This is a genomic window from Paenibacillus aceti (assembly GCF_003614185.1).
Classification (GTDB): domain Bacteria; phylum Bacillota; class Bacilli; order Paenibacillales; family Paenibacillaceae; genus Fontibacillus; species Fontibacillus aceti.
Map to the genome: position 1 here is coordinate 4667950 of NZ_KZ987724.1, position 52086 is coordinate 4720035.

The following is a 52086-nucleotide window of genomic DNA, read 5'->3' on the forward strand; positions in this document are numbered from 1 at the left end:
TTCTTCCCGGTCAGAATTTACCGCGCGTGAACGCCGCGGATTTGCAGCTTAAGCTGCAGTTCAATACCTTGCAGCAGCTTGGGCAGGAGACGAGCGTAGCTGTGGCGATGGATCAGGACACGACCTATTATGCTGTGCCGAAGCAAGGGATCTATCGTCAGCGTGGACTGGCCTATGAACAGATTGTATCGGGGGATGTGTCGGAGCTAGCGCTCTCCCCGGATGGGAAGCAGCTGGCTTATGTGGACGAGCGTAAGCTTCAGATTTGGGCTGCAGATACGGAGCAGACGAAGCTGGTATTGGAAGCCCCGGTACCACTAAGTGGCTTGGCCTGGTCGCAGGATGGGACGCGGCTCGCCTATGTCCGCCAAGGCCAAGATCCAGCTGTAGATACGATCTGGGAGATGCAACTCCAATCCGGCGAGCAGCGGAATTTAACTAAAGGTAGCTCTCCCTCCTACTTACTCAACGAAGAGAAGCTGCTCTATGCCAAGCAGGAGCAGATTTACACACTCGATCTGAAATCCGGCACCGAGCAGCTATGGGGCGATGGATATTCACCAGTGATCTCCCCGGATGGCAAGTATGTGCTCTACGTACGGAAGGATGGCGACGACCTGGAGCTGGAGGATGCCTGGGTATCGGATCTGGATCGACGGACGGAGCAGAGGATTACGCACAATCGTCCGATGGACGCTTGGAAGGATGGTCAGCCACAGGAAACAGGGCAGCAGCCTTCATACGCATTGACAGGTCTCGCCTGGAATACCGACGGCCAGAGTATCGCGATGTATCAGGTCACTGAGACGAATACTATATGGCGGCAGCTTGTCCGGTATACGCTGACAGAGCAAGAGGCCGGTCCAGAAGAGGTAGTAGCGCAGGCGATCGAGGCGCTTATCTATCGCGACGAACGGCATGCCCATGAGTTTTTCAACTATGATCCCGGGTATTTGAAGGGAACCTCTCCGCGTCAGGTTGGCTATACTATTGTTAATACAGCAGTGGAAGCGGACGGTCAGACGGTGGTTACTGCAAAAATTGATTATTCGCATTATGATCCGTATTATCGGGTGGACACTTATCGTTTCACACTCTCACAGGGAAGTGAGGGATATTTGATCGACAATATGGAGGAGATCGACAGCATCCGTATTACGGACTGGAGTGGTGAAATGGTTACGACGACGGGGGATGATCAACGGGATCAATTGATATTCCGCTCCGATCAAGTCCCGACGGATCGTGGCTGGACGAATGTCGGATTCGGAAATATCGTCTACCGTGAATCAGACAGCGGACGTAAGATCTGGTTCCTGGTCAAGCAGCAGCAGGACGACCGCCATCGGATGCGCCTGATGCGATACGATTGGGATCAAGGAACGTTCCAAGCGTTGGGCATCCTTGACGGGATGACGAGGTCATCAATGATGATCATCGATGAATCGGAGCAGTGGGCAGCGATCGACGCGGCATTAGGCGAAGGCCAGAACGATATTGCGGTACTGCCGCTGAAGGCAGCCGATTCCATTCCAGTGTATCTGTCCACCAAGTTGCGGGGACCGACGCCCTATCAGACGATAGATACCCGCTTATGGAAGGTCAAGAGTCTCAGCTTCTATGTAGAATGGAATGACCGTGATGTGTTTTTTGAATATAGGCCGGAATAGCCAGAGATAAATATATAGATCCATCAGACAATTGGTTGAAAATTCCCATAGGAGATTCTTCCGTTACGGGGGGATCTTTTTTGTTTTAGAATAGAGTTAACTTAAATGGCTATAGGAGAGGATTAGGATGTTTCTGATGAAGCGGAGCTTGTTTGCCAAAATACTGCTGAGCATGCTCATAACGACGGCGGTCCCTCTGTTGATCTCCAATTATTTGTCCTACCAGATTATCGGGCGCTCGGTGAAGGAGCAGCTGGTACAGCTGAACCAGAGCTCCATGGCGATCAAGATGTCCAGTATCACGAAATATATTCATGATATATCCATGCTCTCCTATACGTATTACGGTGATCCGGAGCTGATGCGGCTCTTGACCAAAGAGGAGGTGCAGACGCCGGTTGAATCCGTATACATGAAGCAGAAAATAGCACGGAACTATGCGGGCTTCTCTGAGATCAGGTCGATTATCTACAAAAGCGCTTTAACCAACAAGCAGATCACCGTGAAATCCGAGCTGAACGAGCGTATTCCGATGCCTGATTTCAACGATCATTTGCCGGGGGCAAAGTATGATGAATTAGATCAGGAATATTCGGTCGTGGAATTTAACGGGGAGAGAAGGCTGCGCATCAATAAGGCATTTATCAATGCTTCCAACCGTGAGCTGCTGGGCATGACGACGATGACGGTAAGAGACACGATTCTGAAGCAATTGGCTAATCCGCTCGGGATGGAAGAGGAGAATGAGACGTATATTTTCCTACAGGATAATCTGCAGCTGCTGTACTCAACCCCTGGGGTAGAGGGGGAGGAGGGATGGATTGAACGGTTAAGAGAGGAATCAGGGTCTTCCAAGGGAATGATTAATGATTCCAGGGGAATTTATATCTATTTCCGGGATGCCGACTCTAATATTCCCGTTACACTGGTCAGGTTCATCCCGCAATCGGTGATCGACCAGGCCGGGAAGCAGGCCTTGAACGAATCCTTCACGATCCAGCTGATTGTCACGGTATTCGTGACGATTATGGCCGGTCTGATCTCGTATTTTATATTGTTCAGGGTGAAGCGGATTCTCAAGCATATCAAGAATATCCAGATGGGGAACTTCGATATCCAAATGGAATCCCGAGGCTCGGATGAACTGGCGGTGCTGGAGGACCGGTTCCAGGAGATGGTGAGGCAGCTCGATATATTGTGGAATCAGCAGTACCGTTATCAGCTGGAGGTCTCGACCGCCCGGCTGAAGATGTTGCAGGCGCAGATTAACCCGCATTTCCTGTTCAATACGCTGCAGTCGATCGGTTCGCTGGCGATCAAGAAGAATGCACCGGAGGTCAGTGATAAGATCGCAGAGCTTGGAGCGATGTTCCGCTATAGTATGGATATCGATACCGAGGAGGTTCGGCTCCAGGATGAGCTGGATCATCTGAATCATTATATCTCGTTGCAGATGGGGCGGTATCAGGAACGGATCCAGTTCACACAGAGCTGTGCCGAAGAGGCATTGGATCTCCATATTCCGAAAATGATCCTGCAGCCGCTAGTCGAGAACAGTATCATCCATGGAATTGAGAAGGGGGAGGGAATTGGTGAGATTAGAGTTGAGATTGAAGCGGCGGAGAAGCTGTTAATTCGGATTATCGATAACGGACGTGGCTTCAGTCCGGAGACGATCCAGGAGATTCATAATCAGTATTCGGAGCAGTCCATTCAACATGATTCGCGGACGAGAATCGGTCTGATTAATGTATTCAAGCGTCTTCAATTATATTGCGGAGCGGGCTTCGCATGGAGAATCGAGAGCGAGCCATTCATTAGAACTACAATAACCTTGGAACTTCCATACCATCAGGAGAAGGAGCAGAATGTCGATGAAAGTCTTGATCGTGGATGATGAGCAGCATGTCCGGGAAAGTGTTGAATTATCTATTCAGTGGGACCAGTACAATATTACTCAAATATATACTGCCGAGGATGGGGCGGAAGCGCTAGAGGTTGTCCGGCGTGAAGTGCCGGAATTAATTATATGCGATATGAGCATGCCGCGCATGGATGGCATCGCCTTCCTGGAGGTGCTGCGGGAAGAGGGCTGGGACTCGAAAGTCATCGTCCTAAGCGGCTATCAGGAGTTCCGGTATACCCGGGCTACCTTGCTTGCGAATGGCTTCGATTATTTGCTGAAGCCGTTCAAGATCGATGATCTGAACAAGACGATATCCCGAGCGGTCGAATCGATTCTGGAGAGCAAGCAGAATGAGAGTGAGGAATTAAGACGGAGTTATCAGGTTCATGAGGCTAACACGCTGTTGAATGAGCAGAGAATGGCGACTTATCTGCAGGGTGAGACTGCCAATCATGAAGGGGTTCGGCAATTGCTAGCTGAGGCCGGGTTTCCGCTGGAGGATTTCTATGTCCTGCTCTTTTTGCCGCGGAACGGCACGGCGATCGTTGACCGGTATTTCATGGGGGATGAGGCCTTATTTCTGTTCTCGGTCAGGAATATTCTAAGAGAGGTGCTGCGTCCGCTGACGCAGTATTATTTCTTCCGCATGGAATCCTTCTTCTGCGTTTTCACGGCGGGAGATATTTCGGTGGCGGAGATGGAGCACTATCGTCGGAAGCTGGAGGAATCCTGGCAAGCTACAATTCGGATTGAGACCTTCTCTGGCTTCCCGAAGATGAAGTATAGCTACACCCAGATTCTGACCGGAGTGAAGGCTGCGAAGACCGAGATACTGAAGTTGAATATTCTCGATGGACAGCCGATAGTGCCGCTGGAGCCACAGACGATTCCGAGCCTGATGGATAAGGAATTGCTGTTGCTGGAAGCGCTGAAGAAGCAGGATAAGGGCTATTTGGAGGAGCTGATCCATTCCTTTGTCCAGGAATTGAAGGATCAGGGCTATTTATCATTAAAAGGATTGCAGCATTACACGATCGAGGTCAATCTGTTAATTATGCGTATTTCTCGTCAGCTTGAGCTGGAGCAGCATATCGATCCGTTATCACTTTGGATTAGTGATCTGGATGAATGGGAGAAGGCGCTGACGCATATTTTCTGGCTCATGATTGAATCGGCGGGGGAGAATTTGGCCTCCTTAAGGAGTATACATGCGATCCGGCATTATATTGATTCCCATATTAATGAAGATATCAGTCTGACCTCACTGGCCGATAAATTTTATTTCAGTCCGCAATATATTTCTAAGAAGTTTAAGGAAACCTATGATACGACGATTATGAATTACCTCACCCAGCTACGGATGGAGCGGGCCAAGTCCCTGCTTGGCCATTCCGATATCAGCATCGTTGAGATATCCCGGATTGTGGGCTACGAGGACGATAATTATTTCGGCAAAGTATTCAGGAAGCATGTCGGCGAGTCCCCCTCGCAGTATCGCAAGAAGCAGCAGGATCGTTAGTCCACCCCGGATTGATTCATATTTTACCTATACAGGCGAAGAGTTTCCCTGTTTGAGAGCAATCTTGGCGCCATATAATTGAATTAACAGCAGAGAGGACATAATGGTTTGAAAACGCTGTCAGATTTCAAGCCAGGTTTCAAGCTAAAGTTTCCGTCCAACTGCTAAGATACTTAGCATCGATGGTTTCAAAAAATCTAACGGGGGCGAAATCATGAAGAAGACAAAAAAGGCATTTGGGTTCCTGGCGACGATGGTATTGATCGCATCTCTCGTAGCCTGCGGCGGCAAGACGGATAATAATTCTGCTAATTCGGGAGCGGATGGCTCGAACACAGCAGCCGGAACGGAGAAGCAGGCGAAGATCTCTCTTTTTCAGAGTAAGGTAGAGATCGCTGGAGCATTGGAGGAGCTGGCTAATAAATATAAAGAAGAAACGGGAAATGAGATTGATGTTTGGGGCTCTGCCGGTGATTCTTATATCACTCAGCTGCAAGCGAAGATGGCTGCTAATGAAGGGCCGACAATCTTCAGTATTGCGAATGGCGCGGAAGCAGAGAAGTTCAAATCTTACTACTATGACATGAGTAACGAAGACTACGTGAAGAACATTGCACCGAACATGGCTCTGGAAGTAGACGGTAAAGTTGTCGGCGTGCCGACAGGTGTTGAGGGCTTCGGTCTTGTTTATAACAAGAGTCTTGTGGATCCGAAGGATGTAACCGATCTGGCTTCCTTCACGAAGTTCATGGACAGCATGAAGGGGCAAGGAATCAACGGCTTGAGCCTGTCTCAAGAAGCGTACTTCCTGATCGGGCATATTCTGAATACGCCATTTGCTGTTCAGGCTGATCCGATTGATTATATCGATAAGCTGAACAAAGGCGAAGTGAAGATGGCTGATACGAAGGAATTCCAGGAGTTTGCGAAGTTCATGGAAGTAATCCGTCAGGATTCTGTAAATCCGATGGAAGTAACTTATGATACGCAAATGGGTGACTTTGCAACCGGGAAAACAGCTATGGTGCACCAAGGTAACTGGAGCTATGGAATGTTGGCTGATTATGATGATCTGGATATCGGCATGATGCCGCTTCCGATCGCTGGCAATAATAAGCTGTCCGTCGATATTCCGGGGGGCTGGGTCATCAACAATGGAGCGAAGCCTGAGGAGATCAAGGCAGCTAACGCTTTCCTGAACTGGTTGTATAACAGTGAGACAGGTAAGAACACGATCATCAATGAATTCAAATTTATCCCGGCGATGACGAATATCGAAGCCGATGGTTTGGACCCGTTGTCCCAGGCTGTATTCGAAGCAACGAAGAATGGCGACACGATTCCTTGGGCGAATAATTACTTCCCTGAAGGGATCATTGTCAATGATCTGACACCTGCCACGGCTGAGTTCTTCCTTGATGCGGGCATGACTGGCGAACAATATTTGAAGAATCTTGACGAAGCATGGGCAAGAGCTGCTAAATAAATCAATTTGAATGTTGCGGAGTAAATACAAAAGCCTAGCCTAGTTTCTAGTGTTAGGCTTTTGTGTCTCCTGCTCCCGCTTCAAATGAGACTGAACTAGAGAGGGCGTGTGGAAATGAAAAGAAAAGACAGGCTTTGGTTCGGGTTATTTACAATGCCCTTGTTCCTTATTTTTACGACCGTTGTAATTATTCCGTTTATAATAGGGATCGCTTATTCCTTCATAAGCTGGGATGGCATTCCGGCTAACCCTAAAGTATTCGTCGGCCTGGACAACTATGTAACGATCTTCCATGATCAGCGGTTCTTCACTTCCGCTGGAAATACAATCAAATTTACATTATTAGCGCTTATCAGCGTGAATCTACTCGGCTTGACCTTCTCGCTGCTGGTGACGAGCGGACTGCGGACCAGCAAGCTGGCGCGGACCTTGTTCTTTATGCCGAATCTGATCGGTGGCTTGATCCTCGGCTACATCTGGAAATTTATCTTCACGGATGCTTTCAAATTTCTAGGCGGCCAGACTGGATTGGATGGAATCTTCTTCAACTGGCTGATCAATCCTAACTTTGCTCTGTACGCGCTAGTGATCGTATTCACCTGGCAGATGGCCGGTTACACCATGATCATCTACATCGCGGGTCTTCAGGGGATTCCGGATGAGCTGCTGGAGGCGGCTAAGGTCGATGGGGCGAGTCTGTGGCATCGGTTAACCAAGATTACGTTCCCGCTGCTAATGCCTTCCTTCACGATCTGTTTCTTCATGACATTATCCGGTGCGTTCAAGATTTATGACGTTAACCTGAGCTTGACGAACGGCGGACCGGTGCATTCGACGGAAATGTTCGCGATGAACATCTTCAATGAAATCTTCGGCTATGGCCATTATGGAATCGGTCAGGCCAAGGCGATTCTGTTCTTCCTGATCGTCGCTCTGGTAACGCTGACTCAGGTAGTCATCACGAAGAAGAAAGAGGTGCAGATGTAATGAGACGAACAAGCAAAGCGATCGCTTCCATCTTGTTGGCCCTTCTTGCCCTTATCTTCCTGTCGCCGATTTATATTATGTTGGTGAACTCCTTCAAGACGCGGGCGGAATTGTATAACAATGCGCTGGCCCTGCCGGAGAGCTTCAGTCTGCAATATTTCGAATCCGCGATGAAGAAGATGAATTTCTTGACCGTCTTGGGTAACTCCACCTTTGTGACGGTTCTCACGGTCATCTTCGTGGTCATTCTGTCTTCCATGACAGCATGGATGCTGGTCAGAACCGACAATAAGCTGAGTAAATTGATGTTCATGGCCTTCATCTCGACGATGCTGATTCCTTTCCAGACACTGATGATGCCGCTGATGCAAGTCATGGACTGGATTCGTACGAATCTCCATATTCCAATGCTGAATACTCATGGCGGTCTGATCTTCATGAACGTCGGCTTCCACGCCAGTATCGCAGTGTTCCTGTATCACGGGTTCATCAAGTCGATTCCGATCGCGCTGGAAGAGGCAGCGACGCTGGACGGCTGTAGTAAATTCGGTGTCTTCTGGAGAATCGTATTCCCGATGCTGAAGACAATTACGATTACCGTTGCGATCCTGGATGTCATTAGTACGTGGAATGACTACTTGCTTCCATCGTTGACTCTGTCGGATAAAGGGCTGCGCACGATCCAGCTGTCGACCTTCTACTTCTTCGGTGAATTTACGATCGTATGGAATCAGGCGATGGCCGGACTGACCCTGACCATTATCCCGGTTGTCATCTTCTACGCCGTTGCTCAGAAATATATCATCAAAGGGATTGCTGAAGGCGCTGTGAAATGATGCTTCGATGAAGTCCTGTGATAAGTTCTGGAGGGATGAACCATGCATAGAGGAACACAGGTCATTACGAGAGCGGATGATTGCGGGAGCAATCATTCTGCGAATTTGGGAATTCTGAGAGCGCTTGAGGGCGGGGTGCTTCGCAATGTGTCCGTGATGGCGACCTGCCTGGCGGTCCAGGAAGCGGCTGGGATGTTCGCGGAGAGAGAGGATATTTGCTTCGGGCTGCATTTCGTACTGAATGCTGAGTGGGATCAAGTGAAATGGGGACCGGTCGCGGACCCGGCTACGGTTCCTTCGCTGATCGGAGCAGACGGCTTCTTCCGCCAGCACCCCCGGGAGTTCATGGAGCATCCGCCACAGCTGGCAGAGGTGATGCTGGAGCTGGAGGCCCAGTTCAATAGATTGACTGAGCTGGGATTTCGAATTAGCTATGTGGATACCCATATGATGTCCGATTGGGTCATTCCGGGTTTGGAGGATGAGCTTCGTGCCTGGTGCAATGCGAGAGGGTTAGTCTATTGGGGAGATTATCTGTTCCCGGATCTGACCTTGGGGGATGGCGACAATAGTGGGGATCTTGTAGCGGAGCATATCGAGCAGATGGAAGCTTTCGATCCTGGATTCTACTTACTGGTGACCCATCCGGCAGTAGATTCTGAAGAAATGCGTGCGCTCGGCAATGCCTTCGAATCGGGACTGCAAATCGCCGATAATCGGGAGCAGGACAGCCTGTTCTGGGCTAATCCCCGATTGGCTGACGAATACAAGCGCGTCGGCGTTCAGCCCATAAGGTATGATGAGGCGGGAAGACTTAGCAGACGTTGATGGAAGGAGCTTATAAAAATATGACGACAACAGGTTTACCGATACAGGCGTTCATTTTTGATCTGGACGGTGTCATTACAGATACAGCGGAGCATCATTATTTGGCTTGGAAGGCGATTGCGGATGAGCTGCATATCCCTTTTACCAGACAATTTAATGAGAATCTGAAGGGAGTATCGCGGATGGATTCGCTTCGGCTGCTGCTGAGTCAGGCGGAGACACCGGTGGATTATACAGCGGAGCAGCTAGAGGAGCTGGCGCAATGGAAGAATCGCATCTATCAAGAGCTGATTGAGCAGATCATTCCTGCGGATATTCTGCCGGGCATCCCGGAGCTGCTTGCGGAATTGAAACGGCAAGGGATGAGAACGGCGATCGCATCGGCGAGCAAGAATGCCTTTACGGTGATCGGACGCTTGAAGCTGATGGATGCCTTTGATGTAATCGTGGATGCAGCTGAAATAAAAAATACCAAGCCGGATCCAGAAGTGTTCCTTAAGGCTGCTGAGCTGCTGCAGGTTGAGCCGGGCTGCTCTATAGGTGTTGAGGATGCGGTGGCAGGAGTACAGGCGATCAAAGCGGCTGGAATGTTCGCTGTCGCTATCGGGGCGAAGGAGGCTTTTTCACATGCGGATCTTGTCCTCGGCAGCACTTCAGAGTTGACCTGGTCTACCGTGTCCGAGGCCTGGAGCGCCAGAAATTAGGGGCAGACGGCGGAGGCCAGCGCTTCATTCGTGATCTGTTCGATGTCCACGGGAGATTGCGATCCCTCTTGCACCAGATCAGGCAGGATTTGATTCAGGAAATAATCAACGCAGTGCAGCTTGATCTGTTTGATCTTAATGAGCGCGCTGCGGTACATCGTAATGAATTCTTTCTCTGTATTTCCTCGCTGCAGCTCTGCGAAGGCTTCATAGATTTGATCCAGCTTGTCGGCAACCTCAAGGATTTGCCCTTCCACGGAATCATCTTTGCCTTCGCGCAGTTGTCTGCGGAAGATCGGCTGGAACTCCTCCGGGATATGCTCGTCGATGAAATGAGCGACCATCCCTTCCTCTACCTGCTGCAGCATAGCGCGCAGCTCCAAGGAATAATGCTTCACGGGTGTCTTGATATCCCCGATGAAGATCTCTCCGTAATCATGACTACTCGTAATTTCGTACAGCTTCTTCCAATCGATGGCGACCCCCTTGCTCTCCTCGATATCGGCCAGGGTCTTGGCGTACTGCACGACCTTCCAGGAATGCGCCGACACGCTATGCTCCTCAAATTTGAATCTGCCCGGGCAGCGGATGATCCGCTCCAGGTCCGTTAATGATTGGAAATACGTATGGATTCCCATAGTTTCTGCATCCCTTTCTTCATAAAGTGGATATGTGATGTTGGTGCTGTACGTTCAGTATATCTTCGGTTTGTTAATGGACTATTAAGTTGAACAAGGGAATTGTTGCATGTGTTGCAAATGTTGTATATCTTGTGTATCTTGTGTATCTCGGCTAATGCCTCGTTTAGGGAGAACCCCACTTTTTAACGAACCTGTGTATCGCTATTTACGCCCAAAAGGGTGATTTTAAAACTTAACGAAACTAGGTATCGCTATTTCGGCGAAAAAGGGGCTAATGGTCGGATTTCGCTAAAATAACGATACAGAGTTTCATTAGATTCGAAATAGCGCCAATTTCGCAGAGATAGCGATATGGAGTTTCGTTAGGAACTCTCGCCTAGAGTTGGTGACAGATGGAACATTATTTGATACAGTGACCCTGTGTAACAGACATATCTTCATAGGGAAGTGGTATATATGTGGCTTTTGTACGCCTTTGGATCGGCCTTGTTCGCGGGGATGACCTCTATTTTGGCCAAAATCGGCATTAAGAACACGGACTCAAATCTGGCCACGGCACTGCGGACGATCATTGTGCTGCTGTTCTCCTGGCTCATGGTGTTCGTGGTTGGCTCACAGCATACGATTACTTCGATCTCTGGCCGTACGCTGCTGTTCCTGATTCTATCCGGCGCGGCTACCGGCGCATCTTGGCTATGCTATTTCAGGGCCTTGCAGCTCGGTACGGTGAACCAGGTTACTCCGATTGACAAGAGCAGCACGATCCTGACGATTCTGCTGGCGTTCATGTTTCTGGGGGAAGTACCTACGGCATTTATGGGGATCGGGATCGTCCTGCTCGCATTAGGGACATATTTAATGATTGAGAAGAAGCAGGCGTCCGCAGGGTCAGGAACAGCAACGCGAAGAGCCTGGCTGATCTATGCGCTGCTGTCGGCCATCTTTGCCGCCCTGACCTCGATACTGGGCAAGGTGGGCATTCAGGATATCGAATCCAATCTGGGGACTGCAATTCGTACGGTCGTCGTCCTGATCATTGCCTGGGGGATCGTATTCTTCCAGAAGAAGCAGGCTCTAATGAAGCAGATCGACAGGAAGAGCTGGCTGTTCATCGGTCTGTCTGGCTTGGCGACAGGCTTATCCTGGCTATGCTATTATCGTGCGCTGCAGGAGGGCAAGGCGAGTCTCGTGGTGCCGATCGATAAACTGAGCATCGTCGTTACGATTATTTTCTCGTACATATTCCTCAAGGAAAGGCTGTCGCTCCGCTCCTTCATCGGCCTACTGCTCGTGATAGGTGGGACGTTGCTATTGCTGTTCTAGGGCGCTATTCCTCCTCAACCCATAGTTGCTGTGATGGGGATTCGCACGCCTGTCCTCGCTGATTCCTCTATGGCTGCAATCAATTGGTGTAAATAAGCAGCATAATGAAAGTCCGGTGTCTTCGGACTGTCCACATTCGACAGAATCTCTGAGGCGAAGGACTGATGGGCCCGCAGGACGTTTGTGAGCGGAAACTCCTTCCGATCCTCCATCACTACCTTGAAGTCGTCCGGCTGACTCGTAGCTATCGACTGACTTGAGTCATATTTCACTAAGGAGAGGCTCAGCCCGCCGTATTGGGGATGACCGATGGAGCGATTCTGAACTAACTGGATCACGCCTCGCTCACCCTGGATTTCCAGCCTGAATTGCGGATAAGCGCCGCCTTGCAGATGGATCGAGATCGGAATATGGAGATTGATTTTTCCTTGGATTAAATATTGATCCTCTATATTCTTATGAATGCTGCATTCCTGATCGGTGATCCGGGCTTCGGTATAGTGCGTATGGTGACTGGCCTGAACTTCGGTAAATGACCCGAGCAGGTAGCTCACCAAATCCAGGGCGTGTCCGCCATTGATCGTCAGTAATGTTGCTCCATTACCCCGTTCAAGGATATAGCTGCTGCCTGAGTCTACCCAATTGCCCTTGGCCTGTGTCGAGGACTTCAGATTAACGGACAGAATCCTGCCGATCTCCTGCTGATCGATCATTTCCTTGACCCGTTTTACCTCATCGGCCTGGCGGGACTGTAAGCCGATGGCATGCCTGACCGGTGAGCGGCGGATCTGTGCCATAATCTCATCGACCTCGCTCTTAGTGACGGCCAGAGGCCATTCACAATATATATGCTTGTTGGCCCGGATGGCGTCCATCACGATATCCCGGTGGTAAGGGGCCTTCACACTGACAATGGCCATATCAACATGGCTCGATTCCAGCATTTTAGTATAGTCGTCATAAGCTGCGACATGTCCTAGTTGCTTCGCCGCTTCTTGAGCAGAGGCCATGTTGGTCGTCGCGATAGCTGTGATCTCATGAAGCCCGCTTTGCAGCAGGGCGGGAATATGGGTTGAGCTGGCCCACCGATTGCGGATAGAGCCTCCGATAATGCCCACTTTTATTTTTTGCACATGATGCATAGCTTTGAACCTCCCTGTCTTCTTTATGAAGTAGTATAATCTTGCTCTGGTATTAAAAATAATGTATATATTTAATTGATATATCAGAAAAAATGATATCTAAGGGGTGAGGTCAGTTGGATATTGAGAATATGAGAGCATTTATTACGGTCGCGGAGCTGGGGAGTATCTCTTCCGCTGCACAGGAGCTGCATCAGCTGCAATCCAATATGACTGCCAAGATCAAGAAGATCGAAAGTGACTTCGGCACGGAGCTTTTCTATAGAAAACCAAGGGGCATGGAGTTGAATGAAGAGGGGAAGAGGCTGTATACCCAATTCAAGAAGATCGTATTGCTATGGGAAGAGACTCGAAGCATGATGAGCCGGGAGAATCCACTGCTGCGGATCGGTCTAATGGTGAGTAAGAATCCGCCCAATTTCAATCATGCGATGGGGCTATTATATGAGAAGTATGGAAATTTACAGGTGACGATCAGGACAGGGAATACACAGAAAATTGAGCATGAGATTGTGAGCGGGATGATCGACCTCGGCTTTTTAGTAGGAAAAACGGATGTCAAGGCGCTCCATTACAAGAAGTACGGCACCGAGAGATTAGTATTGATCGGCAAGCATGTCGATAAACCACTGGATATGATTCTGAAGAGCGAGAACCTGATTATCTCGTCCAGTCAGTGCTACTACAAGAAGGTGTTCGACCAATTGCTGGAGGATTGCCAGATGGAGAGAGCGGATTATGTGGAGATTGCCGCCTTGGAGTCCCTGGTTAGCATGTGCCAGCTTGGCATGGGGGTGAGCTTGATTCCGGAGTCGGATACTGCTGCCTTAGGGATAAGGGAGTATCGAGTGATCGATCATCTTAGCTGTGAGCTGGAGAAATTTATTTGCTATCGGAAGAACTATGCGATTACCGGGATCGAGCAGCAGCTGATGAATATGATAGTAAATTCGATTTCAGCATAAAAATGAAAAAGCCTGCAAACTCCGGGCTGTAGAAAAAGCGCTAGATGGTCCCTCTGACCTCTAACGAAACACCATATCGTTATTTGAGCAAAAATGAGGGAGATTGGAATCTAACGAAACATCTGGACTTCTGTCAAAAAAGTGGACAGTTATGAAGCAGATTTTCTGTTAAACTGTGCAGCAAAGCGAACGGGGGAAAGATAGCCTAAGGCCCCATGGATTCGTTTGCGATTGTAATAAAACTCAATATATTGAAACAAAGCCTGGTAAGCTTGTTTCTTCGTTTTGAAGCGAGCATTGCAATAAATGAGTTCTTTTTTCAAAACACTATGCCAGGACTCGATGCACGCATTGTCATAGCAATTTCCTTTTCGACTCATACTGGATAGCATCTGGTACTTTTTCAACTCTTTTCGGTATTCATGGGAGGTATACTGAGTCCCGCGGTCAGAGTGATGAATCAAGCCCTTCTTAGGACGTTTGGCTTTATAAGCGTCCTGTAAGGCTCCCAGCACCAGACTCGTTTCCATGTGGTTGTCTAAACGCCATCCTACAATCTCTCGAGTGCATAGATCCATAACACTCGCAAGATATAATCGCCCCTCCCGGCAAGGAATATACGTGATATCGGTTACCCAAACCGTGTTGGGTTGGGATACGTTAAATTGCTGATTCAGATGATTAGGTTCAATCGGATGGTCATGGTCAGAATCTGTAGTTCGCACGCGAAACTTCCTAGATACCACGGAGCGTAACTTCATTTCACGCATATACACACTCACCGTTCGTTCCGCAATGGGGTGCCCTTCCTGATGCAGAAGATGGGTGATTTTAGGGCTGCCATAACGCTTTTCATGGTCATGGAAATGGTACTGAATACGATCCATCACAGCCTTCTTCCGAAGCGCCTGCTCGCTGGGTTTCTTGATTCTCCATTTGTAATAACCGCTCCGGGAAACCTGAAGGACTTTGCACATCTTCACCAAAGAGAACTCGGAGCGATGTTCTTCAATAAATTGAAATCTTAGTTCTTTGGTTTGCTGAAGATGTGCACTGCTTTTTTTACGATGGCTAGTTCTTCTTCGACATCTGCAATCTTTTGCTCTTTTTCCTGGAGTTGACGGCTCATTTCATTCAATTGGGCTTCCAACTCTCGTACCCGATCTGCACGGGCTGCCGGTTCGTTCTTTAATTCCCGATACTGGCTCATCCATTGGTGTAAGGTACTTCGAGGAATATTCAATTCCTCCGCCAGATCGGCTACCGTTTTGGTTTGTTCTTGAATGAACCTTACCGTTTGTTTCTTGAACTCTTCGTTATAACGTTGTCTCTGTTCTCCCATGTGGACACCTCCGTTGGTCTCATTATCTCCAGTCTGTTAACTGGTGTCCACTTTTTATTCTAGCAGCAATCATATCGCTATTTTGATGAAATCTACGGTTTAAGGCAGAAAAATGCCCCAATAGCGATACCTGGTTTCATTACATTTTAGCGCAAGCACGGTTTCGCGTTCTACGAAGCTATGCATTGATCAACAACCTGCAGATTTGCAGACTTTTCCTCAATAATATAGGTGATTTACGCAGTATGGTATCAGAACTGAATCTTCAGGCTCTCGCCGTCAACCATAACGCCCGCGGAGCGGGTAATCGGCAGCTTCTGCTCTTCGGAGAATCCGATCGTTTCTCCATCGCGCAAAGTAACATCATATTCGAGCACATAACCGGTAATATCAATCAGGAAGTCGCGCAGCTCAGCAGGGCTGGCCTGACTGTCGATGATCTCGATCTCTTCCTTGCCAAAGGCCCTCAGCCCGTAGGTATATGCACCCACTCCATTCTCCGTCCTGGCCAGTCCATAGTACACTAGATTCAGTAGCGGAAATGCATTGTCCTCCTTCATCAGCTCGGCCAGTTCCACATACATTTCAGGTTGGAATACGGTGCCTGAAGTATAGATTCCGACCGCATTAGGCAGCTTCAGGCAGCTGGAGGCCAGCTTCGTGAACATCTTGCCGCTCTCCTGTGGCGTACCGGAGCGGGTGAATACAGCCAATATAATCTGCGCTACATGGGTTCGGGTTACTTCAACAGCTTCCTTCCACATGTAATTTGCCTCGGCGAAATGCTCCGCCTCGCCATCCGGTATAGGCGCATCAACGAAGCTTGCCGCTAACATGAAGCCTTCCGACTCAAAGACAAGAATCCCATCCTTCTCATCCTCCGCCGGAGGCGGGCAGGTGATGCCCCAGTCCTGCTGTAGATTGGCCTTGATCTGGTTCAGATCACATTCCGATGAATCGAGCAGAATGAATCCATTGAAGATGCCAGGCGATTTCTCTCCGTCTTCTTCATCTTCATCATCCTCGGCTTGCTGCGCCTCAAGAGCGGCTGCCTGCTTCATCCAATACTCGCGGATCATTTCTACCATGTCAATCGCATCCTGCTCCGCAGTCGACGGATCATAAGGCTGCATTTCACTGAAAATATGGCCGCAATGCTCGGTATCCTCCGGGTCCTCATACCCCCCGCAGACACCGAGTAGCCACTTGCTCAGCATCGTTTTTTTATACTTGAATATGTAATAATGCATTTCATGCAGATCAAATTCACCTGCAATCTCAATCTTGCCCGGCTTTCGCCCTAGCTCATTCTCATGTTCCAGCCACTCGATCATGGACTGCATGGCTGCTTGCTGCTGAATCGTCATCAATTTCTCTCCTTTAAATAAAGTAACTTCCTAATATCTTCCTGATAATTGTATATTACTGAGCGCAAGAATGATAGGCAATACTACTTCTCAACTAATCACATTAACCAGACTTGAGCATTTGATCTCATACTAGCCTTATTTGCGGTAATCGACAGTCCTTACAGGGGTAGTGCGAGGATAATTACGATTGAACGGTTGAATGAAGTGTTAGTGCATATTCCGGGTATTTTTGTTGGATAATAGGAACCTTTGACGAATGCGAGATTTCTTGAATTTTATTATATATAATCAAGACAATTTTGATGTAGAGGGAGGTAATTATTTGAATGGGGAATTGGAAAACAAATCAAGAATGGAGGGAGTAGTGGAGACTTACAAGAAAAAAGTGTTATGGACAGCACATGACTTTTTAAATCTAAGAATTATGTATTACGATAGATGGCTACATGAGGACCTTGTACAGCAAGGATATTTAGGCCTTATTGAAGCATATATGAAATACAATTCTAATAAGGGGCCTTTCTGGCAGTATGCACGTAAATTCGTAAAAGGGAAGATGGTGGATTTCACCGTAAAGTATTTCAACTATATAATCCCGAGTAAAAAAGTGAATGAAATAATGCTTAAAATCAAAAGACAAGACTTAATGCGTTATTCCCCAAAGTATATATCAAATTTATTAGGATGCACTGAGAAACAAGCTGCTGAAGCTATGCATTTCATTATAATTAAAAGAACATTGTACTTGTTTGATTCGTGTAATAACAATAATGAGCAGCAAGAAAAAAGTTATGTAATAGATACATTAATCTTGGAAAACGATCAGAAAGATATCACATCTAATAATGAACTATCTGTTTTGGATAGAAAAGTTGCACAAATGTTTATCGATGATTATAGCAGAGAGAATATTTTAGAATACTGTGGTATTACTGCAACACAGCTAAAAGCCTCCATTGATCGAATTCTTGAGTGGTGTGAAATAGATGAACAAAAAATTCAAAACAGAAATGAGGATTTGCTATTGAAACTTTCAAACTTGGAAGGAGATAACAGAGACGAAAAAAGCGCAGAAGAAAAAAACTTAGAGTGGGTAAATATAGATTTAATTAGTGCAAGCCCCAGGAATCCGAGAAAAGATCTCTCTATAAATATAGAAAATATGCAAGAAACATTGATTACAAAAGGGTTTGAGGAACCATTAACCTGTTACAGAATGGGAGAGTATTTTGTTTTATTAGCTGGGCATCGGAGATGGTATGCGGCAAAGAAAATGGGTTCAGCAAAACTACCGGTTTTTATTGTGAAAAGGCCAGAAAATTCGGCAGAAGAGAAGGATAGACTAGGTTCTTTACAAAGTGCCCAAGTAGAATGGACACCTTATGAAATTGCTAAGAACACATATGATCGGTGGGTTTATGCTGGAGGAATCGCATATCGTGATCTGAGCAAGAAAATGGGTGTCCCTACCGGTAAAATTGAGTCGAGGATCCGCGTGTATAAATACTATCCAAGAAAAGAGATTGAAGAGAAACTGGCAAACGGAATGTATTCGATAACTATGTTGGACTATATTCAAAAATGGATCAAACGGTTATGTCAGTGTCATCCTACTTTCTTGGAGTCTATTGGGGAAGAGTTTATTAGACAGCAAATGTTAACGAAGTATGAAAATAGGTGTTTTAATAGCTCGATAGCTAATGATAGGAATTTTGTATACAATGCTACATCAGAAGAAATTTTCTCATTTATTTCAGATACAAATAAAACTCTACGTCAAGCGGAATTAGAAATGACTATGAATCAATTGAAGCGGAAAAGAGATATTAATAAAATCCATTCAATGTTAGATAAGTCCATGAGTTTCATTAAAAAAATTGAATGGATTGATCGAAATGAGGCTCAACAACTTCTTGATGAAACGAATACCTTACTTGTCAAAATATCAAAAAGAAAGAATGACCTTCTAGGGGGGAATTAACATGAGTTTTATTCCACAAATAATAATTGCAGAAATAGATTATATTAAACCTAACCCTCGTAATCCACGCACAAATTATGCTACAAAAACTGAAGATATGCAGCGAATAATTAAAGAAAAAGGATGGGAAGTGCCAATAACCTGCTACAAAAGTGATGAATTTTATACTATATTATCGGGTCATCGCAGGTGGTACGCGGCAAAGCAGTTATCTTTCAAGGAGATTCCTGTATACTTGGTAGAGGCGCCAAAATCTATAGAGGAAGAGCAAGAAAGACTTGGTTCAATACAAGGCGGAAAATCAGATTGGAGCGTTTATGAGTGGGCTAAGCATACCTATGAAATGTGGATTGATTGGGATAAATGTTCTTTTCAGCAATTAGCGCTTAAGTTAAATAAGAGTACCTCATTTGTTTCAACTAGAGTACAGGTTTTCCGATATTTCCCTCACTCGGAAATTGGCGAGCATCTGATGAATGGTAAATTCTCTATTTCTGTCTTATTTAATTTAATGAAATGGTTAGAGAGTCTAGCTCGTCTAAAACCTGAAATAGTAGAACAATATAAGTTGGATGTTGTGAGAAGTACAATGCTTCAAAAAATAGAAAAAAAACTAGTAGGAATTTTAGATTTAAAGACAGATACTTTTATCCGTGAGGCAAACGACGAGCAAATAAAAAAATTCTTGAAGAATCCTGATGCAAAACTAGAATTAAGCGAGTACAGTAAGAAGTATCGAGGAAAGAGTAAAGTGCGAACTTATATAGAAGAAATAAAAAATCTAGGTGTTATCTTCGAACAAGTGAATTTCTTAGAATTTAAAGAAGATAATAACAAATTAATGAAAGAAGTTGATGTTTGTCTTCTTACAATACAGGAACTAAAAAATGATCTTGAGAGATATATTACTAGCGACATAGTCTAATCTCTTGTGCACATAAAATAAAGGACCTCAATTTTTATGAATATTTCTAAAAGGAGGTCCTTTTCCTACCTAAATCCGCTATCTCAATTTATCCAACAGATTGTAGTAATAATAAGTTTTGGATCTTTGCTTGCCATCTGAGAATATAATCTTGTTCTCCTCCAGGACGGACAAATACCTTCTACAGGTTGCTTCAGATATTTCTGCTGTGGATGAGATCGTGTGAACGGTAAAGATCGGTTTCTGAAAAATAGCGTCGATTAGCTTTTTTATGCCACTGCTGTTGATCAGCGATTGAGCTACGTCCAGATCATGGTCATATAATTGGTTGACCTCGTTAATTAGATTAATATTCTTGTTGGCCTGTAGAATGATGGCTTCAAGGAAGAATAGAACCCACTGATTCCAATCCCCTTTGTATCTAGTATCATTAAGATAGCGATAATATTTGTGCTTATCTCGTTCCAAAGCCTCACTTAAGAAAAAGTTCGGGTAGTCAATCACGTTCTTACTGTACAAGTACAAAGGAATCAGTATTCGACCAATTCTGCCGTTCCCATCAAGGAATGGATGGATAGTCTCAAACTGAGCGTGTATAATTGCGATCCTCACGAGTTCATCAAGCTGGTCTTGCGGATCATTAATATAGATTTCAAGATTGTTCATATAATCATCGACCAGTTGGGGTTGTGGGGGGACATAAGTTGCGGTCTCTATGGTGCAACCCTCAGGGCCGATGGAATTCTGAATGGTTCTATAATCCCCGGGAGAACGATTACTGCCACGCACATGATTAGACATGAGGGTGGTGTGCAGCGCCTTGAATAATCGGGTTGAGATCGGGAGAATAGATAATTTATCCATCCCGTCCCGCAGCGCATGGTAATAGTTAAGGACTTCTTGTATATCCTTATTATTTTTTCTACTATGGGCTTCAACTTCGAGGACTTCGTCCAAGGTGACTTGAGTACCCTCAATCTTAGTGGATTGCACGGCTTCATTTAGCATTACCGGATTTAATAACAGATGTGAAGGCAACTTTGTATTCTGGAGTAACACTTGATATTGAGCGACTTTTTTATTAGCCTCAATCAACTCGTGCAAGAACATAAGCTGGTCAAGGCGATCACTACTGAGTGGTAAAGACTCAGGCGTAAACGGAATTTGTTGTTTTTGAGCCATTTACTTTCCTCTCTTTCAAAGGGATACTACATTATATTAGTTACATTTTAACCGAAATATGATCGTAAATACACATAATCTAATAATAGTGTACATAAATAATGAAATTTGATCATAATAGGATAACCTTCTTAAAAGCAAATTTCCCCCAATCCAACAAAAATCCTTGTCAAATCGGCGCAGGAATTCTATAATGGGTAGCAACTTAAATTGCATACTGGATGAAGTTTACGGGAGACAAGCGGGTAGGCTTGGCCGAAGGGGCATTAAACTCTCAGGCGCTGTAGAGAAGGGGTAACACCCGGACTTGAAGCAGGACCGTAAGCGGACAGGACTCTGGAGAGACTCCGTAGATGGAGCACCGAAGGGGCAATACGCGCGCAGCAGCAAGTTAGCGAATGAGCCGCGTTAAAACTCTCAGGTAAAAGGACAGGGATTGCAGGATCGATCTTCGCGTTTTTGCGTCATAGATGCCGGATATTCACGGCGGAGGCGGAGCGGATATGTGTTTATTTTCACATTAATCCTCTCATTCACCTTTATATTGGCGTACCGGAAATCTGCAATAACGTCCCCAGAGTCAAATCCATCGGATTTGGCTCTTTTTCATGTCATCTAGGAGCATGCAAACATCATGAGGGGGAGAAACAAATGCAAGTATTACAGCTAATCAACGAATGGGTGTGGGGGGCGCCTCTACTCATCTTATTAGTAGGAACGGGAATATGGCTGACCTTACGGCTCGGACTGCTGCAGGTGATCCGTCTGCCGCTCGCCTTGAAGCTGGTGTTCAAGGCCAAGAATGAAGGGGAGGGCGATGTGACGAGCTTCGGCGCATTAGCTACCGCACTTGCCGCGACCGTCGGTACAGGGAATATCGTCGGGGTGGCGACAGCGATTCAAGTAGGGGGTCCCGGAGCGTTATTCTGGATGTGGATGGCTGCGTTCTTCGGGATGGCAACGAAGTATGCCGAAGGCGTATTAGCTGTCAAATACCGGACGACCGATGATAAAGGGCAGGTGTCTGGCGGACCGATGTATTATATCGAGCGGGGCTTAGGGAGTAAGTTCAAGCCGCTGGCTGTGTTTTTTGCGATCAGCGGGGTGCTGGTGGCTCTCTTCGGTATCGGGACCTTCCCGCAGGTGAATGCGATTGTATCTTCGACACAGTCGAGCTGGGGCGTTCCGGCCCTCGTAACGGCGGGGATTATGACGGTGTTAACCGCATTGGTTACCTTGGGTGGGATCAAAAGTATTTCGCGGGTATCGACGAAGGTCGTTCCGGTGATGGCCGTCATTTACTTCATCGCTTCCTTTGTCGTGCTATTCACCTTCATCGATCAAATCCCGCATGCCGTAGCACTGGTGTTCGAGAGTGCCTTCCAGCCGGCGGCAGCAGGTGGGGGCTTCCTCGGTGCTACAGTCATGATGGCTATCCGTAACGGCGTTGCACGCGGGGTATTCTCCAATGAGTCGGGCCTCGGGAGTGCGCCGATCGCTGCTGCGGCTGCCAAGACCAAATGGCCTGCTGAACAGGGGCTCGTATCCATGACGGGTACATTCTTTGACACGATCATTATTTGTACTTTAACTGGTCTTACCTTGATCGTAACCGGAGTATGGCAGGGGGCTGAACGCGGAGCGATGATGACCCAGGCGGCCTTCGATGCTGCGCTCCCTTACGGGTCGGTCATTCTGACGCTATGTCTGATGCTGTTTGCCTTCACGACGATTCTGGGATGGAATTACTACGGTGAGCGCTGTATCACTTACTTATTCGGTGTGAAGTCGATCCTGCCTTACCGGATTGTGTTCATACTGTTGATCGCCTCTGGCGCATTCATTAAGCTGGATGCCATCTGGCTGCTTGCCGATATCGTAAACGGGCTGATGGCACTGCCGAACCTAATCGCTATATTAGGCTTATCTGGGGTTGTGGTGGCAGAGACCCGTCGCTATTTGCAGCACATTAAGGAACAGAAGCATTCAGAGCGTACAGCTTCGAAAATGGCAATCCAGACTGTCCTAGCGAAGGATGAGTAAGGAATTGCGGTGATATAACGTCTGATGTATATTTAAGAGCACCTTCTTTCGGGAAAGTGGGCCTTTGGTTCACTTATACCTGATGTTGGTGCTTTTTGTTTTGTTTGAACGAGACATTTTTGGACTTTCGTTTTGGAGCGGTTTTATCGGCTGGTGGTGCATGTAATGTTCAATCTGATTATGGCAATTCAAATATTGAGCTTCTTTTTTATTTTCAAATCTGTTTCGCGCTACTCATTTTCGATCAGAGAAATGATCGTTTGGTTATCGTTTTTTTTGCTGATTGGCTGGGTCTCTACGTATTTCATCGGGGTCTGGGGGGCAGTTTCGTTATTTGCTTGCTTCATTGGCATTTCCTACTTTAAGAATCATAGACAATTTTCCGCTTTGGGTATTTTTTATGGGGCATATGCCTTAATTATGAATTCGTTTCTGGGCTATTTAGCCGCGATTCCGATCACTTGGCTCGTTCAATTGATTTTCCGGCAGTCGTCAGCCAATATCGAGTACCTTCCATATCTATTTACGGCGATGGCGCCGCCCATTCTCAACGAAATCCTGCTTCGGCTGGTACGTCGCTTTGTCCCGCAGTTGGGCAAACAGCTTATACGAGAATACGGTAAAATCATTTTTGTCCCCGTGATTGTTTTGTTCATCATCATTATTGTTTCGGTATATCCGATTTTGTCCATTAGCAATCAAACGGGGGAGTATAGCCCCTACCATCGAATGATCCTCTTAAGCATGTGGCTGCTGTTTGTTGTTGCTCTGCTGTATATGCAGTTCCAGTATCATCACATCCGGAAGAAGGAACTGGATAGGTCAAGAAGTGATCAGTTGGTGCAGCTTAAGGAGTATGCGGCCCAGTTAGAGAAAATCTATGATGAATTCAGAGGCTTTCGCCATGATTATACGAATATTCTCCTGACGCTAGAGGACGGGATTTACAGAGAGGATTGGGACCAAGTCAGACATGTATTTGAGAATACCGTCAAACCGACCAGGCAGTTCCTGCGGAAGAACGAATACAGCTTCGTTAAATTGAGGAATCTTCATATCTCAGAAGTCAAAAGTATCCTCGCGGCTAAAATCATGCTGGCGCAGCAAATGAACATTGACGTTACCTTGGAAATCGAGGAGCCAGTCCATGTAATCCCGATGGAACTGATTTCTTTTACTCGGATTCTCTCCATATTGCTCGATAATGCGATTGAAGCGGCTGCCACTACGAAAGAGCGCAGACTATGGATTGTATTGCTGGAGGATACTGAAGCGTTGCGGTTGATCATTGAGAATAGCAGTGAAGAACAGATTGATCTGCGAAGTCTAGGGGAGCGGGGATACTCAAACAAAGGCGAAGGGAGAGGCATGGGCTTATTTAATGTGCAGCAAATGTTAAATGATCATAAATATGCTTCACTGGAATCGGAGAGCCATCCTCATGTATTCTCGCAAACCCTTATATTACGGAAGGCTGAACGATCATGAATATATATATTTTGGAGGATAATCTGATCCAGCAGCAACGGCTGGAACGAATCGTCAAGGAGTTATGCCTCAACAATCAAGTCCGTTACCGGAACCTGTTCTCGACAGCCAAACCAGATCATTTATTGGCGCAAATCGAGAACGCTGCCGATCATCAGCTGTATTTTCTGGATCTAGAGATTAAAAACGAGAAGCATACCGGGCTTGAAGTGGCGCAGGGAATCAGGCGAATAGACCCATATGGGACGATTGTTTTTGTCACTACGCATTCGGAGCTGGCGCCCAAGACGTTTGCTTATCGGGTAGCAGCTCTGGATTTTATTGAGAAGGACCTGCCGGAGGCTGAATTTATCCAGAAGGTAGAGGCTTGCTTCTTGCTGATGAACGCAGAACCGTCCCTGTAAGCTCTGACCTGTTTTCTTTTGAGAATAAATACACCAGCTTTCAAATTCCTTTTTCAGAAATTTTATATTTTGAGACGATGGAAATCGCACATAAAATAAGATTGATTGCGAAATCCAGAACGTTCGAATTTTACGCTGAAATGAATGAAATCGCAGAGTATGATGAGCGTCTCTTTCGGTGCCACCGGGCATTTGTCGTCAACCTGGCGAATATCAGATCGATTGATAAGAAGAACAGGATCGTCTTGTTCGACCATGGCCTGAGCTGTTCTGTCTCGAGAAGATTGCAAAAGGAAACGATTGAAAAAATGGAGTCCCTGAGGCAAAGGGAGTTTCCTAACTAACATTACATATGAAGGGGCTGTCCAATAAGCCTCTAAAATAAAAAGTTGGTCGGAGAAACGTCATGTTTTCTGTCCAACTTTTTTGTGGGCCAAAGCCACAATCCCAAACTCCGTATTTATTCGCGTCGGCTTCGATCCTTGTACCATCTATTAAGCTTGCGTGGCGCAAGAGACAAACACGGATGTTCAGGACTCTCCGCTGATCTAGCGGTCACAAATGTCCGTTAGAGCCTGTAAACGACAACTACCCGCCTCTAACGGACACTTTGACCCTTAGAAGCACAAAATGCAATTTTTCACGACAATTTCCCTTGTAATGGACATTATTGTCCGTTACAAGGGCGGGATGCCACAGAATCAACGCTAACGGACATTTATGTCCGTGTCCGAGTGATCTGGCCAGAACAGGGGATGTTCACATCTTTGGGCACGCAAAAGAGGCGTCTTTCAAGTCGGAAGATCCACTTTTGAGACAACCCCTTCTTTTTTTAATGAATACCGTTGATGAAAGTTAAAGGACTGTTGGCGATGTAAGCATCCCAAACGGGAGAGAAAAGCCTTACCCTATGAGTGAAGCAAGAGGCAGGCGTAGATCTTTTCACATCTTATAAGTGGCTTGATCTGGTGCTTCATCTAAACAGGATTAAGGAGAGAAAAGCTGATGGACACAATGATCGAAATTAATCGGTTATCAAAAGCATATAAAGGCGAAGAAATCGTGTCGGATGTTACCATGCATATTGAGAAAGGGGAAATCTACGGTTTCCTCGGGCCGAATGGCGCAGGCAAAACAACCATCATGAAAATGATTCTGAATTTGGTCAAGCCCACGTCAGGCGAAATTCGCATACTCGGGCAGCCTGTATCCCATATGTCTTATCAATACTTGAAGCATATTGGCAGCATCATTGAATATCCGGTTTTTTATGATCGTCTCACAGCGGTTGATAACCTGAAGCTTCATTGCAAATATATGGGGTGTTCAAGCGAGAAACGTATTCCTGAAGTGCTTGGAATTGTTGGTTTAAACGGGGTACAGCATAAAAAAGTGCATGAATTTTCGTTAGGGATGAAGCAGCGATTGGGAATAGCCAGAGCGATCATTACAAACCCGGCTATTCTAATTCTGGACGAGCCGATCAATGGTCTGGACCCTGTCGGGATCAAAGACATCCGGATTCTATTGTTGAAGCTGAAGAATGAGTACGGCATGACCATTCTAGTCTCCAGCCATATTGTGTCAGAGATTGAATCGGTTGCGGATACGATCGGGATTATTAACCAAGGGGAGCTGCTTAAGGAAGTGAAATGTCGGAGATCCGTGAAGAGAGCAATCTTGAGGAATATTTTCTAAAACTGATTCATAGGGGAAACGAGCATGTTTAAACTGATAAAAATCGAATGGAAAAAAAATCAGATAGCAGGATACGGTATCAAAGCCGTGATTAGTATGGTGATTATTTTTGTACTGGTGGCAGGGATGGCATTAATGTCAAATGCCCAGGATGAGCCTATGTTCTACAATTTTGCAGATTTCATGTCGCTTGCGAACATCTTCATCCGCATTACCTTTGTCGTTTTTTCGGGCATTCTGATTTCCAGACTGGTGATTGAAGAATATAAGAGTAAGACGATGCAGCTCTTGTTTACGTATCCCTTACAGCGTAAAAAGATCATCCAGGCCAAGTTAATGATTGTTCTCGGTTTCTGTTTCGCTAGTATTGTCATTTCCACCTTGCTCATTGAAGGAGTGACGGTTTTATTGAATCCGCAGCTTCACTTTTTCGAGGTTCCTGCAACAATGAAAGATTTGTTTGCCATCGTTCCTTCAATCCTGATTGCTTCTGCCATGACAGCCGGATTAAGTCTTATCTCATTGTTCTTCGGCATGCGTAAAAACTCCACTGCAGCTACTATTACGAGTTCAGTCATTATAGGAACGCTGTCCAATGCAATGGTCTCTAATGGCAGCAGCTCCGCCAGTATGTTTCAATTTATCGTCATACCAGCGATTCTTTGTTTGTTCGGATTAGCCGTTGCTTATTTATCGTATCGTAGAATTAATAGAATTGATGTTTAGAGGAGAACATGATGAAGACGAATAAATGGATTTTGATATTCTTGGTAGTTGTAGTAGTAGGAGTACTTGTGATCGGATTGACAGTTGGCTCAGAGAAGCTGGAGATCGTTAAGCAGATACCAGCGGATGAAATTCAAAGCATTGAAATCTTTAATGATTCATGGGATGTTGAAGTGAAGTCATCTACAGACAATCAAGTACACGTTGATATTAAGGGGAAGCAGAAGGATAAAAAGAAGATTCCGGTGGCAGTAACTCATCAAGATCATAAATTAATCATTCAACAGACGAGCCAAATGGGAGGGGCTTTCTCCATCGACATCAAATAGAGGATTAGCGCTGAGGTGTGATAAATGTCATCGGACAAAATAGCTAAAATTTTGAATAATAGGGGGAGATAGCTCTAATGAGAAAAGTCACATAGGAAGGAGCGTGAGATCATTGGCACTGAATCGTGGAGCAGCGGATCAAGACTATATCATTGAGCAGGTGGTCCAATTATTTCAATGCAGGGCTCTTTGGAGCGAGGGTCGTCCATGCCTGGAGTATGATAGTCTAGAGGAACTGGACAGAGTATCTGAATACGTCCGCACCCAGTTCGGTATGGACCTTTTTGATGTGTTCTTCACAGCGGTGGAGAGCCTTCCGCCAGAGGAGTGATTCCTCAGAGGATACATACCTGTCTCTAACGAAACTGTGGAGCGCTATTGTGCGAAAAACAAGGGCCATTTGATTCTAATGAAACTACATATCGTTATTTGAGCCAAATACGGACTAAAGTACGGTAAATTGGCATGATAGCGATACCCTGTTTCATTAGAAATCAAAACGGCCCTTTTTGGTGTAAATAGCGATGCTACGTTTCGTTAGAGTCTACTCGATCTCCAGTCCATCCCAAGTGACAGTAATCGGGCAAGGGAAGTCCTGCTTGGCGAACCAGTCTGTCAGCTCGGCATGCGTCGAAGTGTAATGGTTGATGTGGGTCAGGTAAATCCGCGACCCTGCATGCAGCGTTCCTTGCGCCAGCAATTCGCGGAACAGCTCCATACAGCTGAAGGCATCCAGATGCCCATCCGGATGGAGCCCGCGCCCCTCAGTTAGGCCGAAGGTGCACTCGCTGATCAGCACATCCAGCGCCGCGCCCTCCAACGCCTTGAACGTATCCGGTAAATACCAGCCTGTATCAACGCCATAGTAATACTTCTTCCCATCGGCCATTTGCAGCAGATAGTTGGCGCAGTTCTCGCCCATATTGCCGATATGGTTGCCGCGCAGCGGCGTGACCGTCATGCCAGCGATCTCCGCAGGCTCATTGAACTCCAGCTTGTGAAAGGCGATGATACCGCGCTTCTCCAAATCCGCAGTCATGCCCTTGATGATCGGGCGGCTCTGCCGATAGAAATCGACGACCTCATAGGCCTGGTCGGTGAAATAATAATGCAGCGGCTCCGCCTGGCGCTCGATCGCCATATTGCGGACGTTCATCATCATGTGATTCAAATGATCTTCATGAGTATGCGTGACCAGCACTTGCCGCAGCTTGGTGAAGTCCCCATATTCAATCGCCTGCTGGAAGGAATCCGCACTCAGATCGATGCATACCTGCTCATTAATCCGGAACATCGAACGGCGCCGTATCTCCACGCCACCTGTTCGCCGGGCGTTGTCGCATACCGGACAGGAGCAGAAGGGATTCGGAATCCCCTCCGCCGCACTCGTACCATAAAATCTCATGTTGAATTTCCCCTTCCCATCATCAGAGGATAAAATTATTGCTGATTCCAGCGGTCATAGGCTGCTTGGTAAATCGCAAGATATTTATCCAAATGCATTTTATTTAGCGTACTCACATAATTATCCCACTCATCCAGCGATTTGGCACCTGTAATGAACTTGACGACCTGCTCTTCGGTGTAGGCTTCGATATCTGTTGCATAAGTGCTCAATTGGATGTTCTCATCTTCGGAGAAATTCGGAATCATCAGCTTCTCGTCCGGAACGAGATAAGGGCGAACCACGTCCTTGTTAGCGATCATCTCTGGCAGGACGGCTGCGCTCTGATCGACCTTCTGCGTAACACGCTGCGGAATTTGTCCACCTTGGAAAATAGTATAATCCGACAGCGCCTCATCCACAGTAAGCCCATTAGGGTTATTCGCATATTCATCCTTCAGCTTATAGAAGCCGTCGCTATCAATCGTGTAGGTGACGCCTTCAATGCCGAGACGAGCCATCGCGGTTCCTTCCTCGCTGAGGAAATAATCGGCCCAGCGGAGCGTAGCTGCCGGATTCGTATTTTTGCTAGTGATGACGAACGAGCCGATATCCCGAACCTTAGGACTGACGTTCGCCCAATAGATGTCGCCCTCGACCGCCCGCATGACGGGGTTTTGCACATAATCACTGCGGTTGTTTCCCATCCAGAGGTTGTTATTGCCCTTTGCTACATAGCCGATGCGTGCCTCATCCACCTTGGCTACGACCTGATTCATATCTTGGGAGAATATCTCTTTGTCGATCAAGCCCTCTTCCCAGAGCTTATTGAAATAGCTCAGCATATCCTTGAATTTCTCATCTGTAGCGATATACCGGACCTTGCTGTTATCATCAACATCCATATAAGGCGCGATCATGCCTGAATTCCCGCCAAATCCCCAGCTTCCATAGAAAGATCTGAAGAACTCATTGCCGTTGCTAGCCTTCTCTTTATAGCCGGAGAGCGGAATTTCGTCCGCCTTTTGGTTGCCGTTCGGATCCTGCTCCTTGAACGCCTTCAGCACCTGGTAGAATTCATCCATCGTCGTCGGCATCTCAAGTCCCAGCTTGTCCAGCCACTTCTTGTTAATCCAGGAGGAGGCAATCCGTCCATCGGCCTCGCTTATATTCGGGAGCGAGTAGATATGACCATCGGCGGAGGTGATCGATTTGCGAATCCCTTCATCCGCTTCCATCAGTGCCGATAAATTCGGTGCATATCCGGCCTCGATCAGCTCATCGAGCGGAATAATCTGGCCAGCCGCGGCATAAGAAGCGATTTGTTGGGAAGACAGCCCGGCCCGCATGACGAAGTCAGGCAGATCATTGGAGGCGAACAGAAGATTTCTGCGCTCTTCAAAGGCATTCTGCGGCACGCAATCCCAGTCGATGATGACATTGGATTTGGATTCATAGTCTTTCAGCCCTTTATGCTCATTCCAATCGGTAACGAGCTCATATTTGGCGACCAGCCCTTGAAGGTGAACGGGCTGATCGGCGATCGGCATCCCGCTCTTCGTAATATTGGCTGCGGCTTTCGTGTCATTAGCTGCGGTGCCTTCATTCCCTTTGCTAGCCGTTCCGCAGGCGCTTAATGTAAGGAGTGAGGCAATTTGTACCAGCGTGATCAGCAAGACTAGTCTCTTTTTCATAATCGTAAGCATCTCCCTTTTGATATAGTTGGCTATTTAACCCTTCAGAGCTCCGATCATCATGCCTTTGACGAAGTATTTCTGAAGGAAAGGATACAGCATCAGAATCGGTACGCTTGAGACGATAATTACAGCGTATTTAACGCCCTCGGCCACGAGGAATTTACTCGTATCCATCTCAATGGAGTCCATCATGACATTATCCGATTGGTTCATCACGAGGATTTCCCGGAGGAATAGCTGTAATGGATAGAGAGTACGGTCCTTGAGATAAATCATCGCTTCGAAATAAGAGTTCCAATGATAGACGGCATAGAACAGGACGAGCACGGCCATAATCGGTGCGCAGAGCGGCAACACAATGGAGAAGAAGGCGCGTATGTTACTGCATCCGTCGATATAGGCGGATTCGTAAATCTGCTCGTCGATGGTCGTCTCCAGAAAAGTGCGAGCCACGATCATATTGTAGACATTGATCGCTGTCGGCAGGATCAGGGCCCACATGGAGTTATACATGCCCAGATTGCGAACCAGCAGGTACATCGGCACGATACCCCCGCTGAAGAACATCGTGATGGTGAAGAAGATCATGCAGGATCGGCGCCAAGGGAAATTCCGCCGCGACAGGGGGTAAGCCCCCATCATGGTCAGTGAGATATTGACGGCCGTCCCGAGCACCGTATACAGAATCGTATTGCGGTACCCGATCCAGATTTCATGATTCATGAATACTCGTTGGTAGGCCTCCAGATTGAACCCTTTTGGAATCAGACCGATATTCCCGGAAATGACCAGCTTGGGATCGCTGAATGAGGCACTGACTACATAGAGGAGCGGATATAGAATAGCCAGCACCAGAATCCCGATCAAAATATAAGTTATAGTCAGGAATAAGCGATCCCCATGAGACTCCCTGATTCGCTGTGAAGCTGCTTCCATGGTTGTCCCTCCTTCTAGAACAGACTGCTGCTGCTATAGCGCTTGGCTATCTTGTTGGCGGCTAACAGCAGGACGATGTTAATAACGTTGTTGAAGAGCCCCACGGCGGTAGAGAATCCGTAATCCATATTGATTAGACCCGTCTTATATGCGTAGGTAGATATAACCTCAGATGCTTCGATATTCAGACTGTTCTGCATGAGGAGAATGCGTTCGTAGCTCAGGGTCATCATTTTCCCCATCTGCAGAATGAATTGAATAACGATTGTAGGCATAATGCAGGGCAGATTCACGTGAATGATTCGCTTGAACCGGCTCGCCCCGTCGATTTGTGCGGATTCATGCAGCTGTGGGTCAACCCCGGATAAAGCCGCGATGAAGATGATGGAATTCCATCCGCTATTGCGCCATACATCGGAGCCTACATAGACCCCGGAGAAATAGCTAGGAGAGGTCAGGAAGGGAATTGGCGCGATCCCGAGCATCTCCAGAATGTTATTGATATAACCGTTCTCTCCGGCAAGGAATAGATTAATGATGCCGACGAAGACAACGGTTGAGATGAAATAGGGTGCATAGGTGATCGTCTGGAACGTCTTCTTCAGCCGCTCCCGTCGGATCTCGTTGAACATGAGCGCGAGAATGATCGGAATCGGGAAGCTGATGCAGGTCTTAAGCAGATTAATGACCAGGGTGTTCTTCAAAATGCGGGTGAATTGGAATGATCCAAACAGCCGCTCGAAATTATCCGCTCCGATCCAGGGGCTCGCCGTGATCCCAAGGGCTGGATTGAAGCGTTTAAAAGCAAGCTGTACCCCATACATCGGACCGTAGCAGAAGATAAGGAAATAGAGGATGACGGGAATGATGAAGATCAGATAATCCCAATTGTTCCGCATCCTCAATCTTTTACTGCGGCTTCTGCGAGCGGGTTCGATGTATGAAGCAGATGCAGCCTTGGCCTTTGCAGGCATAGGATAAGCCTCCTTAGCAGATCAAATGGTGTAATTTTTTCTTGTGTATCAAAACCGAGACCGGCGCCGGAATCGCGTTTCTATGGCCTAGATATTAAAGGAGCTGGCGCACCTTGAGCAATCATTGTTAATTGACTTTTCCAGCAGGGATTGATGTTTCGCAGGAAATGGCACCCGGCAATTTTGTTAATGGCTCGTCAATTTTTGCTTTTTTCGGCAGATCAATTGATAACCCTCGGCAAAATACGTATACTCGAAATGATCTTTTTTTACATATCTCATCATGATCATGGGAAGTGACTATTGTGCGGAAAGCTCTGCAATCGAAGCTATATCGAAATTTCCTGGGCAGGTATTTGCTGATTTTGGGTGTCTCCGGCTTGCTGCTGTTGATCACCAACATTATCTCTCTCTCGAATACCTACAACCGCTTAATGGATAACACACATAAATATATGGCTCACATGACAGAGCAGCTGGACACGCGAATTCTTGACCTGCAGAAATTGACCTTGTCCGTGTCCCATGAAACGAAGCTGCTGCCTTATCAGCTGCATGAGCAGATGGCTTACCCTTATTTAATATCTGGTGAACTGGAAAAATTGAAAGCGCCTTCTTCCGAACTCGATTCGATCGGCATTTTCTATAGGAACACTCCGTATAGCTCACTGGAGGATGTGATATTTACGGACACGGGCATGTATTCGACAGAGAGCTATGTCCGGCTCGTCTGTCAGAATAAGATTGTGCCGGAGAGTCTCAATAATATGATGAAGCAGTTGAAATCTCCCATGCTGCTATCCTCACTCTCGAATCAAAGTAATCAAGCCAACAAGGAGCAAGTACTTCTGCTGCTCGTTCCGCTTGACAGCAATCCTTATTCCAACGGAATTATGATCTATAAATTGAACTACTCGGCCCTGCTGAACAATTTCCAGCGGACGATTGAGAAGGGCAGTAGTCTGATCATATTCGACCGATATGGTACGCCGTTCTTCTATGTGGAGGGCAGCAGCGACCTGGATTGGCGCGAGGTAGCCCTAGCTGCCCAGGATTCCAAGGACAGGTACCGCGGCTATCTACTGCTTCAGGAGAGGTCCGAGAAGCAGCAGTTCCATGTCGTGAACGTGATCGGGCGTCATGCTTACTTCCAAGAATATTATGTCGCGCTCGCAATTTCACTTGGAATCTTCTTACTGTCGCTTGCCCTCGGCCTCGTGCTTAGCTTCCGTTCGGCGCGCAAGAGCTATCAGCCGATTCAGGAGCTATCCAGCCGCTTCCCTTCGTTAGCGGAGAAGACCGCGCATGAGGAGAGGGATGAATTGGCCCAATTGACCCGCTATATTGAGCAGATGAGGGATGAGAGCATCAATATGTCTCATATGATGCATAATCAGGAGGTGCTGACCAGAAATCAACTGCTGCTCGCTGTACTGATGGGCAAGCTGAATGTGGATAATACGACTCGGGCGAATCTGAATGCGCTGCAGAAGTTTTTTGGATCGCGGAGCTTGAGCAATGTACTTGTGATTCTGTTCGATGATTATAATTCAAAGGTCGGAAAGGAGCCGCTGAGTGAGCAGTGGCTGCTGAAATACGCGGTCTGCAATGTGTTCGAGAATCTGTCCGGGGAGCATGGCGTGAATTATGCGCTCGATCTGGCAATCGATAATGGAATTGTCGGTATCGTATCCTGGCATGATGAATTTGCCGATCAGTGGGAGGAGAGAAGCCGGGCCTTCGCCGTTCAGGTCCGGGAATTCATGGACAGGCATTTCAAGCTGTCCTTATCCTGCACGATCGGTGAGCCCCAGTCGGCGGCTGAGCTATATCAATCCTTCAATTCTGCGACCTCGCTGGCAGAGTACCGTATATTTGCGGGCAAGCGCTCGATCATCACTCAGTCCGAGGTGTCACAGCAGAGAATCGAGAGCCATGAGGCCGCTGATGATAAACGGCAGATTACCGGCATGACCGAGCAGCTGCACACGGCGGTATGCTCCAAAGATCCGGCGAAATTGCAGCAGTTGGTCCATGAATTGAAGGAGAGATTCACCTGGCTGGAGGATGCAACGGTCTTTCGACTGACATTCCTGCAAATGATTTTTACCCTGCATCAGGTCGTTAACAATATTTCGCTCTCCCATCGGGAAGCGATTAAGTACAAATTGGAGACGCTCGCCGATCACCAATTCGAGACGGTCGGGGAAGCCTGTGCCAATCTGCTCGATGCAGCCCGCAGCATTCAGGACAGTCTTGGCGAGGAGTCCAATGAGGACCGATTATATGCCTCGATACTGGCCTATGTTGCTGAGAATTATAGGGATTACAACCTTAGTCTCTCGACCGTTGCCGAGCAGCTCTCCTTGACGCCATCTTATGTGACTCGCTATTTTAAGAATAAGAATGGGCTGCCTTTGATGCAGTATGTGTCGAAGATTCGTATAGAACGAGCGAAGGAACTGCTTGAGACGACGACTCTTTCGATTAAGGAGATTGTAGAGCAGATCGGCTTCGTCGATGAGAACAATTTCTCTCGGGCCTTCCGCAAGCGGGAAGGAATTTCACCGTCAAAATACCGTGCTGTAAGACAGAAAAACTAGTCTCTGATCATTCATCTCTATAGAAGAGGACGGCTAATGGTTTTAATTAGCGGTCCTCTTTGGTTTATACGTAGCGTAGGTTTGCGTATGGCCCTTGTGGCTGCTCATAGATAGATTCGAAACTCAGGATGTCTAATTTGGGAGATGCTGAGAATTATGTGTTGACAAAATATAGGGTAGGGGGGTATACTATACCTGCGATGATGATTCGGACCGTATTGTTTTAAAATCAAGGAAAGAGGATAAATAGTAGCCATGCTTCATGGCGATATTACAAATCAGGAGGGATTCAATATGCAAAACGTATTGTTGAATGTGAAAGGAATGTCCTGCAGTCATTGTGTGAATGCGGTGGAAGGAGCCTTAAAGGAGATCGGAGCCAAGGGCAAGGTTGACCTGGAGAAAGGGACCGTTGCAGTAGAGTTCGATGAGGGTAAGCTTACAGTGGGTGCCATTAAAGAAGCCATCGAGGATCAAGGCTACGATATTGATTAATCCAATTGGAGCGGGTGATATAGATGGAAGCAACGAAGCAGACTTCTCTGCAAATTACGGGGATGACCTGTGCAGCCTGTGCTAACCGGATTGAGAAGGGCTTGAACAAGCTGGAGGGCGTCTCCGAGGCCAATGTCAATTTCGCCATCGAACGGGCCACCGTGATTTATGATCCAAGTGTCACGGATGTGGCGAAGATGGAGGAGAAAATCCAGAAGCTCGGCTATGATACGGTCAAGGAGAAGGTTGAACTGGAGCTTACGGGGATGACCTGTGCAGCTTGTGCCAACCGAATTGAGAAGACGTTAAATAAGATGCCTGGCGTAAGCCAGGCGACCGTGAACTTCACGATGGAGACGGCTCATGTCGAGTATAACCCGGCTGATGTCAGTGTCGCAGATATGCAGCAGAGAGTAGAGAAGATAGGCTATAAAGCCTCTCTCAAGCAAGAGCAAGCCGATCCTACGGAGCATCGTAAGGCAGAGATTACGCGGCAGAAGCGTAAATTAATCGTCTCCGCAATTCTGTCGCTTCCGCTGCTGTGGTCGATGGTAGGTCATTTCTCCTTCACCACATGGATCTGGATTCCCGATATTTTCATGAACCCATGGTTCCAGTTAATACTGGCTACCCCGGTTCAGTTCTATATAGGTAGACAATTCTACGTCGGAGCGTTTAAGGCGCTTCGCAACGGCAGTTCTAATATGGATGTGCTCATATCACTGGGGACTTCAGCGGCTTATTTCTACAGTCTGTATCTGACGATTCAATGGGCGATTCAGGGCGGAAATATCCATCATGGGCCATCGGTGTACTATGAGACCAGTGCTGTATTGATTACATTGGTTGTAATGGGAAAATTGTTCGAATCCCTGGCTAAGGGACGCTCGTCGGAAGCGATCAAGTCGCTCATGGGCTTGCAGGCGAAGACAGCGCTCGTTGTCCGCGATGGTCAAGAGCTGAGTATCCCCGTTGAGGAAGTCATAACAGGCGACGTGGTTCTCGTCCGTCCTGGGGATAAGGTTCCCGTCGATGGGGTCGTGCTCGAAGGGATCTCTTCCGTCGATGAATCGATGCTGACGGGCGAGAGTATCCCTGTTGAGAAGAAGCAAGGGGATACCGTGATCGGTGCGACCATCAACAAGAATGGTATGTTAAGAATCAGAGCGACCAAGGTAGGCAAAGAGACGGCGCTGGCCCAAATCATCAAGGTCGTGGAAGAAGCCCAAGGCTCGAAAGCGCCAATTCAGCGGGTAGCCGATGTAATTTCCGGGATCTTCGTACCGATTGTAATCGGGATTGCGATTGTAACCTTCCTGGTATGGTATTTCCTCGTTTCGCCAGGTGATTTTGCCGGTTCTCTGGAAAAAGCGATCGCGGTTCTCGTCATTGCCTGTCCTTGTGCGTTGGGTCTTGCGACTCCAACCTCAATTATGGCCGGCTCCGGCCGCGCGGCTGAGTTTGGCATCCTGTTCAAGGGTGGCGAGCATCTGGAACAGACGCATAAGATCGATGCGATCATTCTGGATAAGACGGGTACAGTGACCAAAGGCAAACCGGAGCTTACCGACGTTCTGACCGACGGCGAGGAAGCGGAGTTCCTCAGACTCGTTGGCGCAGCGGAGAAGAATTCAGAGCACCCGCTCGCGGAAGCGATTGTCGAAGGAGTTAAGGCGAAGAGCATCGATCTGCCGGACACCGATTCCTTCGAGGCGATCCCGGGCTATGGCATCAAGGCTGTCGTCGAGGGCCGAGACGTGCTAATTGGAACACGGCGTCTGATGGACAAATTCGAGGTGGATGCGAAGAAGGCTTATGATGAAATGTCCGCTCTGGAGGAATCCGGCAAGACAGCGATGCTGGTTGCGATCGACCATGAATATGCAGGCATGGTGGCTGTTGCCGATACGATCAAGGAAAGCTCGGCCGCTGCGGTGAGCCGCCTGAAGGAAATGGGTCTTCAAGTCATCATGATTACCGGTGATAACGAACGTACAGCCAAGGCGATAGCCGCCCAGGTCGGCATAGATCATGTCCGGGCTGAGGTACTGCCTGAAGGCAAGGCCGAAGAAGTGAAGAAGCTGCAAGCGGAAGGCAAGAAGGTAGCTATGGTCGGGGACGGCATTAATGATGCGCCCGCTCTGGCGACAGCCGATACCGGCATGGCGATTGGTACAGGTACTGATGTAGCGATGGAGGCTGCCGATGTCACCTTGATGCGCGGCGATCTGTCCAGCATCCCGGATGCGATCTATATGAGCCGTAAGACGATGCGCAACATCAAACAGAACCTGTTCTGGGCCCTTGGCTACAACACGCTCGGCATTCCGATCGCAGCGATCGGTCTATTGGCTCCATGGGTGGCCGGGGCAGCGATGGCATTGAGCTCGGTATCCGTCGTGCTGAATGCACTTCGTCTCCAAAGGGTGAAGATTTAAAAGCGCGATGAAGTCCTGAGGAAGGAGGTGAAAAGATGCAGGAAGCAACGGTCAAGGTAGAAGGCATGAACTGTAGTAAATGCGCCAAGAAAGTCGAAGGAGCGCTTGAAGCTATTGGCGTTGAAGGCCATGTGAATCTCGAAGAGCATACGGTGAATGTGAAATATGATGAATCCAAGCTAGGGATTTCCGATATTAAAGACAGCATCGAGGGAAAGGGCTATCATGTAGTATAGTAATTTCCCCTTCATAATAAAACCCCAGCAAGCTGTTGTATCTTCTCGATACATCACTTGCTGGGGTTCTTTGGTTTACCATAATCCGAAGGAAGGCTTCTGTAATTTACCGATGGCAGCGACGCTCTGTTCGAGCAGCATGACCAGCTTCAGAATCATTTTGCTCTGCTCATGCATCAATTCAATGTTTACCTGGATCTCCTCATCCTCCCCTTGCAGACGACATAGATAGTCTGGCACGGGAATAAATGAAATGGTAGGGATACCTGCTTGATAGAACGGCTGTCCCTCTCCGAGATAAATCCCGTTTCGCGGCCGCAGGGTGAGTCCGGCGGCTTGACTCCGTCCGGCGACCGTCTGCAGATAGATCTGACGCCGATGATTCAGGAGACGATTGAACAGATCCGGAGAAGTTAGCTCGCTACTTGGTGGGGATAGCGACATATGAAGCCTGGAATCGGCCTATGCTTGGGTCGGTTCCGGGCTTTTTCCTTATGATTTCAGGGGAGATTTGCTGAACCGTTGCGATGCGATCTTATGATCTTAATAAGACAGGCAGTTGTCACTTGTAATATGGTATAACTAAATCAAAAAAGCAAAGGGGCGTTTGCCATGGCCAGCTACGAGTATGCCTCGAAACAAGAGCTAATAGATACGATTCACTCCCGTTACATACTGCTTGACGCCGAGTTCGATGGAATCGATGACAGCTTGAAGGATCACCGTATCCCTGAAGTGGACAAGACTCCTGCAGAAATAATCGCTTACCAGCTAGGTTGGCTAACCCTTGTGATCGGATGGGATCAGGCTGAGCGGGAAGGCCGAGAGTTGCAAATGCCGGCTCCTGGTTACAAGTGGAATCAGCTTGGCGGGTTGTATCAATCTTTTTATGATGAATATGCCGAGCTGTCTTTGTCGGAGCTCAGAAGATTATTCCACGAGAAGGAGCAGCGATGGCTGGAATGGATCGGGACTTTGACGGAAGAGGAGCTATTCACCCAAGGGGTGCGCAAATGGACAGGGGATAAGCCCAATTGGCCGATGGCCCGCTGGATTCACATCAATTCAGCCGCCCCCTTCCAGAGCTTCCGCTCCAAAATCAGAAAGTGGAAGAAGCATGTCTTAAAATAAGACTCGAAGGGCTGCTTATCAAGTAGACTTGCCCATTGGCCGTATGCCGAAGCCCCTTTTAGGCCCTTCGTTCACAGCATGCGTTCAGCAAAAGTATCACGATTCCGGAAAATTCCTGCGAAAATGCATCTTTTTAGCGGAGATGGCCCCTATAAAATGGAAAAGCCTGCGGAAATGCAGGTATTTCCGAAAATTTGGTCTTGTTTTAAGCTAAAGTGGAGAAAAGCCTGCACATTTGCAGGTATTTCCTCGAAAAGCCGATTAAAATGCAAAAAGCCTGCAAATCTGCAGGCTTTTTGCCATTGGGGCTGATTACTGTTGAGGCCCCACCCGTCGGCATCCGATTAACTGATAAATTAACTGACAAATGAGACTATTCAGCGACCGAACCACCGTAGTACTGCGGTCGCACCACCATATTATAGTAACTAACCTGTAGCACCATAGCACCGCCACCATACCACACATCAGTACCGTATAAGAAACACTATATACTACTCACCATTAAACACACCGTCCATCTAAGTCCTGCGCATATAAGCGCGAACTGTAATCGGGGCGAAGATGAGGACGATCACCGCTGCTCCAATTAGGGAAATGGCGAGATCCCAGCCAGCGGTTCCCGAGTTGGCCAAATCACGGACGGCGGTGACGAGATGGGAGATCGGATTGAGCTTCACGAACCATTGCAGCCAGTTCGGCATCGTCTCCACAGGAACGAAGGCGTTGGAGAGGAAGGTGAGCGGGAAGAGCACGATCATCGAGATCCCCTGCACACTGGAAGCCGTACGAGCGATTACACCGAAGAAGGCGAAGATCCAACTGATCGCCCAGGAGCAGCCAATCACAATGATTCCTGCCAGTATGACATGCTCAATGCCCCCGGCTGGGCGATAGCCCATGATATAGCCCATGACGAAGGTCAGCACCGTGGCGATGGTGTAGCGGATAGTATCCGCCAGCAAGGCGCCCGCCAACGGAGCGATTCGCGCGATCGGCAGCGATTTGAAGCGATCGAACACCCCTTTATCCATATCCTCCCGAAGCTGAACGCCAGTTACGATGGAAGTGGTGATCACCGTCTGGACGAGAATGCCGGGGATGATGACCGGCAGATAATTGGCCACATTCCCCGAGATCGCCCCGCCGAAAATATATGTGAACATGAGAGTGAACAAAATAGGCTGAAGCGTAACATCGAATAATTGCTCAGGTGTACGCCGGATTTTCAGCAGTCCACGGTAAGCCATCGTTAGGGAATGACGCAGCGTCTGCGTGAAGCTTGTATAGTTTTTCAATTTACGCTCGGCAGCGGGTTGAATTGTAGCGCTTCTCATACTGTCGTTCCCTCCCCAGTTCTGGATTCATAAGCTGTCGCCGCAGCAGGGCTCCCTGCCGTATCCGTCGCCGCAGCCCCATTTCCTTCCCCAGCCGCCCGATGACCGGTGATCGTCAGGAAGACTTCGTCCAGAGTAGGCTTCTGCACACTCATCTCGGATAACGGAATTCCTTCGCTACGGAGCGCGAGCAGCAGATCAGTGACGAGATCCGCATTTGCCATCGGCGCTGTGATCTCCCCGGCTTCCGAAGAGATACCTGAAGGAACCTTCAGCACCTGCTCGATTAAGCGGCGGGCCTTCGCGATGTCCTGCGCTTCCTGAACCCGTAAATGCAGGGAGGAGGTGCCGACGGACATCTTCAGCTCATCTGCCGTTCCTTCGGCAATAACCCGACCGTAATCGATAACCGCGATCCGATCCGCCAATTGATCGGCCTCCTCCAGATACTGTGTAGTAAGTAGTACGGTCGATCCCGTCTTGACCAACCGCCGAATCGTATCCCACATCTGGGAACGAGTGCGGGGGTCGAGTCCTGTCGTTGGCTCGTCGAGGAAGATCAGCGGTGGCTGAGCGATCAGACTAGCCGCCAGATCCAATCTGCGCCGCATGCCACCGGAGAAGTTCTTCAACGGGCGTCTCGCCGCCTCAGTCAGACCGAACTCTTCCAGCAGTTCCTCAGCTTTACGTTTGGCCTCTTGGCGTGATAGACCGAGCAGTCGCGAGAAGATGATCAGATTCTCGGTCGCACTGAGCGCTTCATCGACCGAGGCGTACTGGCCTGTCACGCCTATTAACTGACGGACAATCTGCGATTCCTTGATCACATCATGTCCGAAGATCCTCGCTGTGCCGGTATCCGGGCGGAGCAGCGTAGCGAGCATACGGATCGTCGTCGTCTTCCCGGCCCCATTCGGACCAAGCACACCATAGATCGATCCGGTGCGAACGTTCAAGTTCACGCCGTCTACGGCCCGGTTGTCCCCGAAGGTTTTCACAAGTCCGTACGCTTCTACGGCCCATTCTGCGCCGTTTGACTGCGCTGCCCCTGCCTCTCTGTATATTTGTTTCATTAACGTTTCCTCCATTTCGTATCACTTGTATCCGCATCATAGCACCGCTTTTTAAACGGAATGTAAACGAGGGCTGAACGCAGGCAACGCGGGGACTGGAGGGGTACAGCGAATATTTTTACACTAATCAGGTATAATTCTGCTAGTCCGCGACTATATTATAAGAGTGTGTTTCGAGCACATAATTTAGAAAAATTTATAATGACCTCAATAGAAATACGGCTCATATTGTTGTTACAGGCGTTAAAGAAAGTGACTTGAATCATTCTTTACACAGGGTACAGGCATTAAATTCGAAATAGGACAGTTGCATATTACGGCAAACTGAACTATAATGAGAATAAATGTAATTTTGACCTGAACTCACATATTGTAGAGGGTTATGATTTTAAGCGCGTAGCCTTGTGCAATATGTGATTTTTATTTTTTAACGAATATAGAGGTCATATAAATTAATTTTTGGAGGTAATATTCATGGAAACAGGAACAGTTAAATGGTTTAACGCAGAGAAAGGCTTTGGCTTCATCGAGGTTGAAGGCGGCAACGATGTATTCGTACACTTCAGTGCAATCGTCGGCGATGGCTTTAAATCCCTGGACGAAGGCCAACGTGTTGAGTTTAACGTTGTTCAAGGCAACCGCGGTCCACAAGCTGAGAACGTTGTTAAACTGTAAGCTAGCCTAAAGAGAAGATAATATGCCCCAGACGTTTCAGTTTGGGGTATTTTATTTTAATCAAATAAACATACAGATGAGAAAGAGGGATGCTTTCATGTATAACTCACGTAAAAAGCAAATGGAAGAGGTTCCGGAGGAACTCACAGCCATATGGTCTTGTACGAACGAGGATTGCAAGGGTTGGATGAGACATAACTTTGCTTTTGTGAATCATCCTACTTGCCCTCAATGTGGGTCCGCCATGGCGGAAGATGAGCGCATGCTCGCTGTGTTGAACAATACAAGTTTTAATCAGCATACGGAATGAAATCGTGAAGTCTGAGAATATGGAGTAAAATAAAATATGGTCAATTATTTAGAATAAACTGACGTAGGGGATAACGGCCGACGTCAGTTTTTTGTTGTGTATCTACAATGGAATAAAGACAAGAGATCCGCTTCCGCTTTATGCTTGTCATTGCCGGCAACTACGGTATAATGAGCAATAATGGTCTTGCATCACGATTTCGGGAGGCTGATTATTATACATACCTATCATAGTCTGATTAACCAATTAGCTTCGGCTAATATGGATCAGGGAGGCACATTGCTCGTTCATTCCTCCATGAAAAGCATGGGGGAAGTTGACGGAGGAGCCGATACAGTGCTGGATGCCCTGAGTGAATATATGCGGAAGAGTCTGCTCGTTCTGCCTACACATACTTGGTCTTATATTAATGCAGATCATCCGAGGTTCTATGTAGAAACCTCTCCCGTCTGCGTAGGTATATTACCTGAATTATTCCGTAAGCGCGAGGGCGTGCTTCGTTCCTACCATCCGACCCATTCTGTGGCTGCTCTAGGTGAGGAGTCGGCTGAATTCGTGGCCGGGGCGGAATTATGCGACACACCTTGCCACCGGGAATCCCCATGGGGCAAGCTGTTGGATCGCCAAGCCATGATTATGCTGGTGGGTGTCGATTTAAGACGCAATACCTTCATCCATGGGATCGAGGAATGGGTCGATATTCCAGGCAGACTAGCCGATCATCATGAGGAGCTATTCGTCGTGCTGGGAGATGGAACAGAGATTCCGGTACCGTCCCGACGTCACCAGGGCCTATCATGGTCCGAGCATTTCTGGAAGGTCGAGCAGGTGCTGGAGCGGGAAGGGGCGATTCGCAGAGTGAAGTTTGGCGATGCCGACACCATGCTATGTGATACGGTACAGATGACGGAGATTTTAACAAAAATGCTGCATGAGAATCCTGATTTATTCTCGGATAATGAGCCGCTTCCGGAGGAAAGGGTTCGTTAAATCATGCCGCTTGACGCTATAGACATGGGAGAGATTCATTCATGAAGCCATTCGAAATTGTTGAGGAGCCGCTTGAGGTTCAGCCATATATCGATTATGTGCTGCATCCGGGTGCAGGTGCGGTAACCGTATTTACGGGACATGTCCGTGAATGGACTCAGGGGGTAAGAACGCTGTATCTCGCCTATGAGGCTTATGTTCCGATGGCTGAGAAGATGTTGGCCCGAATCGGCGCGGAGATCGAGGAGCAGTGGTCGGGAACCAGAGTGGCCATCGCGCACCGGATCGGTGAGCTGCATATTTCAGATATCGCCGTAGTGATCGCGGTCTCGTCACCGCATCGGAAGGCGGCCTATGAAGCGAATGAATATGCGATAGAGCGGATCAAGGAAATGGTGCCGATCTGGAAGAAGGAAATCTGGGAGAATGGCGAGGAATGGATTGGCGACGGACGGAAGAAGCCGGAGCAAAATCTCTCGGAGCATCCGAGAAGCTAATCGTGCGAAGAAAGGGAAGCTGTTATGAGATCAGAGCCGATGCCGATGAGAGATCTATTGCACAGGCCGATACGGGATCTGCGGATATCTGTAACGGATCGCTGTAATTTTCGCTGTACCTACTGCATGCCTAAGGAGATTTTTGGGGATGATTACAGGTTCATGCCTGGCAGCGAGTTGCTCACTTTTGACGAAATAGCCCTCATAACCGAAATTTTCGCTTCTCTCGGTGTCAGGAAGCTGCGTCTGACCGGAGGCGAGCCCCTGCTGCGCAGCCATCTGCCCACCCTGATAGAGCGGTTGACGAAGATCGATGGCATTGAGGACATCGGATTGACGACGAATGGATTGCTATTGAAGCAATATGCAGAGTCGCTGCGAAATGCAGGACTGCGCCGGGTGAATGTTAGCCTGGATGCGCTCGATCCGCAGCTGTTCGGTCGTATCAATGGTCGGGGAATCGAACCTTCGCGGATTGTAGACAGTATCGAGTATGCCCGGCAGGCCGGGTTGAAGATCAAGGTCAATATGGTCGTTGAAAAAGGGTTGAACGAGCAGGAAATTTTGCCGATGGCGGAGTTCTTCAAAGAGCGGGGGATTACGCTATGTTTCATTGAGTTCATGGATGTAGGAAATGACAACGGCTGGAGCTTGAAATGGGTTGTGACCAAGCAGGAGATTTATCAGATCCTGTCCACACGATATGAGCTGGAGCCGCTGGAGAGCCATTATTTCGGCGAAGTAGCGCAGCGCTATCGATATAAGGATGGCTCGTCCGAAATCGGCTTTATTACGTCGGTGTCCGAGTCCTTCTGCTCTACTTGTACGCGGGCACGTCTCTCGTCCGAAGGCAAGCTTTACACTTGCCTGTTCGCCTCTGACGGCTTCGATCTGCGTTCGATGCTGCGTAGTGGGGCGGATAAGTCCCAGCTTACCAGCGCCGTACGGAGCGTCTGGGAGGCGAGGAGCGATCGCTATTCGGATGAGCGTACCGAGCAGACAGCCCGAACCCGCAACAAAATAAATATGTCCTACATCGGCGGATAAAACAAATCAGCTCTTCATCTTCTCTTAAAGATGAGGGGCTGATTGCTCTTTATCATCCATTAGTCCAACTCGACCCAGCAGGTCGCCCATTGCTGGATATCATCCATCAAGGGAGCGAGTGCACGCCCTTTCTCGGTCAGGGTGTATTCAATACGTACAGGCTTCTCCGGATATACATTCCGCTGTATGACCCCTTCTGACTCTAATTCTCTGAGCCGATCGGACAGAACTTTACCGCTTAGATTGGGCAGCGAGTGCTCGATATCGATGAATCGCTGCGGGCCGTCCAGCAGCCGATATACGATTAATGTCGTCCAACGCTTGCTTAACAGATCAATCGCTCTTTCAAATCGGGGGCAAAGCTGTGGTAATTCCATCGCTATCACCTCTTGTTAGCATTATACATCTACTATGGAAAATTAACAAGATAACTTTTTGTAACCAATATGTGAAGGTTGAATTAGATTTTATAAATACACCTACTTACATAAAGTAACCGTAAGAGTTACCATTATACATTAGTGATATACTAACTACACGAAATTAATGATAACGGAATTCTATAAGCTAGAGGATGTGTGCTCATGTCGAATCGAAGATGGTTAATTGGACTCATCGTCCTCGTCGTCGGTCTTGGCTATATTCTGTCCCAATTTATTCTCTCTACTATGAAAATAAATGAGCTGGTGCAGCAAATCGGCCACAGCAATGCGGAGACAGCTCAGGTAAAATATGTAGTGTTAATCTCGCAGGAGCTGGACAATCCGTTCTGGCGGGAAATGGAGAAGGGAGCGGAGGCTGCGGCAGACAGGCTGGGAATCAAGCTCGGCTACATCGGTCCGATCCGCAGTAATCCTGCAGAGCAGATCAGACTGCTGGAGAAAGCCATTACTGCCAGACCCGATGCAATATTAGTCCAAGGAATGGCCGATCCAGGCTATGACCAGCTGATCAGTGCGGCGGCAGATCAAGGAATACCGGTACTCACCGTGGATGCGGATGAACCCGAATCTCGGCGGCTTGCCTACGTAGGTACGGATAATCGTGCCGCTGGGGAACAGCTGGGCAGGCTCGTACTGCAGGATGCCTCCAGCAATGGCCGAATCGGAGTCATTATCGGCAGTGAACTGGCGGATAATCAGCGTTTAAGGCTTGAAGGCTTCCGTTCAATCATCGCCGCTTCGCCGGATCATGAGATTGTAGACATCCGCTCCTCTAATATTTCACATATCGGAGCAGCGCAGCAGACGAAGGATATGTTAAGCCAGGATGGAGATATAGGGATGATCGTCGGTTTTAGCTCCCTGGATGCAGGAGGCATAGTTGAGGGAATCAAGGCTGCCCATAAGGAAGGAGTGCGGGTGTACGGATTTGATGATTTGGAGATCACCCGCCAAGGCATCGCCCGCGGGGAGATTATAGCTTCTATTGTGCAGCAGCCCAGAGAGATCGGGGCGAAGTCGATCGAATGGCTTAGCAGTTTTTTTAATGGGGAAAAGCTATCAGACCGATACTATATTCCTACATACATTCTGGAACAAGAGGCGTCGGCCGTTGGGGGAGTTCGCCCATGAATATGCGCAGAATGTTGTTTATCGTGATCCCGGCGTTGTTTATTTTAAATAATGCAGTCTCCTTCTTTATCTTCCAGAGCGGCCGCACCGTTCAGCAGAGCTATAATATGATGCTGGATCGGGTATTATTGTACAAGCAGATCGATGAGCAGACGCAGCGGAATCTAAGTGCGATTAATGTTTATCTGATGGATCGCAGTTCCAGCAGCCTTGAATTGTACAAGGAGAGAAATGAGGAACTGAAGGAGCTACAGTTGAATTTATCGAGACAGGAAGCGGTTGATTCTACCGAGTTCAATATTCGGGGCTTCCGCCATCTACTGTCCACCTTTATTTCGCAAGAACAGAGCATTTTGAATTCCCTAAAAAGCACAGCCCCACTGGCCTATGCGCCATCCTATGCGGAAGCGGAGAAGACAGCAGTTTTCATCCAGGAAGAGGCCTATCAGCTTATTGATCTAGAGCTGAGCTACTATCAGCCGCTTTACAAGAAGATACTGGTTCAGACAGACATGATGAATCATTGGGGGATCGCTGTTTTTATATTGAATACGGTGATCAGTGTCTTGCTTGCCTATTGGATCTCTCTGCGTATTACAAGGCCTATCCAGGAGCTGACCCGGACTGCGGAGCAAATATCGGACGGGAATCTACAGGTGCGCCCTCCACAGATCAGCGCTCGGAATGAGTTCCGTGTCTTATCTGAGGCATTCCGCCAAATGCAGCATAATTTACTGCTGCTGATCGAGAAGGAGAAGGAGGGGCTGGAGAAGGACAGGCTGGTCAAGGAATTGGAGCTGGAGGTGCTGCAGAATCAGATCAACCCGCATTTTCTGTTCAACTCTTTGAATATGCTGTCCAAGCTGGCTTTGCTCGAAGGCGCGGAACAGACCAGTGATCTGACGGTATCGATGTCCAACTTGCTCCGTTATAACCTGCGGAAATTGGATCGTCCAGTGACATTGAGGGAAGAGGTGGAGCATGCGCAGGAATACTTCTTCATTCAGCAGGCCCGCTTCCGTGAGCGCATCCAGTTTGAAGTGGACATTGATGAAGCAGCGCTTGATGTGCTTGTGCCCGTGCTGACGCTGCAGCCGATTCTTGAGAACGGATTTGTACACGGGATCGAGGGCATGGAGCAAGGGGCCGTGGTCAAGCTGGCGATTTCCTGTAAGCCTGATGAGATCTGGGTCGCGATATCGGATAATGGGGCTGGTATGAGCGAAGAGGTTCGAAAGTCCTTGCTGGATCTGGACACGGATCGGGCTCCTGCTGAGGGAGAGGAAACTGCTGGAAAGGGCCATTCGACAGGTCTGGGCACTCGCAACGTGTTCAAGCGGCTGGAGCTATTTTATAACAAGAAGGATATGATTGACATCGAGAGTGAGCCGGGTAAAGGCACGACTGTGATTATCCGGATTCCTGCTACGGGAAAGGAGGGCAGACATGTATCGCTTACTGATCGCGGATGATGAAGCCCTGGAGAGAGAAGGGATCGAGTGGATTGTGAACCGGATGATGCCGGACACGTTTGAGATCATTCACGCCGAGAATGGCCGGATGGCGATTCAGAAGGCGGCGGAGTTCCATCCCCATATCGTGTTGATGGACGTGAGGATGCCGGGGATTCAAGGATTCGATGCTCTGAAGGAGATCAAGGCACAGAATCCGCATACCAAGATGGTGATGATCACCGCTTATGAATATTTTGAATACGCCAAGAAAGCGATAGCGCTAGGGGTTCAGGAATACCTGGTGAAGCCGGCCAAAAGAACCGAGGTCGCAGCAGTATTACAGCGGCTGGTCGATGAGATTAAGGAGGAACGGTTCAAGCGTGATGAGCAGCTGGCGGTAAGAGATAAGTTCCTGCAGCTGCTTCCACTGGCCGAGACGGAAATTGCTCTGCATTTGATGGCCGATCAGGTGAATGAGACGGAGCTAGAGCAGCTGGTCGATATCCTGGGGCTGTCCATCGGTGCGGGGTGCGCGCTGGTTCTGGCTTATCCTGAGCTTGGAGATGACAAGAAGAGAACGTATGATACGGTCAAAACCTTGACCCATGAATGGACCAAAGGGCGTTTTTTCGCTGTAGTAAGCTCCATGGTGTATCATCATATGGCGGTATTTCTAGTGGGGGAGTCGGAGCAACAGGATAAGGACGGAATCCGCGACGAAGCGGCGCTTCTGGCCGACAAGCTGGCAGCAGCTCTATATGAGCATTGCGGAGTTACGATATCGATTGGCATCGGTTCAGTGCAGCGGGCGGCTGAAGGGCTGAGGCGCTCCTATTATGAAGCTGTATTTGCCTCCAAATATGATCAATGGGGGAATATTATCCGTTTTGAAGATCTGAATATCACCGCCTCGGAAGCTCCTAGTAAGACGGAGGAGAAGGCTCTATCATTACCGTCTTTTTATCGGTCGGAGGGAGAGAGTGAATATGTGGAGCTGGCGATCCGTCAGATTCGCGAGGAGCGTGAACAGAGCACCAGCAACATGCTGAACCGGGCGATGTCCTATATTCATAGCAAGTATCAGGAGGATCTATCCCTTGAAGATGCCGCAGAGCATGTTCATTTGAATCCGTATTATTTCAGCAAGGTATTCAAGCAGCAGACGGGAGAGACCTTCATAGACTATGTAACCAGGCTGCGCATCGATAAGGCCAAGGAAATGCTGAAGGATAGCCGCCTTAGTATGAAGGAAGTATGCTATTCTGTCGGGTATAAGGATCCGAATTATTTTAGCAGAGTGTTCAAAAAAGTAACCGGAGTAACCCCATCCGAATATCGTACGCAGCTTCGTTAGATGACTGATGACGAGTCCATGTTCCTGAACGTGGACTTTTTTGTCATGACAGATATAAAAAGTGCTAATGAATGCGCTTGTTCGGCCTCAGTGAGGGAGGGCATTAATATTATGCTGGCATTGCACAAATTAGTGAAGGGATTCAGACGCTGGATAGAATCGTCCCCGTGTTACAATGATTTTGGATTTCCGGGAAGTATAGGAGATCTTGAAGAAGTTCAACATAGAAGGGACGTAGATGATGAGCTCAAATATACCAGAACAAGGCGAACGAGTCAGTATGAAATTCGTTACCCTGGTGTCCATAGTGGCTGCTCTGGGCGGGGTATTGTTCGGTTTTGATACCGCTGTAATCTCCGGTGCAATCGGATTCATGCAGCAGCATTTTGATCTTAATGAGTTTCAGGTGGGCTGGGCCGTCTCCAGCTTGATTATCGGTTGTATCGTCGGAGCCATGTCCTCCGGGGTGCTCAGTGAGAGATTCGGTCGTAAAAAAGTATTGATCACTGCGGCGATCCTCTTTATTATCGGGTCCGCCTTTTCCGCTGTGCCAGTTACATTCAGTCAATTTATTATCGCCCGTATGATCGGCGGGATCGGGATCGGCATTACATCGACCTTATGTCCTCTGTATAATGCGGAGATTGCTCCGGCAAAATATCGCGGTCGGCTGGTAGCATTGAATCAGCTGGCAACGGTTACAGGGATCTCGCTGGTTTATTTCGTGAATTTATGGATCACGGGCCTGGGTAGCGAAGCATGGGGCATCTCCTCCGCTTGGCGCTGGATGTTCGCCTTCGGCCTCATCCCAGGCGTATTGTTCCTGGTTCTTCTATTCCTCGTGCCTGAAAGCCCAAGATGGCTGATCAAGCAGGGTCGGGCCGCTGAATCCTTACCGATTCTGGTGAAGATTCACGGAGAGACGCTGGCCAAGCAGGAAGTACTGGAGATTAAGGAATCGTTCAGAGTAGAGAACGGATCGATCCGCCAATTGTTCAGTCCGGCACTACGGCTGGCTCTGATCGTTGGTGTCGGATTAGCGATTCTGCAGCAGGTTACCGGAATTAATGCGGTGCTCTACTATGCGCCGGAGATCTTCAAGCAGACGGGCGCGGGTACGAATGCGGCCCTGATTCAGACGATCTTCGTCGGTGTCATCAATCTGCTGTTCACGATCCTGGCCATTTGGCTGATCGATAAAGTGGGCCGCAAGATGCTTCTGCTGGTGGGTTCCTCAGCCATGCTGATCTGTCTGATCGTCATCGGGGCGGCCTTCCAGACGGGGCATACCTCTGGTCCATGGGTGCTGATCTTCATCCTGATTTATGTCGCCGCTTTTGCGGTGTCGCTAGGCCCGGTGGTGTGGGTGGTCATCTCCGAGATCTTCCCGAACCGTATCCGCGGCAAAGCTACAGCGATCGCATCGATGGCCCTGTGGACCGCCGATTACGTCGTATCCCAGACTTTCCCGCCGATGCTCGTATCCGCAGGCCCGGCGCTCACCTTCTGGATCTTCGGCCTGATGGCCCTGATCACAGTGATCTTCACCTGGCGCGCAGTCCCCGAGACCAAGGGCAAAACGCTCGAAGAAATCGAGTCCTTATGGGCTGCTAAATAGCTACTATAAAGAGGCTTCCCGTCGTTAATTGGGAAGCCTCTTTTCGTAGGGGCTATACGCCATTAGCACGCTCGGCCAGGTTCGAAACTAGGCATCGCTATTTGCGCTTAAACGGGGCGTTCCAGAATCTAACGAAACTGTGCATCGCTATTTGCGTCTCAAGGGGTCGTTCCGAATTCCAACGAAACGTGGTATCGACTATTTGGGCCTCAAAGGGCCGTTCCAGATTCTAACGAAACGTGGTATCGCTATTTGCGCCCAAAAGGCCCATTCCAGATTCTAACGAAACTGTATATCGCTATTTGGGCAAATTTGCGCTCTAAACCCCAGATTTCCGGTGAATAACGATATGGTGTATCGTTAAAATTTTTTTACCGTTGTTTTTGCGAAAATAACGATCTGTAGTTTCGTTAGAAGGATTTTACATTTCTAGAATTGAATTTCCTAAGCATTGAGCAGGTCGATTATGGTCAGATACTACTACCATGATAGGTCTGTTTTTTCTTGATCTCGTTTTCTCACAGGTTTTTGCTTTTTTACAGGGAACTCAGACCGGGAGACGGAAATACCATGTGGTTTCCGCCTTGTCTCCTCAGTAATGGGTCTAAAGGCCATGAAAATTTAGGTGGTTGTACTCAGTAGGGATTAATTATCTGTAATTCCATTGTTTGTGGTATGTGCTGATAGTATAATATCAAGGATTACATAAGGGGAATATTTCCATAAACCTACAAAACATCCTGTCCATCAAGATATTAAAAAAATTTA

48 protein-coding genes and 2 riboswitches (1 of these 50 only partly in view) are annotated in these 52086 nt (G+C 48.0%); of the genes, 34 read left to right on the forward strand and 14 right to left on the reverse strand.

Annotated features, from left to right (window positions below; all coding sequences use genetic code 11):
• From BFJ94_RS20980 to pgmB, 8 genes are all read left to right on the forward strand, one after another.
• Positions 1–1670: the 3' portion of a TolB family protein gene (locus tag BFJ94_RS20980; protein WP_120464379.1), read on the forward strand. Its footprint begins 238 nt before the window's first position; the window shows 1670 of its 1908 coding nt (coding positions 239–1908); its start codon lies off the left edge, out of view; the stop codon is at positions 1668–1670.
• Between the two features lie 127 nt (positions 1671–1797).
• Positions 1798–3567 carry a sensor histidine kinase gene (locus BFJ94_RS20985; RefSeq protein ID WP_120464380.1) on the forward strand — a complete coding sequence of 590 codons (1770 nt, stop codon included), beginning with the start codon at positions 1798–1800 and terminating at the stop codon, positions 3565–3567.
• Positions 3539–5095, forward strand: a complete 1557-nt coding sequence (locus BFJ94_RS20990) for a response regulator (protein WP_120464381.1) — start codon at positions 3539–3541, stop codon at positions 5093–5095. Before BFJ94_RS20985 ends, BFJ94_RS20990 begins: the two co-directional genes overlap by 29 nt.
• A 214-nt stretch (positions 5096–5309) precedes the next feature.
• Positions 5310–6581 (forward strand): sugar ABC transporter substrate-binding protein, encoded by a 1272-nt coding sequence (locus BFJ94_RS20995; protein ID WP_120464382.1) that lies wholly within the window; start codon positions 5310–5312, stop codon positions 6579–6581.
• Positions 6582–6695: 114 nt separating this feature from the next.
• Positions 6696–7568, forward strand: a complete 873-nt coding sequence (locus tag BFJ94_RS21000) for a carbohydrate ABC transporter permease (RefSeq protein WP_120464383.1) — start codon at positions 6696–6698, stop codon at positions 7566–7568.
• Entirely contained in the window at positions 7568–8404 is an 837-nt protein-coding gene (locus BFJ94_RS21005; protein WP_120464384.1) for a carbohydrate ABC transporter permease, read from the forward strand. The genes BFJ94_RS21000 and BFJ94_RS21005 overlap by 1 nt, the downstream gene beginning before the upstream one ends.
• Positions 8405–8446: 42 nt before the next feature.
• On the forward strand, positions 8447–9232 hold the full coding sequence (locus tag BFJ94_RS21010; RefSeq protein ID WP_120464385.1) for a ChbG/HpnK family deacetylase: 786 nt from the start codon (positions 8447–8449) through the stop codon (positions 9230–9232).
• 20 nt (positions 9233–9252) lie between these two features.
• Positions 9253–9936 carry a beta-phosphoglucomutase gene (gene pgmB, locus BFJ94_RS21015; RefSeq protein ID WP_120465345.1) on the forward strand — a complete coding sequence of 228 codons (684 nt, stop codon included), beginning with the start codon at positions 9253–9255 and terminating at the stop codon, positions 9934–9936.
• Here pgmB and BFJ94_RS21020 read toward each other — a convergent pair.
• Positions 9933–10574: an HD domain-containing protein gene (locus BFJ94_RS21020; protein ID WP_120464386.1), complete on the reverse strand. Its 642-nt coding sequence runs from the start codon at positions 10572–10574 to the stop codon at positions 9933–9935. The two genes, pgmB and BFJ94_RS21020, sit on opposite strands and share 4 nt — an antisense overlap.
• Before the next feature lie 459 nt (positions 10575–11033).
• On the opposite strand from BFJ94_RS21020, the gene BFJ94_RS21025 reads away from it, so the two are divergent.
• On the forward strand, positions 11034–11900 hold the full coding sequence (locus BFJ94_RS21025) for an EamA family transporter (RefSeq protein WP_120464387.1): 867 nt from the start codon (positions 11034–11036) through the stop codon (positions 11898–11900).
• A gap of 14 nt (positions 11901–11914) precedes the next feature.
• Here the strand turns inward: BFJ94_RS21025 and BFJ94_RS21030 are convergent, their stop codons facing one another.
• A complete protein-coding gene (locus tag BFJ94_RS21030) occupies positions 11915–13042 on the reverse strand; it encodes a Gfo/Idh/MocA family protein (RefSeq protein ID WP_120464388.1) in 1128 nt (375 codons plus the stop codon).
• Positions 13043–13158: 116 nt separating this feature from the next.
• Here BFJ94_RS21030 and BFJ94_RS21035 point away from each other — a divergent pair, with 116 nt between their 5' ends.
• Complete coding sequence (locus tag BFJ94_RS21035; protein ID WP_120464389.1) at positions 13159–14007, forward strand: LysR family transcriptional regulator; 849 nt, start codon at positions 13159–13161, stop codon at positions 14005–14007.
• A 149-nt stretch (positions 14008–14156) separates the two neighbouring features.
• Here BFJ94_RS21035 and BFJ94_RS21040 read toward each other — a convergent pair whose 3' ends face one another.
• The 3 genes from BFJ94_RS21040 to BFJ94_RS21050 form a co-directional block, all read right to left on the reverse strand.
• Positions 14157–15020 (reverse strand): IS3 family transposase, encoded by an 864-nt coding sequence (locus tag BFJ94_RS21040; RefSeq protein WP_240431932.1) that lies wholly within the window; start codon positions 15018–15020, stop codon positions 14157–14159.
• Positions 15021–15031: 11 nt separating this feature from the next.
• A complete protein-coding gene (locus BFJ94_RS21045; RefSeq protein ID WP_120464390.1) occupies positions 15032–15349 on the reverse strand; it encodes an LA_3659 family protein in 318 nt (105 codons plus the stop codon).
• Positions 15350–15600: 251 nt separating this feature from the next.
• Positions 15601–16716, reverse strand: coding sequence for a DUF4261 domain-containing protein (locus BFJ94_RS21050; protein ID WP_188831518.1), 1116 nt, complete (start codon positions 16714–16716; stop codon positions 15601–15603).
• Positions 16717–17041: 325 nt separating this feature from the next.
• Between BFJ94_RS21050 and BFJ94_RS21055 the strand changes: the two genes are divergently transcribed.
• Both BFJ94_RS21055 and BFJ94_RS21060 read left to right on the forward strand, forming a co-directional pair.
• Complete coding sequence (locus tag BFJ94_RS21055; protein WP_162944360.1) at positions 17042–18700, forward strand: ParB N-terminal domain-containing protein; 1659 nt, start codon at positions 17042–17044, stop codon at positions 18698–18700.
• Between the two features lies 1 nt (position 18701).
• Positions 18702–19625, forward strand: a complete 924-nt coding sequence (locus BFJ94_RS21060) for a ParB/RepB/Spo0J family partition protein (protein WP_120464393.1) — start codon at positions 18702–18704, stop codon at positions 19623–19625.
• Positions 19626–19703: 78 nt separating this feature from the next.
• Here the strand turns inward: BFJ94_RS21060 and BFJ94_RS21065 are convergent, their stop codons facing one another.
• Positions 19704–20807: a Fic family protein gene (locus BFJ94_RS21065; protein ID WP_120464394.1), complete on the reverse strand. Its 1104-nt coding sequence runs from the start codon at positions 20805–20807 to the stop codon at positions 19704–19706.
• Positions 20808–21028: 221 nt separating this feature from the next.
• A riboswitch (glycine riboswitch) is annotated at positions 21029–21101 on the forward strand.
• A gap of 32 nt (positions 21102–21133) precedes the next feature.
• Positions 21134–21250, forward strand: a riboswitch (glycine riboswitch).
• 208 nt (positions 21251–21458) lie between these two features.
• Between BFJ94_RS21065 and BFJ94_RS21070 the strand changes: the two genes are divergently transcribed.
• The 8 genes from BFJ94_RS21070 to BFJ94_RS21100 all read left to right on the forward strand — a co-directional run bounded on the left by BFJ94_RS21070 (position 21459) and on the right by BFJ94_RS21100 (position 27826).
• Positions 21459–22850, forward strand: a complete 1392-nt coding sequence (locus tag BFJ94_RS21070) for an alanine/glycine:cation symporter family protein (protein WP_120464395.1) — start codon at positions 21459–21461, stop codon at positions 22848–22850.
• A 420-nt stretch (positions 22851–23270) separates the two neighbouring features.
• Complete coding sequence (locus BFJ94_RS21075) at positions 23271–24338, forward strand: sensor histidine kinase (RefSeq protein ID WP_162944361.1); 1068 nt, start codon at positions 23271–23273, stop codon at positions 24336–24338.
• Positions 24335–24742: a response regulator gene (locus tag BFJ94_RS25655; protein ID WP_205571045.1), complete on the forward strand. Its 408-nt coding sequence runs from the start codon at positions 24335–24337 to the stop codon at positions 24740–24742. The genes BFJ94_RS21075 and BFJ94_RS25655 overlap by 4 nt, the downstream gene beginning before the upstream one ends.
• Positions 24743–24819: 77 nt before the next feature.
• The gene (locus BFJ94_RS26235; protein WP_369126914.1) at positions 24820–25086 is read left to right on the forward strand and encodes a LytTR family DNA-binding domain-containing protein; all 267 of its coding nucleotides are present in this window, start codon (positions 24820–24822) and stop codon (positions 25084–25086) included.
• A gap of 661 nt (positions 25087–25747) precedes the next feature.
• Positions 25748–26440, forward strand: coding sequence for an ABC transporter ATP-binding protein (locus tag BFJ94_RS21085; RefSeq protein WP_229717201.1), 693 nt, complete (start codon positions 25748–25750; stop codon positions 26438–26440).
• A gap of 24 nt (positions 26441–26464) precedes the next feature.
• Positions 26465–27166 (forward strand): ABC transporter permease, encoded by a 702-nt coding sequence (locus BFJ94_RS21090; RefSeq protein ID WP_120464397.1) that lies wholly within the window; start codon positions 26465–26467, stop codon positions 27164–27166.
• Positions 27167–27174: 8 nt separating this feature from the next.
• Positions 27175–27495: a DUF4097 family beta strand repeat-containing protein gene (locus tag BFJ94_RS21095; protein ID WP_162944362.1), complete on the forward strand. Its 321-nt coding sequence runs from the start codon at positions 27175–27177 to the stop codon at positions 27493–27495.
• A 103-nt stretch (positions 27496–27598) separates the two neighbouring features.
• A complete protein-coding gene (locus BFJ94_RS21100) occupies positions 27599–27826 on the forward strand; it encodes a hypothetical protein (RefSeq protein WP_439116399.1) in 228 nt (75 codons plus the stop codon).
• A 213-nt stretch (positions 27827–28039) separates the two neighbouring features.
• Here BFJ94_RS21100 and BFJ94_RS21105 read toward each other — a convergent pair whose 3' ends face one another.
• Genes BFJ94_RS21105 through BFJ94_RS21120 form a run of 4 tightly spaced genes read right to left on the reverse strand, consistent with a single transcriptional unit; the run spans position 28040 to position 32486 of the window.
• Positions 28040–28900 (reverse strand): MBL fold metallo-hydrolase, encoded by an 861-nt coding sequence (locus BFJ94_RS21105; RefSeq protein ID WP_120464400.1) that lies wholly within the window; start codon positions 28898–28900, stop codon positions 28040–28042.
• A 35-nt stretch (positions 28901–28935) separates the two neighbouring features.
• Positions 28936–30573, reverse strand: a complete 1638-nt coding sequence (locus tag BFJ94_RS21110; protein WP_162944363.1) for a type 2 periplasmic-binding domain-containing protein — start codon at positions 30571–30573, stop codon at positions 28936–28938.
• A 36-nt stretch (positions 30574–30609) separates the two neighbouring features.
• Positions 30610–31512: a carbohydrate ABC transporter permease gene (locus BFJ94_RS21115; RefSeq protein WP_120464402.1), complete on the reverse strand. Its 903-nt coding sequence runs from the start codon at positions 31510–31512 to the stop codon at positions 30610–30612.
• Positions 31513–31526: 14 nt separating this feature from the next.
• The gene (locus BFJ94_RS21120) at positions 31527–32486 is read right to left on the reverse strand and encodes an ABC transporter permease (RefSeq protein WP_120464403.1); all 960 of its coding nucleotides are present in this window, start codon (positions 32484–32486) and stop codon (positions 31527–31529) included.
• 305 nt (positions 32487–32791) lie between these two features.
• On the opposite strand from BFJ94_RS21120, the gene BFJ94_RS21125 reads away from it, so the two are divergent.
• The 4 genes from BFJ94_RS21125 (at position 32792) to BFJ94_RS21140 (ending at position 38258) form a co-directional block, all read left to right on the forward strand.
• Positions 32792–35089 (forward strand): helix-turn-helix transcriptional regulator, encoded by a 2298-nt coding sequence (locus tag BFJ94_RS21125; protein ID WP_120464404.1) that lies wholly within the window; start codon positions 32792–32794, stop codon positions 35087–35089.
• A gap of 294 nt (positions 35090–35383) precedes the next feature.
• A complete protein-coding gene (locus BFJ94_RS21130; protein WP_120465346.1) occupies positions 35384–35584 on the forward strand; it encodes a copper ion binding protein in 201 nt (66 codons plus the stop codon).
• A 23-nt stretch (positions 35585–35607) separates the two neighbouring features.
• Positions 35608–38022, forward strand: a complete 2415-nt coding sequence (locus BFJ94_RS21135) for a heavy metal translocating P-type ATPase (protein ID WP_120464405.1) — start codon at positions 35608–35610, stop codon at positions 38020–38022.
• 35 nt (positions 38023–38057) lie between these two features.
• On the forward strand, positions 38058–38258 hold the full coding sequence (locus BFJ94_RS21140) for a cation transporter (protein WP_120464406.1): 201 nt from the start codon (positions 38058–38060) through the stop codon (positions 38256–38258).
• A gap of 75 nt (positions 38259–38333) precedes the next feature.
• On the opposite strand, the gene BFJ94_RS21145 is transcribed toward BFJ94_RS21140, so the two are convergent.
• Positions 38334–38702, reverse strand: a complete 369-nt coding sequence (locus tag BFJ94_RS21145; protein WP_120464407.1) for a hypothetical protein — start codon at positions 38700–38702, stop codon at positions 38334–38336.
• A gap of 168 nt (positions 38703–38870) precedes the next feature.
• Here BFJ94_RS21145 and BFJ94_RS21150 point away from each other — a divergent pair, with 168 nt between their 5' ends.
• Entirely contained in the window at positions 38871–39389 is a 519-nt protein-coding gene (locus BFJ94_RS21150) for a ClbS/DfsB family four-helix bundle protein (RefSeq protein ID WP_120464408.1), read from the forward strand.
• A gap of 521 nt (positions 39390–39910) precedes the next feature.
• On the opposite strand, the gene BFJ94_RS21155 is transcribed toward BFJ94_RS21150, so the two are convergent.
• The gene (locus BFJ94_RS21155; protein WP_120464409.1) at positions 39911–40726 is read right to left on the reverse strand and encodes an ABC transporter permease; all 816 of its coding nucleotides are present in this window, start codon (positions 40724–40726) and stop codon (positions 39911–39913) included.
• On the reverse strand, positions 40723–41799 hold the full coding sequence (locus BFJ94_RS21160; RefSeq protein ID WP_229717200.1) for an ATP-binding cassette domain-containing protein: 1077 nt from the start codon (positions 41797–41799) through the stop codon (positions 40723–40725). The genes BFJ94_RS21155 and BFJ94_RS21160 overlap by 4 nt, the downstream gene beginning before the upstream one ends.
• Before the next feature lie 474 nt (positions 41800–42273).
• On the opposite strand from BFJ94_RS21160, the gene BFJ94_RS21165 reads away from it, so the two are divergent.
• The 5 genes from BFJ94_RS21165 to moaA all read left to right on the forward strand — a co-directional run bounded on the left by BFJ94_RS21165 (position 42274) and on the right by moaA (position 45318).
• The gene (locus BFJ94_RS21165; protein WP_068779348.1) at positions 42274–42474 is read left to right on the forward strand and encodes a cold-shock protein; all 201 of its coding nucleotides are present in this window, start codon (positions 42274–42276) and stop codon (positions 42472–42474) included.
• A 97-nt stretch (positions 42475–42571) separates the two neighbouring features.
• Entirely contained in the window at positions 42572–42784 is a 213-nt protein-coding gene (locus BFJ94_RS21170; protein WP_120465348.1) for a cold-shock protein, read from the forward strand.
• A 216-nt stretch (positions 42785–43000) separates the two neighbouring features.
• Complete coding sequence (locus BFJ94_RS21175; RefSeq protein ID WP_120465349.1) at positions 43001–43774, forward strand: AAC(3) family N-acetyltransferase; 774 nt, start codon at positions 43001–43003, stop codon at positions 43772–43774.
• A 41-nt stretch (positions 43775–43815) separates the two neighbouring features.
• Positions 43816–44271: a molybdenum cofactor biosynthesis protein MoaE gene (locus BFJ94_RS21180; protein WP_120464410.1), complete on the forward strand. Its 456-nt coding sequence runs from the start codon at positions 43816–43818 to the stop codon at positions 44269–44271.
• 24 nt (positions 44272–44295) lie between these two features.
• Positions 44296–45318 (forward strand): GTP 3',8-cyclase MoaA, encoded by a 1023-nt coding sequence (moaA, locus tag BFJ94_RS21185; protein WP_162944364.1) that lies wholly within the window; start codon positions 44296–44298, stop codon positions 45316–45318.
• Between the two features lie 59 nt (positions 45319–45377).
• Here the strand turns inward: moaA and BFJ94_RS21190 are convergent, their stop codons facing one another.
• On the reverse strand, positions 45378–45695 hold the full coding sequence (locus BFJ94_RS21190) for a winged helix-turn-helix transcriptional regulator (RefSeq protein WP_120464411.1): 318 nt from the start codon (positions 45693–45695) through the stop codon (positions 45378–45380).
• A 207-nt stretch (positions 45696–45902) separates the two neighbouring features.
• Here BFJ94_RS21190 and BFJ94_RS21195 point away from each other — a divergent pair, with 207 nt between their 5' ends.
• The 4 genes from BFJ94_RS21195 (at position 45903) to BFJ94_RS21210 (ending at position 51318) form a co-directional block, all read left to right on the forward strand.
• Positions 45903–46892 carry a substrate-binding domain-containing protein gene (locus BFJ94_RS21195; RefSeq protein ID WP_120464412.1) on the forward strand — a complete coding sequence of 330 codons (990 nt, stop codon included), beginning with the start codon at positions 45903–45905 and terminating at the stop codon, positions 46890–46892.
• The gene (locus BFJ94_RS21200; RefSeq protein WP_120464413.1) at positions 46889–48364 is read left to right on the forward strand and encodes a sensor histidine kinase; all 1476 of its coding nucleotides are present in this window, start codon (positions 46889–46891) and stop codon (positions 48362–48364) included. The genes BFJ94_RS21195 and BFJ94_RS21200 overlap by 4 nt, the downstream gene beginning before the upstream one ends.
• Entirely contained in the window at positions 48339–49700 is a 1362-nt protein-coding gene (locus tag BFJ94_RS21205) for an AraC family transcriptional regulator (RefSeq protein WP_120464414.1), read from the forward strand. The genes BFJ94_RS21200 and BFJ94_RS21205 overlap by 26 nt, the downstream gene beginning before the upstream one ends.
• Before the next feature lie 238 nt (positions 49701–49938).
• The gene (locus tag BFJ94_RS21210; protein ID WP_438803724.1) at positions 49939–51318 is read left to right on the forward strand and encodes a sugar porter family MFS transporter; all 1380 of its coding nucleotides are present in this window, start codon (positions 49939–49941) and stop codon (positions 51316–51318) included.
• Positions 51319–52086: the final 768 nt, after the last annotated feature.

Excerpts from the sequence above, each read along its gene's own strand:
- BFJ94_RS20985 (WP_120464380.1), top strand. The coding sequence starts at position 1,798 with ATGTTTCTGATGAAGCGGAGCTTGTTTGCCAAAATACTGCTGAGCATG.
- BFJ94_RS20990 (WP_120464381.1), top strand. The coding sequence starts at position 3,539 with ATGTCGATGAAAGTCTTGATCGTGGATGATGAGCAGCATGTCCGGGAA.
- BFJ94_RS20995 (WP_120464382.1), top strand. The coding sequence starts at position 5,310 with ATGAAGAAGACAAAAAAGGCATTTGGGTTCCTGGCGACGATGGTATTG.
- BFJ94_RS21000 (WP_120464383.1), top strand. The coding sequence starts at position 6,696 with ATGAAAAGAAAAGACAGGCTTTGGTTCGGGTTATTTACAATGCCCTTG.
- BFJ94_RS21005 (WP_120464384.1), top strand. The coding sequence starts at position 7,568 with ATGAGACGAACAAGCAAAGCGATCGCTTCCATCTTGTTGGCCCTTCTT.
- BFJ94_RS21010 (WP_120464385.1), top strand. The coding sequence starts at position 8,447 with ATGCATAGAGGAACACAGGTCATTACGAGAGCGGATGATTGCGGGAGC.
- pgmB (WP_120465345.1), top strand. The coding sequence starts at position 9,253 with ATGACGACAACAGGTTTACCGATACAGGCGTTCATTTTTGATCTGGAC.
- BFJ94_RS21020 (WP_120464386.1), bottom strand. The coding sequence starts at position 10,574 with ATGGGAATCCATACGTATTTCCAATCATTAACGGACCTGGAGCGGATC.
- BFJ94_RS21025 (WP_120464387.1), top strand. The coding sequence starts at position 11,034 with ATGTGGCTTTTGTACGCCTTTGGATCGGCCTTGTTCGCGGGGATGACC.
- BFJ94_RS21030 (WP_120464388.1), bottom strand. The coding sequence starts at position 13,042 with ATGCATCATGTGCAAAAAATAAAAGTGGGCATTATCGGAGGCTCTATC.
- BFJ94_RS21045 (WP_120464390.1), bottom strand. The coding sequence starts at position 15,349 with ATGGGAGAACAGAGACAACGTTATAACGAAGAGTTCAAGAAACAAACG.
- BFJ94_RS21050 (WP_188831518.1), bottom strand. The coding sequence starts at position 16,716 with ATGACGATTCAGCAGCAAGCAGCCATGCAGTCCATGATCGAGTGGCTG.
- BFJ94_RS21060 (WP_120464393.1), top strand. The coding sequence starts at position 18,702 with ATGAGTTTTATTCCACAAATAATAATTGCAGAAATAGATTATATTAAA.
- BFJ94_RS21065 (WP_120464394.1), bottom strand. The coding sequence starts at position 20,807 with ATGGCTCAAAAACAACAAATTCCGTTTACGCCTGAGTCTTTACCACTC.
- BFJ94_RS21070 (WP_120464395.1), top strand. The coding sequence starts at position 21,459 with ATGCAAGTATTACAGCTAATCAACGAATGGGTGTGGGGGGCGCCTCTA.
- BFJ94_RS21075 (WP_162944361.1), top strand. The coding sequence starts at position 23,271 with ATGAATTCGTTTCTGGGCTATTTAGCCGCGATTCCGATCACTTGGCTC.
- BFJ94_RS25655 (WP_205571045.1), top strand. The coding sequence starts at position 24,335 with ATGAATATATATATTTTGGAGGATAATCTGATCCAGCAGCAACGGCTG.
- BFJ94_RS26235 (WP_369126914.1), top strand. The coding sequence starts at position 24,820 with ATGGAAATCGCACATAAAATAAGATTGATTGCGAAATCCAGAACGTTC.
- BFJ94_RS21085 (WP_229717201.1), top strand. The coding sequence starts at position 25,748 with ATGGACACAATGATCGAAATTAATCGGTTATCAAAAGCATATAAAGGC.
- BFJ94_RS21090 (WP_120464397.1), top strand. The coding sequence starts at position 26,465 with ATGTTTAAACTGATAAAAATCGAATGGAAAAAAAATCAGATAGCAGGA.
- BFJ94_RS21095 (WP_162944362.1), top strand. The coding sequence starts at position 27,175 with ATGATGAAGACGAATAAATGGATTTTGATATTCTTGGTAGTTGTAGTA.
- BFJ94_RS21105 (WP_120464400.1), bottom strand. The coding sequence starts at position 28,900 with ATGAGATTTTATGGTACGAGTGCGGCGGAGGGGATTCCGAATCCCTTC.
- BFJ94_RS21110 (WP_162944363.1), bottom strand. The coding sequence starts at position 30,573 with ATGAAAAAGAGACTAGTCTTGCTGATCACGCTGGTACAAATTGCCTCA.
- BFJ94_RS21115 (WP_120464402.1), bottom strand. The coding sequence starts at position 31,512 with ATGGAAGCAGCTTCACAGCGAATCAGGGAGTCTCATGGGGATCGCTTA.
- BFJ94_RS21120 (WP_120464403.1), bottom strand. The coding sequence starts at position 32,486 with ATGCCTGCAAAGGCCAAGGCTGCATCTGCTTCATACATCGAACCCGCT.
- BFJ94_RS21130 (WP_120465346.1), top strand. The coding sequence starts at position 35,384 with ATGCAAAACGTATTGTTGAATGTGAAAGGAATGTCCTGCAGTCATTGT.
- BFJ94_RS21135 (WP_120464405.1), top strand. The coding sequence starts at position 35,608 with ATGGAAGCAACGAAGCAGACTTCTCTGCAAATTACGGGGATGACCTGT.
- BFJ94_RS21140 (WP_120464406.1), top strand. The coding sequence starts at position 38,058 with ATGCAGGAAGCAACGGTCAAGGTAGAAGGCATGAACTGTAGTAAATGC.
- BFJ94_RS21145 (WP_120464407.1), bottom strand. The coding sequence starts at position 38,702 with ATGTCGCTATCCCCACCAAGTAGCGAGCTAACTTCTCCGGATCTGTTC.
- BFJ94_RS21150 (WP_120464408.1), top strand. The coding sequence starts at position 38,871 with ATGGCCAGCTACGAGTATGCCTCGAAACAAGAGCTAATAGATACGATT.
- BFJ94_RS21155 (WP_120464409.1), bottom strand. The coding sequence starts at position 40,726 with ATGAGAAGCGCTACAATTCAACCCGCTGCCGAGCGTAAATTGAAAAAC.
- BFJ94_RS21160 (WP_229717200.1), bottom strand. The coding sequence starts at position 41,799 with ATGAAACAAATATACAGAGAGGCAGGGGCAGCGCAGTCAAACGGCGCA.
- BFJ94_RS21165 (WP_068779348.1), top strand. The coding sequence starts at position 42,274 with ATGGAAACAGGAACAGTTAAATGGTTTAACGCAGAGAAAGGCTTTGGC.
- BFJ94_RS21170 (WP_120465348.1), top strand. The coding sequence starts at position 42,572 with ATGTATAACTCACGTAAAAAGCAAATGGAAGAGGTTCCGGAGGAACTC.
- BFJ94_RS21180 (WP_120464410.1), top strand. The coding sequence starts at position 43,816 with ATGAAGCCATTCGAAATTGTTGAGGAGCCGCTTGAGGTTCAGCCATAT.
- moaA (WP_162944364.1), top strand. The coding sequence starts at position 44,296 with ATGAGATCAGAGCCGATGCCGATGAGAGATCTATTGCACAGGCCGATA.
- BFJ94_RS21190 (WP_120464411.1), bottom strand. The coding sequence starts at position 45,695 with ATGGAATTACCACAGCTTTGCCCCCGATTTGAAAGAGCGATTGATCTG.
- BFJ94_RS21195 (WP_120464412.1), top strand. The coding sequence starts at position 45,903 with ATGTCGAATCGAAGATGGTTAATTGGACTCATCGTCCTCGTCGTCGGT.
- BFJ94_RS21200 (WP_120464413.1), top strand. The coding sequence starts at position 46,889 with ATGAATATGCGCAGAATGTTGTTTATCGTGATCCCGGCGTTGTTTATT.
- BFJ94_RS21205 (WP_120464414.1), top strand. The coding sequence starts at position 48,339 with ATGTATCGCTTACTGATCGCGGATGATGAAGCCCTGGAGAGAGAAGGG.
- BFJ94_RS21210 (WP_438803724.1), top strand. The coding sequence starts at position 49,939 with ATGATGAGCTCAAATATACCAGAACAAGGCGAACGAGTCAGTATGAAA.